The 43,789-nt window shown below is 49.6% G+C and carries 32 protein-coding genes, 1 tRNA gene and 4 pseudogenes; 16 read left to right on the forward strand and 21 right to left on the reverse strand.

Annotated features, from left to right (window positions below; genetic code table 11):
* Positions 1 to 15 precede the first annotated feature (15 nt).
* Positions 16 to 402 (forward strand): annotated as a pseudogene (locus BZG77_RS11265) (IS256 family transposase); the annotation flags it as partial.
* A gap of 38 nt (positions 403 to 440) precedes the next feature.
* A pseudogene (locus BZG77_RS11275) lies at positions 441 to 1,149 on the forward strand (IS256 family transposase); the annotation flags it as partial.
* A 44-nt stretch (positions 1,150 to 1,193) separates the two neighbouring features.
* Here the strand turns inward: BZG77_RS11275 and BZG77_RS11280 are convergent.
* The 5 genes and pseudogenes from BZG77_RS11280 to BZG77_RS11300 all read right to left on the reverse strand — a co-directional run bounded on the left by BZG77_RS11280 (position 1,194) and on the right by BZG77_RS11300 (position 4,695).
* Positions 1,194 to 1,607: a DUF1090 domain-containing protein gene (locus BZG77_RS11280; protein ID WP_077647300.1), complete on the reverse strand. Its 414-nt coding sequence runs from the start codon at positions 1,605 to 1,607 to the stop codon at positions 1,194 to 1,196.
* A gap of 98 nt (positions 1,608 to 1,705) precedes the next feature.
* Positions 1,706 to 1,861 carry an integrase core domain-containing protein gene (locus BZG77_RS15250; protein ID WP_077647301.1) on the reverse strand — a complete coding sequence of 52 codons (156 nt, stop codon included), beginning with the start codon at positions 1,859 to 1,861 and terminating at the stop codon, positions 1,706 to 1,708.
* A gap of 104 nt (positions 1,862 to 1,965) precedes the next feature.
* Positions 1,966 to 2,973, reverse strand: a pseudogene (locus BZG77_RS11290) (ISAs1 family transposase); the annotation flags it as partial.
* 242 nt (positions 2,974 to 3,215) lie between these two features.
* A tRNA-Ser gene (locus BZG77_RS11295) sits at positions 3,216 to 3,306 on the reverse strand.
* Positions 3,307 to 3,486: 180 nt separating this feature from the next.
* A complete protein-coding gene (locus BZG77_RS11300; RefSeq protein ID WP_077461092.1) occupies positions 3,487 to 4,695 on the reverse strand; it encodes a NupC/NupG family nucleoside CNT transporter in 1,209 nt (402 codons plus the stop codon).
* A gap of 581 nt (positions 4,696 to 5,276) precedes the next feature.
* Here BZG77_RS11300 and BZG77_RS11305 point away from each other — a divergent pair.
* From BZG77_RS11305 to BZG77_RS11315, 3 genes are all read left to right on the forward strand, one after another.
* A complete protein-coding gene (locus tag BZG77_RS11305) occupies positions 5,277 to 6,554 on the forward strand; it encodes an NRAMP family divalent metal transporter (RefSeq protein ID WP_077647302.1) in 1,278 nt (425 codons plus the stop codon).
* A 207-nt stretch (positions 6,555 to 6,761) separates the two neighbouring features.
* Positions 6,762 to 7,430 (forward strand): Bax inhibitor-1/YccA family protein, encoded by a 669-nt coding sequence (locus BZG77_RS11310; protein WP_046073363.1) that lies wholly within the window; start codon positions 6,762 to 6,764, stop codon positions 7,428 to 7,430.
* Positions 7,431 to 7,630: 200 nt separating this feature from the next.
* Positions 7,631 to 7,960 carry a TusE/DsrC/DsvC family sulfur relay protein gene (locus tag BZG77_RS11315; RefSeq protein WP_025744655.1) on the forward strand — a complete coding sequence of 110 codons (330 nt, stop codon included), beginning with the start codon at positions 7,631 to 7,633 and terminating at the stop codon, positions 7,958 to 7,960.
* 114 nt (positions 7,961 to 8,074) lie between these two features.
* Here BZG77_RS11315 and yccX read toward each other — a convergent pair whose 3' ends face one another.
* A complete protein-coding gene (gene yccX, locus BZG77_RS11320) occupies positions 8,075 to 8,347 on the reverse strand; it encodes an acylphosphatase (RefSeq protein ID WP_077461090.1) in 273 nt (90 codons plus the stop codon).
* 81 nt (positions 8,348 to 8,428) lie between these two features.
* Here yccX and BZG77_RS11325 point away from each other — a divergent pair, with 81 nt between their 5' ends.
* Complete coding sequence (locus BZG77_RS11325; protein WP_077647303.1) at positions 8,429 to 9,802, forward strand: methyl-accepting chemotaxis protein; 1,374 nt, start codon at positions 8,429 to 8,431, stop codon at positions 9,800 to 9,802.
* Positions 9,803 to 9,988: 186 nt separating this feature from the next.
* Complete coding sequence (locus tag BZG77_RS11330; protein ID WP_077647304.1) at positions 9,989 to 11,176, forward strand: class I SAM-dependent methyltransferase; 1,188 nt, start codon at positions 9,989 to 9,991, stop codon at positions 11,174 to 11,176.
* Between the two features lie 185 nt (positions 11,177 to 11,361).
* Here BZG77_RS11330 and BZG77_RS11335 read toward each other — a convergent pair whose 3' ends face one another.
* The 5 genes from BZG77_RS11335 to BZG77_RS11355 form a co-directional block, all read right to left on the reverse strand.
* Entirely contained in the window at positions 11,362 to 13,245 is a 1,884-nt protein-coding gene (locus tag BZG77_RS11335; protein WP_077647305.1) for a propionyl-CoA synthetase, read from the reverse strand.
* Between the two features lie 65 nt (positions 13,246 to 13,310).
* On the reverse strand, positions 13,311 to 14,762 hold the full coding sequence (locus BZG77_RS11340) for a bifunctional 2-methylcitrate dehydratase/aconitate hydratase (RefSeq protein ID WP_077647306.1): 1,452 nt from the start codon (positions 14,760 to 14,762) through the stop codon (positions 13,311 to 13,313).
* A gap of 43 nt (positions 14,763 to 14,805) precedes the next feature.
* The gene (gene prpC, locus BZG77_RS11345; RefSeq protein WP_077647307.1) at positions 14,806 to 15,957 is read right to left on the reverse strand and encodes a bifunctional 2-methylcitrate synthase/citrate synthase; all 1,152 of its coding nucleotides are present in this window, start codon (positions 15,955 to 15,957) and stop codon (positions 14,806 to 14,808) included.
* Between the two features lie 114 nt (positions 15,958 to 16,071).
* Positions 16,072 to 16,941: a methylisocitrate lyase gene (prpB, locus tag BZG77_RS11350; protein ID WP_077647308.1), complete on the reverse strand. Its 870-nt coding sequence runs from the start codon at positions 16,939 to 16,941 to the stop codon at positions 16,072 to 16,074.
* Positions 16,942 to 17,031: 90 nt separating this feature from the next.
* The gene (locus BZG77_RS11355; protein ID WP_077647309.1) at positions 17,032 to 17,745 is read right to left on the reverse strand and encodes a GntR family transcriptional regulator; all 714 of its coding nucleotides are present in this window, start codon (positions 17,743 to 17,745) and stop codon (positions 17,032 to 17,034) included.
* 229 nt (positions 17,746 to 17,974) lie between these two features.
* Between BZG77_RS11355 and BZG77_RS11360 the strand changes: the two genes are divergently transcribed.
* Positions 17,975 to 18,577: a YitT family protein gene (locus BZG77_RS11360; RefSeq protein WP_077461083.1), complete on the forward strand. Its 603-nt coding sequence runs from the start codon at positions 17,975 to 17,977 to the stop codon at positions 18,575 to 18,577.
* A 169-nt stretch (positions 18,578 to 18,746) separates the two neighbouring features.
* Here the strand turns inward: BZG77_RS11360 and BZG77_RS11365 are convergent, their stop codons facing one another.
* Positions 18,747 to 19,862, reverse strand: coding sequence for an endonuclease/exonuclease/phosphatase family protein (locus tag BZG77_RS11365; protein ID WP_108743984.1), 1,116 nt, complete (start codon positions 19,860 to 19,862; stop codon positions 18,747 to 18,749).
* A 29-nt stretch (positions 19,863 to 19,891) separates the two neighbouring features.
* Positions 19,892 to 20,377, reverse strand: a complete 486-nt coding sequence (locus tag BZG77_RS11370) for a hypothetical protein (protein ID WP_077647310.1) — start codon at positions 20,375 to 20,377, stop codon at positions 19,892 to 19,894.
* Between the two features lie 314 nt (positions 20,378 to 20,691).
* On the opposite strand from BZG77_RS11370, the gene BZG77_RS11375 reads away from it, so the two are divergent.
* Complete coding sequence (locus BZG77_RS11375) at positions 20,692 to 21,147, forward strand: methylglyoxal synthase (RefSeq protein ID WP_077647311.1); 456 nt, start codon at positions 20,692 to 20,694, stop codon at positions 21,145 to 21,147.
* Positions 21,148 to 21,156: 9 nt separating this feature from the next.
* Here the strand turns inward: BZG77_RS11375 and BZG77_RS11380 are convergent, their stop codons facing one another.
* Both BZG77_RS11380 and helD read right to left on the reverse strand, forming a co-directional pair.
* Positions 21,157 to 21,663: a cupredoxin domain-containing protein gene (locus BZG77_RS11380; RefSeq protein WP_077647312.1), complete on the reverse strand. Its 507-nt coding sequence runs from the start codon at positions 21,661 to 21,663 to the stop codon at positions 21,157 to 21,159.
* 123 nt (positions 21,664 to 21,786) lie between these two features.
* Complete coding sequence (gene helD, locus BZG77_RS11385; protein ID WP_077647313.1) at positions 21,787 to 23,865, reverse strand: DNA helicase IV; 2,079 nt, start codon at positions 23,863 to 23,865, stop codon at positions 21,787 to 21,789.
* A gap of 242 nt (positions 23,866 to 24,107) precedes the next feature.
* Between helD and yccS the strand changes: the two genes are divergently transcribed.
* Positions 24,108 to 26,369 (forward strand): YccS family putative transporter, encoded by a 2,262-nt coding sequence (gene yccS / locus BZG77_RS11390; protein ID WP_077647314.1) that lies wholly within the window; start codon positions 24,108 to 24,110, stop codon positions 26,367 to 26,369.
* A 236-nt stretch (positions 26,370 to 26,605) separates the two neighbouring features.
* Entirely contained in the window at positions 26,606 to 27,775 is a 1,170-nt protein-coding gene (locus BZG77_RS11395) for a Card1-like endonuclease domain-containing protein (RefSeq protein ID WP_077647315.1), read from the forward strand.
* Between the two features lie 112 nt (positions 27,776 to 27,887).
* Here BZG77_RS11395 and udp read toward each other — a convergent pair whose 3' ends face one another.
* The 5 genes from udp to BZG77_RS11420 all read right to left on the reverse strand — a co-directional run bounded on the left by udp (position 27,888) and on the right by BZG77_RS11420 (position 34,229).
* Complete coding sequence (gene udp, locus BZG77_RS11400; RefSeq protein WP_077461078.1) at positions 27,888 to 28,649, reverse strand: uridine phosphorylase; 762 nt, start codon at positions 28,647 to 28,649, stop codon at positions 27,888 to 27,890.
* 228 nt (positions 28,650 to 28,877) lie between these two features.
* Positions 28,878 to 31,136: a zinc/cadmium/mercury/lead-transporting ATPase gene (locus BZG77_RS11405; protein WP_077647316.1), complete on the reverse strand. Its 2,259-nt coding sequence runs from the start codon at positions 31,134 to 31,136 to the stop codon at positions 28,878 to 28,880.
* 156 nt (positions 31,137 to 31,292) lie between these two features.
* A complete protein-coding gene (gene gltS / locus BZG77_RS11410; protein WP_077647317.1) occupies positions 31,293 to 32,519 on the reverse strand; it encodes a sodium/glutamate symporter in 1,227 nt (408 codons plus the stop codon).
* Positions 32,520 to 32,919: 400 nt separating this feature from the next.
* Positions 32,920 to 33,336: a CBS domain-containing protein gene (locus BZG77_RS11415; RefSeq protein WP_077647318.1), complete on the reverse strand. Its 417-nt coding sequence runs from the start codon at positions 33,334 to 33,336 to the stop codon at positions 32,920 to 32,922.
* Between the two features lie 137 nt (positions 33,337 to 33,473).
* Positions 33,474 to 34,229 carry a DUF2927 domain-containing protein gene (locus tag BZG77_RS11420; RefSeq protein ID WP_077647319.1) on the reverse strand — a complete coding sequence of 252 codons (756 nt, stop codon included), beginning with the start codon at positions 34,227 to 34,229 and terminating at the stop codon, positions 33,474 to 33,476.
* A gap of 211 nt (positions 34,230 to 34,440) precedes the next feature.
* Here BZG77_RS11420 and BZG77_RS11425 point away from each other — a divergent pair, with 211 nt between their 5' ends.
* From BZG77_RS11425 to BZG77_RS15045, 5 genes and pseudogenes are all read left to right on the forward strand, one after another.
* Positions 34,441 to 36,330: a M4 family metallopeptidase gene (locus tag BZG77_RS11425; RefSeq protein ID WP_077647320.1), complete on the forward strand. Its 1,890-nt coding sequence runs from the start codon at positions 34,441 to 34,443 to the stop codon at positions 36,328 to 36,330.
* A gap of 257 nt (positions 36,331 to 36,587) precedes the next feature.
* Positions 36,588 to 38,387 carry a Na/Pi cotransporter family protein gene (locus BZG77_RS11430; RefSeq protein WP_241844147.1) on the forward strand — a complete coding sequence of 600 codons (1,800 nt, stop codon included), beginning with the start codon at positions 36,588 to 36,590 and terminating at the stop codon, positions 38,385 to 38,387.
* 124 nt (positions 38,388 to 38,511) lie between these two features.
* On the forward strand, positions 38,512 to 40,959 hold the full coding sequence (locus BZG77_RS11435; RefSeq protein WP_077647321.1) for a M9 family metallopeptidase: 2,448 nt from the start codon (positions 38,512 to 38,514) through the stop codon (positions 40,957 to 40,959).
* A 113-nt stretch (positions 40,960 to 41,072) separates the two neighbouring features.
* The gene (locus tag BZG77_RS11440) at positions 41,073 to 41,630 is read left to right on the forward strand and encodes a sugar O-acetyltransferase (RefSeq protein ID WP_077647322.1); all 558 of its coding nucleotides are present in this window, start codon (positions 41,073 to 41,075) and stop codon (positions 41,628 to 41,630) included.
* A 20-nt stretch (positions 41,631 to 41,650) separates the two neighbouring features.
* Positions 41,651 to 41,779 (forward strand): annotated as a pseudogene (locus BZG77_RS15045) (IS5/IS1182 family transposase); the annotation flags it as partial.
* Positions 41,780 to 41,966: 187 nt separating this feature from the next.
* Here BZG77_RS15045 and BZG77_RS11445 read toward each other — a convergent pair.
* Positions 41,967 to 43,760, reverse strand: coding sequence for an RICIN domain-containing protein (locus tag BZG77_RS11445; RefSeq protein ID WP_077647323.1), 1,794 nt, complete (start codon positions 43,758 to 43,760; stop codon positions 41,967 to 41,969).
* Positions 43,761 to 43,789: the final 29 nt, after the last annotated feature.

A 43,789-nucleotide genomic window follows, 5' to 3' on the forward strand; every position in this document is an offset into this window, starting at 1 on the left:
GAAGCGGTCTATCCGATTGTCTGGCTCGATGCCATTCACTATAAAATCAAAGAGAACGGGCGCTTTATCACTAAAGCGGTGTACACCATTCTCGGCCTCAACGTTGAAGGGAAAAAAGAGCTGCTGGGCCTTTACCTGTCAGAGTCTGAAGGTGCCCATCACTGGCTCAGCGTGCTGACCGACCTGCACAACCGTGGTGTACAAGATATCCTTATTGCGTGCGTTGATGGCCTTAAGGGCTTCCCTGAAGCGATTGAAAGTATCTATCCCAAGACAGAGATACAGCACTGCATTATTCATCAAATTCGCCACTCAATGAAATACGTGGCCAGTAAGCACCAAAAAGCCTTCATGGCCGATTTGAAGTGCGTGTACAAGGCAGTCACATTATCCGCCGCAGAGAGCGTGCTGGATGACTTAGAAGCTAAATGGGGTGACANGATGCCATTCACTATAAAATCAAAGAGAACGGGCGCTTTATCACTAAAGCGGTGTACACCATTCTCGGCCTCAACGTTGAAGGGAAAAAAGAGCTGCTGGGCCTTTACCTGTCAGAGTCTGAAGGTGCCCATCACTGGCTCAGCGTGCTGACCGACCTGCACAACCGTGGTCCTTATTGCGTGCGTTGATGGCCTTAAGGGCCTCCCTGAAGCGATTGAAAGTATCTATCCCAAGACAGAGATACAGCACTGCATTATTCATCAAATTCGCCACTCAATGAAATACGTGGCCAGTAAGCACCAAAAAGCCTTCATGGCCGATTTGAAGTGCGTGTACAAGGCAGTCACATTATCCGCCGCAGAGAGCGTGCTGGATGACTTAGAAGCTAAATGGGGTGACAAATACCCCATCGTTATTAAGTCCTGGCGCAATAAATGGTTCACACTCTCCACTTACTTCAAATATCCGGAATACGTGCGTACCGCCATTTATACGACGAACGCCGTTGAGGCCGTGCACCGCCAGTTCCGCAAACTGACTAAAACCAAAGGCGGTTTTGCCAATGAGAACAGCTTGCTCAAACTACTCTACGCAGGTATGTTAAAGGCGTCTGAGCGTTGGTCGCACCCAGTGCAGAACTGGAGCCTGACGCTATCGCAGCTGACCATTCTCTTCGAAGGCCGACTGGATGATCACATAGACCTATGAAAATTGGCTGACACAGAATATTGAACACCCTCTATTTGTTAGCTTTATTTTAACGTGCTCAACTCTTCTGTAAGCTGACTAAGCTTTTGCTTTTCTTCTGCAATCTTATCTACATACTTCTTAACTTTGTCTGACTTATTGTCGTTTTGAGCCTCAAGTAAATCAGATTCGTATTCTCTTATTTCCTCTTTAACTTCGGATATTTCAGAAGTTAGGTCTTCAAAAAGTGATTCATTCGTACATGTTGACTTTGACTCATTCAAAGCGATTTTGAGCCCTTCCACTTTAGCTTGGTTGTCTTTACTGCTGGCTATTACAATTTGCTGTTCTATTTCGCAAAACTTCCGTTCACAACCGACATATTTCCCGCATTCAAGTGTAGATGCAGAAGCTAGTTGTAAGCTTCCAGCAAGAAAGCCTGACAAAACCAAAGATAATCTAGTAAATCCATTTTTCATGTTGTATCTCCTATTATTTGATGCATGAAGTGAGGTGGACCCAATCAGTTGGACAACCTGATGGTGCTCCTAAGCTATGATCCAGGTTTTTCCATGGCTCAGGCTGCCAATGTTACGGGTTGCTTATAGTAAACCTCATCGGGCGTTTGGTAATCAAGGCTTTGGTGGTACCGAGTCTGATTGTAATGCCGGAAGTACCGGTGGAGCGCCTGTTTCAAGTGCTGCCCATTTCGAAGGCTGTGAGGTAGACGCACTCGTGTTTGACGCTAAGCCAAAGCCGTTTCACGAATATATTATCATGGTAGCAGCCTTTACCGTCCATGCTAATCTGGATGCCATGCTCTTTGAGAACGTCTTGCCTTATTCGTGCAAAAACTTCCGCTCGATCATCCACCCTAATTCGGCAGGCATCTTCTTTTAACCCAACATCGAGTTGCCAATGCATTGATTCAATTAACCAGTGCGAGCGAGTGGCATCATGAAGCTCTTTCGCTGTTAGTGATTTTGAGCTTATATAATAGCGAGCTGAAATATCTGACTCTTCAGCGTGTTTTCCTTCTTGTCTAACACTCACCATGATACCCATCGTTTTTAACTCAGGCCAATCATAAGCCAAATCACCTAATACACTTAAATCAGTATTGATGAGTGCACATCGTGTTTCTAAACGTCCATGCGATTTCTCTTGTGATGAGTAGCTATCACCATCAAAGTGTTGAAGCATTGACGGCCGATAGTAATTATCAAACGCTTCATCTAACTTACCTTGATTCGCTTTAACGGCAAGCAAATAATCGGCATTTTTATCAATGATTTTCTGTGCGATTTTGCGCTGACAACCCATAGCATCTATGGCAATCAAACACCCAGAAACATCTAGCAATTCCAGTAGCTTAGGTATTTCAATTATCTCATTAGTTTTACTATTTACTTTTGACTGTCCGAGGCATACACCATTTGCGGTTGCGAACGCATTAACCATATAAATCGCAGCTTGGTCTGCTGCTCGGTTATATGACCCCCTCAGTGTTTTTCCATCAATGGCAACTACTTCACCATCCGTTAATTCATGACACGATTTCATCCATTCTATAAAGGCTTTTTGTAATGATTTTGTACTGATGGTTCCCATCACTCTTGCAATCGTATCTTCCGAGGGTGATGTTTTACCTGAGAAGTCAAAACGTAATAAAAAATCACGCTGCTTACGTCCATAACCACTAATACCTTTCCAGGTATCATGACCAGACAACACCGCACAAATCGTTATCAAAATAATATCTGATAACGTATATTCAACTTTATCTTCTTGGCGAATGTCTCTAATGGAAACGAAATGCATAAATGGACTTTTATCTTCTGTCATTTTTAATCTCCTAAACGTTAGGAGACCATTAAATCGCTAGCCCAAGCATGGTGCGGATCTTCATGCGTTTTCCCTGGCGGCGTCCAAAAGGCCTTACAGAGCGATTTTTGCGGGCTAGGTTATCAGATGCTGGGCAGTGTGTTTAGGCAAAGGCGTCTAAAATGTTGGCGCAGTCAGGGTTTGGGAGTTTGTGGGGGATAAACGCAAAAAAGCCGCTGACTAAGCAGCGGCTTTTCTATATGTGGCGGAGAGATAGGGATTTGAACCCTAGAAGGGCTATTAACCCTTGCCGGTTTTCAAGACCGGTGCTTTCAACCACTCAGCCATCTCTCCGGAACGCGGCGTATAATATTGGGTTCGCTTTGGCTTGTAAACCCTTTATTTGCCGCTTTTTGTCTGCTCGCTCAATCAATGATCAGCTTGGCGAACATGTTAGCAAAAGGCGATTAGCTTGCCGCCAATCGCCCTGCTTTTACTGAGACACTTTAACTAAGTCTCTTTACTGCGCAATGTTTATAGCGCGATAAAAATACCCGCCAATGCCGCACTCATTAGGTTGGCAAAGGTGGCAGCAATCACCGCGCGCACGCCTAAGCTTGCCACATCTTTGCGGCGCTCCGGCACCATGGCACCAATCGAGCCAAGTTGAATGGCAATCGAGCCGATATTGGCAAAGCCACACAGCGCAAAGGTCACAATCACCTGGCTTTGCACCGACAGGTTGGCTTTAATATCGGCAAAGGATAAGAAGGCGACAAACTCATTAAGCGCAATCTTCTGTCCCAAGAGGTTGCCGACATCAAACACTTCATGCACGGGTACACCGGTAAGCAACGCCAGGGGTGAGAACAGGTAACCAAACAACATTTCTAGGCTTAAGCCGTCAATGTCGACCAGCTCCCCTAAACTACTCAGCCCGGCGTTTAGCATCGCAATCACACTGATAAAGGCCACCAGCATGGTGCCGACCGCAACCGCGACTTTCATGCCGTTCATCGCCCCGCTAGCCAATGCATCAATCGCGTTTGCTTGGTCGCTATCGCTGATCTCAACCTGGCTTTGCTCGGCCGGTGTTTCGGTCTCTGGGACGATGATTTTGGCCATCAATAGCCCACCCGGTGCCGCCATAAAGCTCGCGGCAATCAGGTATTTTAAATCTACACCCATCGCGGCATAACCACCAAGCACACTACCGGCCACCGAGGCCATACCGCCGACCATCACCGCAAATAGCTCTGAGCGAGTCATTTTGCTAAGAAAAGGGCGAACCACCAAAGGAGATTCGCCCTGAGAAAGAAAGATGTTACTGGTGGCTACCAGCGATTCAGCTCGACTGGTGCCGAGTAATCGCTGTATGCCCCCGCCGAGCAATTTAATAACCCACTGCATAATGCCGAGATGATAAAGGAGAGAAATCAGCGCACTGATAAAAATGATTAACGGCAGAACTTTAACAGCGAAGATAAATCCATCATTGGCCAGCGGACCAAATACAAATTCGATACCTTCGTTGGCGAACGATAACAACTTAGCCGCGCCATTGCTCATTGAGCCCAGCATGGCTTGCCCAAAGGGGATATAGAGCACTAACGCCGCGAAACCGGCTTGTAAACCAAACGCGCCGAGCACGGTACGCCAATTGATGGCTTTACGGTTAGTGGAAAATGCGCACGCGCACAGAACCAGAGCGACCAGACCTGCCGCACTATAGAGGAGTTGCATAAATAGATTACCTTGCCGTGTTGTATTGCACTTACGGTACGGATGAATACGACACGCTGCCGGGGAGGCAAGAGGTTCCATCATGCGTTACATCGTACCGCGGGTTCGGTGAAGGTGGGCCCTACCTTGGACGCTTTTTCTTCAGCCGCGAATCGCGACACAGCCACTCTTTGCCTATCACTGAGCAAAGAGCGCATGTTGGGCGAGCATTATATTGTGATTGGAGTCTCATTTCCAGCAGAATTTGATCTTAGATCACACTTATTCAGCCCTGATTGCACCCTGCTAAGATCTTTTCCGGCGCTGCCTGCTCTCTCAGACAATGGTCGGATGTTTATCGCTTTATATTTATGTCAGGTTAGTGGTGTTGGACATTCGCACCCAGCGTGACGCCTATTATGAATAAACATGGCAAGATTAGTTGACACGTTTAACTCATATGCTATTCATGGGTAGCTATTGACAAAAAAACTAAAGGCAAAACGATAAAGATTGGCCTTACGCGTAAAATATAAAAGCAATAGCGTTGAATCATAAAATTAAGCAAACACAACAACGCAATTATTATAAAGGAAACAACCATGCAAACCGCCTCTTCGCACCAGACAGCGCCCAGCTTGTCGGTGATGCAACGCCTACGCGCTTTAGGGCCAGGGATAATGATGGCCGCGGCGGCAGTAGGCGGATCTCACCTTGTTGCATCTACAAAAGCCGGTGCTATTTATGGCTGGCAGCTCGCAGCATTGATCCTGCTCGTTAACTTATTTAAATACCCCTTTTTTCGAGCAGGCGTACAATATACCGCAGGCACTGGCGAAACGCTGGTAGAAGGCTATGCGCGCTTAGGCCGCCCTTACTTGTGGCTGTTTGTCACACTGAGTGCCGTGTCTGGTGTCATTAACACCGCTGCCTTGACCTTATTTAGCGCCAGCTTATTAAGCTATTTTGTGCCGTTTGATCTGTCACTAACGGTGTTGTCGACCATTATTGTGATCACTTGCCTGGTGATATTAATTGCTGGCCACTACAAGGCATTGGATCTGCTTGCTAAAGTAATCATGGCAACGCTAACTTGCGCCACTTTGGTCGCGGTTACAGTTGCGGTCGGTAACCCAGTCGCGGTCGAGCCTAGTTTTAATGCGCCGTCGATTTGGTCGGTAGCAGCGATTGGCTTTATCGTGGTCACCATGGGTTGGATGCCCGCCCCGATTGAAATTTCTAGTATTACGTCGGTGTGGCTCAAGCGCAAAGCGCAATCTGAGCCAATCAATGCCCAAGCGGCGCTGTTTGATTTTAACGTCGGCTACATTGGCACCGCGCTATTGGCGATTGTGTTCTTATCACTGGGTGCCCTGCTTCTGCACGGCAGCGGGGTGGAACTGAAACAATCCGGTATTGGCTTTTCTCATCAATTGGTGAGTTTGTATGCCGCCACCATTGGCGAGTGGTCACGTTATTTGATTGCGGTGGTCGCCTTTTTCTGTATCTTCGGCAGCACCATCACGGTAATCGATGGCTATGCGCGGGTGGTGTCCGAATCGCAACGGTTATTACGCGAGCAAACAGAAGCAGAAGCAAAACCCGCAGTTACACAAGGCTGGATGGTACTGATCGCTGTGTTGGCACTGGCTATCGTAGCATTTTGGACTGGGGCGCTGCTGACCATGCTTGATTTTGCCATGGTCGCGGCATTTGTCACCACGCCCTTTTTCGCGCTATTGAACTATATTTTGGTGACCAAGCACCGTTTACCACCCGAAGTGACCATGAGCAAGGCGATGCGCGCATTGGCAATCACCGGGCTGGTCTATTTATTTGGTTTCTTGGCCGTGTTCGTCTGGTGGAAGTGGTTGATGTAACAAACTTTACCTTGTTCGCGCTTCAAGGGCTGGGTTAACATCCCTTTACAACTTCACCATCGGTGTTAGGCGCGGATAAGGTATTATTAACCCTATAAAAGCCAGTCGTGGTTTAGATTAAGGACGTGGGCAGCTTGAAAAAGTGAACGACTGCCCGCATAACTGTCGTATATAAAAATGGATTGTTAACCCAACCGGGAGAACGTTATGAACGATCGTATCGTTTCGCACAGCCAGTCACAGCAGAGTGCGTTATCTACAAACAAGGTGCTACGTAACACGTATGCATTGCTATCGATGACACTGATCACCAGTGCTATCGCGGCCTTTATCGCTATCGCTGTCGGCATCGGCCCAATGATGTCGCTAGGTATGACCCTAGGTGCGTTGGCGATCGTGTTCTTTGTGCTACCACGCACCATGAACTCTTCTGCCGGTATTGTGTGGACATTCGTCTTCACCGGCTTGCTAGGTGCCTCACTCGGCCCAACCCTGACCTATTACCTGAGCCTGTCGAGCGGCCCAGGCATTGTGATGCAGGCGCTTGCCACCACAGGGATGGTGTTCCTAGGCCTATCGGCGTATGCCATTACCTCTAAGAAAGACTTCTCTTTCATGGGTGGTTTCTTGGTTGCCGGTGTGATTGCCCTATTAGTGGCAATGGTCGCGAATATTTTCTTGCAGATCCCAGCGTTGAGCCTGGCAATTAGCACCATCGCGGTACTGATTTTCTCAGCCTTTATTCTGTATGACACCAGCAACATCATTAATGGCGGCGAGACCAACTACATCCGCGCCACAGTGTCGCTGTACTTGAACATCTTCAACATCTTCGTTCATATGCTGAGCATTCTTGGCTTTATGAACGACGACTAACCCCAGGGTTTAGTCAGTAACAAACACAAAGAGCCGGCACGCGCCGGCTTTTTTGTCGTTAAATGGCGCACCCACTCAGTGCGGCGCGCAGCACGGAGTCGCTGTTGAACGCCAGTTGCACTCGCCCTCCCTGCTCGCTATGCTTTGCAGCTTTAATAACAGCGATAACGTCCGATCAGATGACGAACAAAGGTAAGACTATGCTGGTGTATGAAGGTGAAACCATTGCGACGGATGCGCAGGGGTATTTAAAAAATGTGGACGACTGGCACGAAGCATTAGTTCCCATGCTTGCAGAGCAAGAAGGCATTGCCCTTACCGAGGCCCATTGGGAAGTGATTCACTTTGTCCGCCACTTTTACCAAGAATACAACACCTCACCGGCGGTGCGTTTGTTGGTTAAATCGATGGAAAAAGAATACGGCCCAGAAAAAGGCAACAGCAAGTATTTGTTCAAGCTGTTCCCGAAAGGCCCCGCTAAACAGGCAACAAAACTGGCAGGTTTACCTAAGCCGGCTAAATGTCTTTAGTACCGATGGCCAGCCTATAAGCGCCGCACTACCCACCGCGGCGCTTACATGTTTTAGCTAATTGCTATTTGTTACCTAGGCTTGTTACCTAGGCGACATGGTCCTATCGAGTCGCTATAGTATTGCGAAGCCATCTACGGCGCGCCACTCCACGTCTTCTTTATCGACCTGATCAACACCCGCGGTAGGCGGCCCTTTATCTAACCACGCCATGAGGGCATCCACCGATTCATTGCGGCCACATGCCAGTACCTCAACACGCCCATCCGGTAAGTTCTTCGCATACCCGGTCAATGAGAGCTTTATCGCTTCATGGGCGGTCTGATAACGAAAGCCAACTCCCTGAACGTGACCTGTGACGTAGGCCCTAATACATTTTTGAGACATCGGTCACCTCTACTGTATTCCCATTGCAAAACGACACCTGTATAACGCTACATGAGACAAGTCGTTTGACAGGATTACGTCATGAAAGAAGTTGCGTTTCGATGGATTGATAAATATCTCATCCACCTTCGGCTCCAAGAGAAATTTTACCTTATCTTTTTCCTCCCCTTACTCGCAATGGTTGTGATTGCGCTTACCTTAGATGCAGCCTCGGATACCCGTGTGGCACACAAAATGGAGGCGGAAGGTCAAGCCATTCAAGCCATGGTTGAAAAATACGACCTCCCGAAAGGCGAGGTGCAAACCCTGCTCAATAGCCAGCAAACCGGTTTTACGTTCAATGGCAATGAGCTTATCTATCAGCTCGACGGCACGCTATTTAGCCATATGAGCGCCACCGATTGGAGCCTGCTGCTTGGCATGGTGTTAGTCATTGCGGTGCTGATTTACTACATCATGACCTTTATCGGCGGCGCCATGTACACCATGAACCAAGCTTTATTAAAGCTAGCAGATGGTGAGCTAAGTTACCGGATGAACTTTATTCCGGTCCGTGATGAGTTTAGCCAGATCGCAGTCACCATCGATCAAGTGCTCGAGCGTGAACAGAATTTGGTAAAAGCGATCCAGGAAAGCGCAGAGATGATGGACGGCCTGTCCGCAAGTTTGCAGCAGCGCAGCAATGAAAGCGAAGCTGTGGGCGAGAGCCAGCGTCAGTACCTTGATTCGCTGGCCAGCGCGACCGAAGAAATGGCGAGCTCAATTCGCGAGGTCGCAACGCATGCCACCGAGACATCAACCCAAACACAAGAAGCCACAGAAGCTGCAAATCTGGGGCGTCAGCAAGTTCAGCAAACCATGACCGCGATTAATAGTCTTGCCAGCGAGATAGCTCAAGCGGCAGATAAAGTCAGCGAGCTGAGCAAAAACGCCGAGCAAATCGGTACCGTGGTAACCACCATTAACGGTATTAGTGAACAAACTAACCTACTGGCGCTCAACGCCGCGATTGAAGCCGCGCGTGCCGGCGAACAAGGTCGTGGCTTTGCCGTGGTCGCAGACGAAGTGCGCACACTGGCTAGCCGCACCCAGGAATCGACGGTTGATATTCAATCTATGATTGAGTCACTGCAAACGCACACCGCCGAGCTACGCCGGGTGATGGAAGGCACGGTTGAAAATGCGTCAGCCAGTGAGGCGGCGGTGCAAGAGATTGATACGGAGATCAGCCAAATCGCTGAGCGCAGTGGCACCATTGCCGATCGCAGCACCGAAATTGCCGCCGCTGCTGAGCAGCAAGGTAATGTTGCGGGTACGATTTCGCAAGATGTGGAGCAAGTACGCAGCCAGTCTACCCAGGTTGCCCAAATGCTGCGTGATTCCGCTACCGAAGTGAGCGAACTTGGCGCACAAGCCCACCAGCTTAAAACCTTAGTGGCAGGGCTTCGTACCTAAACGCCATGGTTTGATTCCATCATTCCCCTTATCGCGCGCCCTACTCTGGGCGCGTTTTTATTGCAATGCCGTCAGCCTTGCTCGACAATACCCGCCCTTTTTGCTTTATCCGCAAGTCACGTCATGATGCAGGTGCTTCACTCAGCATTTTGACGTGTTTTGCACCACCCATTGTTAGGAACCATCATGACTGCCACTGTGTATCTCGCCAAAGGCCGCGATAAATCAATCAAACGCCGCCATCCTTGGATTTTCTCGCGAGGAATCACCCGCGTTGAAGGCAAGCCCGGATTAGGTGACACTGTCACTGTTTGTGATCATCAAGGCGAATTTTTAGGCCTAGGGGCATTCTCGCCGCAATCACAAATTCGGGTACGCATGTGGTGCTTTGAGAAAACCGTCATCGACAGTGACTTTTTCCTCGCCCGTATTCGTGCGGCTAAGCCACTGCGTACCATGCTCGCCGAGCGTGATGGCTTAACCGGTTACCGTCTATTGGCCGCCGAGTCAGACGGTGTGCCCGGCATTACCGTGGATAAATACGATAACTACCTAGTGTGCCAATTGCTGAGCGCCGGCGCGGATGCCCAACGCGATAACCTGGTCACCGCGCTGCGTAGCGAATTTCCTGACTGCCATATTTACGAGCGCTCGGATGTTGCGATTCGCAAAAAGGAGGGGTTGAAACCACGTATCGGCGTATTACACGGTGACGAGCCACCGGCCACTGTCATCATCGAAGAAAATGGGGTGGCGATTGAGGTCGACATTACCAAGGGCCATAAAACCGGTTTTTATCTCGACCAGCGTGATAGCCGCGAGCAAGCGGTTAAGTATATGGATGGCAAACGCGTCTTAAACTGCTTTTGTTACACTGGTGGCTTTGGCTTGTATGCGCAAAAAGGCAATGCCAAACAGGTCATCAATGTGGATGTGTCACAGCCGGCGCTCGATAGAGCCAAGGCCAATGCCGAACGTAACGACTTTGATCTCACCCGTGCTGAGTTTGTGAATGCCGATGTGTTCAAGCTGCTGCGCACTTATCGCGAACAAGGCGAACGGTTTGACGTCATTGTGATGGACCCGCCCAAGTTTGCCGAATCGAAATCACAACTGAACGGCGCATGCCGCGGTTATAAAGATATCAATATGCTCGCCATGCAGCTGCTAAACCCAGGCGGTGTGCTGCTCAGTTATTCATGTTCAGGGCTAATGGACTCAGGGTTATTCCAAAAGATCTTGGCGGACGCGGCATTAGATGCGGGTAAAAACGTGCAGTTTATCGAACGCTTTGCACAAGCCGCGGATCACCCCACTCACAGTGCTTATCCAGAAGGTTTCTACCTCAAAGGGTTTGCGTGTTTGATTCAATAAGCCCGCGCATCACTCAATAAGCGCGCTCTTATCTTAACGCGTGGTATTGCTGTGATACCACGCGTTGTCGCACCTATTGTCACGCTCAGAATGACAAGCTCCAAAATGACAAGCTCTAAATAGCAAACCCTGAATAACAAGGCCTAAATAATAAAGCTTGAATAACAAAGCTTGAATAGCAAAGCTTACGATGACAACGCCGAGGCAATCGCCTCCAAACTGCTAGGGTCATCAATGGTCGAGGGGACTTGATACGACTCGCCATCCGCCATTTGGCGAATAATACGGCGCAAGATTTTACCTGAGCGTGTTTTGGGTAATTTATCGACGATAACTGCTTGTTTAAAGCAAGCAATTGCGCCAATTCTGTCACGCACACGCTGCACCAATTCCCGTTCTATCTCGCCACTCACTGAGACAAAGCCGTCTTTCAGCACCACTAAGCCGAGCGGCAATTGGCCTTTAAGCTCATCGTGCATGCCCACCACCGCACATTCGGCGACCGCTTCATGGCTGCCTAACACCTCTTCCATTTCGCCGGTCGATAAACGGTGACCTGCGACGTTAATCACATCATCAATCCGTCCCATCACAAACACGTAGCCATCTTCATCCATGTAACCCCCATCACCAGACACATAATAGCCGGGGAACTGGCTGAGATAGCCGGCTTCAAAGCGATCGTGGTTACGCCACACCGTGGGCAGGCAGCTAGGCGGCAGGGGCCGTTTTATCGCAATATATCCTTGTTGGTTTGGCGCCGCCAGTTCGCCCATTTCATCAAGGATCTGCACTTGATAGCTAGGACTTGGCATGGTTGCCGAACCGGGCTTGGTCGCAAAGCAGGTTAACCCTAATGGATTGCCTGCAATCGCCCAGCCAGTTTCGGTTTGCCACCAGTGATCAACCACGGGTCGCTGGGTCTTTTCTTCCACCCATTCCAATGTCGGTGGATCAAGCCGTTCGCCCGCCATAAACACGGTGCGTAAGGATGTCATTGGATAGCGCGCAAGGTGATCACCGTTTGGATCTTGTTTTTTAATCGCCCGAAAGGCGGTAGGCGCCGAGAACAAGATGCTGACGTTATATGTATCAACCACGCGCCAAAACGCACCCGCATCCGGTGTACCGACTGGCTTGCCTTCAAACATCACCGTGGTGCAGCCGTGTAGCAAAGGGGCATACACAATATACGAGTGCCCCACCACCCAACCGACATCCGACGCGGCCCAAAACACCTCGCCGGGTTTGACGTTGTAAATCGCGCTCATGCTGTACTTCATCGCCACGGCATGACCGCCATTGTCACGCACTACGCCTTTGGGTTTGCCGGTGGTGCCAGAGGTGTAGAGGATATACAAAGGATCGGTGGCTTTGACTGGCACCGGTGCTGCAGGCTTTGCTTCAGCCAATAATGCTGCCCAGTCGGCATCACGCGGATTGTCTAAATTGGCACGACACATCGCACGTTGATAGACCACCACATGGTCGGGTTTGTAGCGGCTGTCCATGATGGCTTGATCAACCATCGGCTTATACGCCAAGGTTTTCTCGCCTTCAATCCCGCATGAGGCGGTGAGCACCGCTTTGGGCTCCGCATCTTCAATCCGTACCGCCAGCTCGTTCGGGGCAAAGCCACCAAACACCACCGAATGAATAGCACCAAGCCGTGCGCAAGCGAGCATCGCTACGGTTGCTTCTGGGATCATGGGCATATAAATCACCACGCGATCCCCTTTTTCAACCCCTAGCCCTGCCAGCATGCCCGCCACTTTCGCCACATAGTCACGCAGCGCCGCATAAGTGTAGGTGGTTTTTTTATCGGTAACCGGTGAGTCGTAAATCAGCGCGGTTTGCTCGCCCCGGCCTTGTTCGACATGGGCATCGAGTGCCATATATGCCGTGTTCATGGTGCCATCGGCAAACCAGCGCTCAATGCCATTGTCGTCTTTGCTAAGCATGGTTTGAGGAAAGGTAAACCAATCGAGCTGTTTGGCCTGTGCCTGCCAAAATCCCTCGGGATCACGGCTAGCCCAATCCGCGTGGTGTTGATAACTGGCTTCTTGCATAAGCGGCTCCTTATCGCCCGCGATCAGCGAGCGATGAGTTAGCAAGCAACGTGTTGAGAACGTGCTTAGTTAATCACAAACAGCGACATAAATTCGTGCACCGGGGTTTTCTCCAGCGCGGCCTGGTCGTTACATAAGGCGGCAATTTTATCGCTCTGTGCTTGCGGGAACCGAGTTACCAAGTTGGAGCGGAATTTTTGCTCCAGCACAGGGATCCCTTCCTCACGGCGACGGCGATGACCAATCGGGTATTCCACCGCGACTTGTTCAGTGTGGCTGCCATCGGTAAAGAAGATTTGGATCGCATTGGCAATCGAGCGCTTGTCGGCTTCTAGATATTCCGCGCTATAGCGTGGGTCTTCTTTGATCACCATTTTTTGCCGTAGCGCGTCAATACGCGGGTCGGCGTGATGGAAGGCATCTTCATAGTGCTCGGCCACCAGATTGCCGTATAACAGCGGCACCGCCACCATATATTGCAGGCAGTGGTCACGGTCGGCCGGGTTGGCCAACTCCCCTTCTTTAGAAATGATGCGAATGGCCGATTCATGGGTGGTGATTTCGATACGTTCAATCTCGTCAGCCCGGTCTTTAACCTGTGCATGCAAGGTAACGGCCGCTTCCACCGCGGTTTGAGCATGAAACTCAGCAGGGAAGGCAATCTTAAACAGCACGTTTTCCATCACGTAGCTGGCAAAGTCTTGTTTGATACTAAAGGGATTGCCGTTAAACAGCACATCGTAATAGCCCCATTTGGGCGCGCTGAGTACCGACGGCATTCCCATTTCGCCTTTCATGGTGATCATCGCCAGACGCACCGCGCGAGAAGTGGCATCGCCCGCCGCCCACGATTTGCGTGAACCGGCGTTCGGCGCATGGCGGTAGGTGCGCAGCGCGCAGCCATCGACCCACGCTTGTGAAACGGCATCAATGATCTGATCACGATTACCGCCCAGCATTTTGGTGACCACCGCCGTCGACGCCACACGTACCAATAAAACGTGATCGAGCCCGACGCGGTTAAAGCTATTCTCGAGTGCAAGCACGCCTTGGATCTCATGCGCTTTGATCATCGCAGTCAATACATCGCGCATGGTAAGCGGCGGTTTGCCTTCGGACACGGCCACACGGCTTAAATAATCGGCAGTGGCCAAAATTCCACCTAGGTTATCGGACGGATGGCCCCACTCGGCGGCGAGCCAAGTATCGTTAAAATCGAGCCAGCGAATAATACAACCGATGTTAAACGCGGCAGTGACCGGRTCAAGCTCATGAGAGGTGCCCGGCACACGCGCACCATGTTGCACTGTAGTACCCGGCACCAGTGGACCCAGGTGTTTGGTGCATTCAGGGAAACGTAACGCCAGCAAGCCACAGCCAAGGGTATCCATCAAACAGTTGCGTGCGGTGTTGTAGGCTTCTGCTGAGGCAATCGGCGTGCTATCGACATAGTCAGCAATTTGCACCAATAAGGCATCGGGGTCGGGGCGCTGGTTCAGTTCTACGTTGTTACTCATGGTCAATTCCTTCTGTAATTTCAATCGGGTGAATGCGCGCCGATTAGGGGCGCTGATCGATAGGTAGCCAATCTTGGTGTTCAGGGCCGTCGTAATCGGCACTTGGGCGAATAATGCGGTTATTGGCGCGCTGCTCAAACACATGCGCCGCCCAGCCCGTTACTCGGCTCATCACAAAAATCGGGGTAAACAATTTGGTTGGGATCCCCATAAAGTGATAGGCCGATGCGTGATAAAAATCGGCATTGGGGAACAAGCCTTTTTCGCGCTTCATCACTTGCTCAACCCGCTCAGACACGTCATAAAGCCAAGCGTCTGGTGCGTTTTCGGCAAGCTGTTTCGACCAATGTTTGATAAGGGCATTGCGGGGATCTGACTCACGGTAAATTGCATGGCCAAAGCCCATCACCTTGTCTTTATTGGCGAGCATTTGCATTAACCCTGCTTCGGCTTCGTCAGGTGTGCGCCACTGTTCCAGCATCGCCATTGCCGCTTCGTTGGCACCGCCATGTAATGGGCCGCGCAAACTGCCGATGGCCGCAGTAATGCAAGAGTGCAAATCGGACAAGGTGGACGCGCACACTCGGGCGGTAAAGGTCGAAGCATTAAACTCATGCTCGGCATACAGCACCAGCGAGCAATGCATCACAGATTCATGCAGTGGCGACGGCGTTTCATCAGTCAGCATTTTCAGGAAGTAACCACCAATGCTTTTCACCTCTGGCTGATAGGTATCGACTCGCACGCCATCATGCGAATAGCGATACCAATAGCAGATAATGGCCGGTAACATCGCCAACAGCGTATCGGTTTTATCCGCTTGCTCACTAAAGTCGGTTTCTTGATCCAAATTACCCAGCATCGAGCAGCCAGTACGCATCACATCCATGGGGTGCGCATTGGCAGGAATGCGCTCCAGCACGGCTTTTAAGGCGTCAGGTAATCCCCGCTTGCCAACCAAGGTTTCTGTGTAGTCAGCCAGTGCTTGGCGATTGGGAAGTTGGCCTTTGAGTAGCAGGTACGCCACTTCCTCAAATTGGGCGTGATTGGCTAAATCGGTAATGTCATAACCCCGGTAGGTTAATCCAGTGCCGGTTTGCCCGACCGTACACAAGGCGGTGGTGCCGGCACTTTGGCCACGCAGGCCTGCGCCAGAGGTTGGTTTCTCGTTAGGTGCGACGGCGACATTTGTCATGATTGGCTCCTTTCCTTTGATGCCATCAGATTCAACCGCTGCATGAATCCGTGAACGTGGCGATAATTCCAGTGGTGTAACCGACGTTTTCACACCGTTGGTGTGCGTCTGTGATCACTCTTTGCCAAATAGGCGATCCAATTGCTGTTCGTAGGCGTGATACCCCAAGAAGTCATAGAGCGCATCACGGGTTTGCATGGCGTCGACCACGTTTTTCTGGTGGCCATCCTCCAGCAGGTGTTGATACACATTGAGGGCGGCTTGGTTCATAGCACGAAACGCAGAGAGCGGATACAACACCATGCTGACCCCCACGCTCGCTAGTTCTTGACTGGTAAACAGTGGGGTTTGACCAAACTCGGTGATATTCGCCAGCACCGGCACCTTTACTTGCTCGACAAAGGCTTGGTACTGCTCGAGCGTTTGCATGGCTTCGGGGAAAATCATGTCCGCGCCCGCTTCTACGTACGCTCTGGCGCGGGTGACGGCACTGTCCATGCCTTCCACCGCCAACGCATCGGTGCGCGCCATGATCACAAACTCAGGATCGGTGCGCGCATCCACCGCCGCTTTAATGCGATCGACCATTTCAGCTTGGCTGACAATTTCTTTGTTGGGACGATGACCGCAGCGCTTTTGCGCCACTTGATCTTCCATATGCACCGCGCCCGCGCCGGCACGTTCCATTTCACGAATAGTGCGAGCAATATTGAGCGCGCCGCCAAAACCGGTATCAATATCCACCAGCAAGGGCACGTCGGTCGCTGCGGTGATCCGGCGGACATCTTCCAACACATCGTTGAGAGTCGTGATCCCCAAATCCGGTAAGCCGTAAGAGGCGTTAGCAATCCCGCCTCCGGATAGATAAATGGCTTGATGCCCCACCCGCTCTGCCATCATGGCGCAATAGGGGTTAATTGTGCCGACGACTTGCAGCGGAATATTGTTGCGTACCGCTTGGCGAAAACGTGCACCTGCACTCATAGTATTCTCCTTGTAAATTCGTGGCTTAGCGGGGCTCACCACCGCACTATTTTTAATTCGTCAGTGACTATTCAATCTGCTATTTGCTATTCAATCTGCTATTCGCTGTTCAATCAGTTGGCGGCTGCGCTGAATGTGACGACGCATCAGCATTTCCGCCAGCTCGGCATCGCGCTCGCGAATTGCCGCCAAAATTTGCATGTGCTCTTGCAGCGCTTGCTGGGGGCGAGAATGCGCCCGGGGCGATTGAAAGCGGTACATACGCAGCAAGTGGTATAACTCACCACATAACAGATTGATCAGTTTCTGGTTATGGCTGGCTTTGATGATGCAATAATGAAAATCAAAATCGCCTTGTTGATGAAAGTAGGCCGCCCCCTCCACCCGCTCGATATAGGCATGGTGGGTGGCGAGCACCTCACTTAACTGATCGATCTCGGCATCGGTGATGTGCGCGCACGCCAGTCTTGCCGCCATGCCCTCCAAGGCTTCTCGCACTGCGTAGATCTCGGCTAATTGGCGATGTGTCAGCGTCACCACTCTCGCGCCCACATGAGGCACCCGCTCTACCAGTCCTAAGGCTTCGACCCGCATCATCGCCTCGCGCAGTGGACCTCGGCTGACCCCAAACGCGGCGGCTAATCCCGCTTCCGATACCTTGGTGCCTGCTGGATAGGTGCCGGTGACAATCGCCTCGATAAGCTGCTCGGTCAGGCTGGCTGACTTGGTGGGCTCACGTGACTCAGCCGGAGTCGATTGCGTGTGTTGATCGAGAGTCTGGTCATTTGTCGACAATAAAGACATAAATACCGCCTAAAAACTTTAATACAGCCAGAATAGAATAAGATTGTAGACAATGTAGATTAGACTTTGGTCTGTAGCGACGTATTTTTGTCGTGATCTCGCCCACAACGTAAATGATAATGTACGCATTGATTTGTTATTCACTTGTTATCAAACGGATGTTTGACTCGACCTCATTGAAAAGCAGCGTATTGTGTAGCGGTCGTTTTTATAGGGATAGAACGCAAGTATGGATAGAAATCATTCCAAGCGTGAAAACGCATTGGCGCTACTCATTGGTAGTAGTCTGGTGTCACTTGGCATCTTCTTTTTCAACCAAGTAGGCCTACTCACCGGCGGTACCGCTGGGCTGGCACTCTTTTTACAACGTGTCACCGACTTTAGTTTTGGTGAGCTTTTCTTCGTGATCAACCTACCTTTCTATTGGCTCGCTTACACCCAAATGGGTAAACGCTTCACCTTAAGTACCTTGGTCGCCGTCAGCATTGTGTCTTTCTGTGCTGATCACTTACATCACGTGCTCACCATTCAAAGTATTCATCCCGTCTATGCCGCTTTGATTGGCGGTGGCCTCATTGGTATGGGCATGCTGGTGATGTTTCGGCATCAATGCAGTTTGGGCGGGTTTAACACCTTAGCGCTGTTCTTACAGCAACGATTCGGCATCCGCGCCGGGAAAGTGCAAATGGCGCTGGATTGCTCGATTGTGGTGTTGTCACTGATGGTCGTTGAACCATGGCTGATTGCCTTATCTGTCGCCGCGGCGATTACCACTAACCTCGTGCTGGCGATGAATCACAAGCCTGGACGCTATCAGGTCCAGCCGGGATAGGCGCATACCCCTTATATCGGTGCAGTCGGATCCGCTGCACCGATCATCTTTTCTCGCCAAGCTACACTCTTAAACCAAATACGAATCACTCTTACAATTGATTATATCACGTGGCAAATTCTTCTTTTGCGTGTCAACGTGAAGGCGTAGCGCTAGACTCGCAGCCTCGCTAATTGAGCGCCACATCGACCCAAACAAGGCGGTGATCCGAGTGGGCACGCGCGTGTTCTTGGCCGTTTTTATCACAAATCAGTGGGTAGTCGGCATCATTAGGCGCAGGCCAAAATACGCCGGAGGCTAACACCGTAAGCTCACGCGAAGGCAAGACATAATCGAGGCGCAACCCACCGTTATGGGTAGCAATTGCCCGCCCTTTACTATTGATAAAGCGAAACGCATGAAACTGTGCCGCGTCACTTTTTGGCACCAGCGTGCCGACAGCAACCTCGGGATGCACACGCGGATGGTTAAGCAAGGCACCAATAGCTTGTTTATCCCCATCGCCGTAGCTCGGGTCCGCATTTAAATCGCCGATCACCACAAACGGTGTCTCAGGAGAAAGCCCGCCGTGAGCGCCCTTGTCGTCCTCCAGCCAGTCGGCATTATCCAATAGCCCGACGAGCTGGTGGAGCTCATCACTGTTGCGTCGCCAATTACGCTTTTCAGGCCCATCAAACACCGGCGGTGTGGGGTGACACACTACCAAGCGTATCTGCTGCTCTCCGATACTGATCGGCACAGAGACCAGGTTTTTCGAAGCTAAACGTAGCTTTTTTTTCGCCGCTTCGGTGTAGTAGTCAGACGGAATTTGATGGTGAGGCAGCTGATGCCACGCAAAGTGTTGCCAAGTGCAAATCGCGGTGTCTTCAATGGGGTAACGCGATATGATCACAAAGCCAAACTGACCATGATAGTCGCCAAAGCCATGACACTGCTGAGCATCCGTTAAACGTGGATGCGCGCTGACCGGCACCGTGAGTTTTAAACCCGTGTTGGTGGCAGGCAAATAGCGATACGGATAATCAATCGGGGGGTCGCCGTCTTGCGATTTAGCTAAGTGGCGCTCACAAAATGCGGCCAGTGCACCATCATCGCCACCATCGCCTGGGTGATCAAATTCACACAGCACCACCACATCAGGTCGCACGCGCTGTAAGGTGGCCGCGAGGTTTTTAATTTGCCGACTCGGCGTTGGTGCCTGCATCTGCGATTTAATGTCGCCAGCCTTGCGCCCTGCCAAAGACAGGTTAAATTGCGCAAACCTCAGGGTTGATAGTGCTGTCATGATAGCCTACTCGTGCGCTGAAAAGCCGACTATATTAACAGGCTCTCAAGGGCACGACGAATTTGTAATGCATCTTCGACGGCACGATGGGGGGCGGGTCCCAATGCTTTCATTTCGCGACTAAAATCACGTCGGTCGAGATCACTGTGCTTTTTTAGCCACTGGTTTACCTCCATTAACGTAAATGAAGGACGCATATAGCAGGCTTTATAGAGCCGCCCCATCCAAAATAGGTCCCACTGGCTGTCGCACAATACATGCTCAAACGGTGCGAGCGTTTGGTTAAGGTGCTGACATACTGCCAATACACTGGTGCCTTCTGTGGCTAATGTCTTTTGCGAAATACCATGAATACGGGATTCAGCTTCGTGGTCCCAGTGGTGCCAATGGCCACTGGCGGTGGAGGGATCAATTAAAAAACTTTGACTATCGCCATTTGGCAATACGTATCCTACCTCAATCGGGTAAGACATTAACGACAAACCGGATGCTTCAAAATCCAGTGTCACCCACATACGCGTACTCCTTGCTCATAAACTCTCCTGTATAACGAGGCGCTTCCCTTGCCTGGTTAGTTAACTGTAGCCTTTTTGTTGTCACTTCGATGGACTGTCGCGCCACTTTTGCGTGCTTGATTAACAACTGGCTGTAAAAACAGACTTCATTTCATGTGCTTGGAGAGTTTTTATTGATAATGTGATAACTCTAACAGCCTATGTTCGGCGTTTGTCAGGTGTACGCTATAATTCGATGCAAGATTGGCGTAGGCTTTAATACACTGTTCATTCGTAGTTTGACGTTAATCGCCTTGTTTTAGATGGAATCGATTATGAAACAAACGTCTCGCACCATGCTTGCACGCAAACACGTCGCGTTAGTGGCACATGATCACTATAAAGATGCCCTGAGCGACTGGGTAAAAGAAAATAAAGAAATACTGAGCCAGCACGCGCTTTATGCCACCGGCACCACGGGCCACATCCTTGCAAGAGAAACGGGGCTAAAAATAACACCTTTGATGAGCGGCCCGATGGGCGGGGATCAGCAACTCGGGGCGATGATTTCTGAACAAAAAATCGATGTGATGATTTTCTTCTGGGATCCCCTCAATGCGGTCCCACACGATCCAGATGTTAAAGCGCTGCTGCGCGTCGGTTCCGTATGGAATATTCCGATTGCCACCAACCGCTCAACCGCCCGCTTTATGATCACGTCGCCGCTATTCGGGCAAGATGTCGATATCCAAATTCCTGATTACCAAGCTTATTTGGATGGGCGATTATAAAGTGATGTGTTATTTAAAGCTGACGTCTCCATGCATTCCGGCCTGGTAGTGCCCCGGGACATTGCAAGCAAATTCAATATTTCTATTGTTGTTAAACGTCCAAATGATAGTTTTGCTTTGTCCCGGCTCTAACAGGACGCTGTTAGGGTCTTCATGGGTCATACCACTCATTTTCATTTTGTGGTGGTTGATTTGACTTCCCTCCAGCACGCCTTGGCTCATCATCGTCATCATTTCTTTTTGATGGGCTTGATGCATCGCAGGCGTACCAATGTTGAATTCATGGACAAGCTGGCCTTTGTTTTCTACAACAAACTTTACAGTCTCTCCGGGCTCCACTGCCAACTTCTCCGGATCATAATAGTTATCGTACATATCGACAGTAATAGTTCGACTCACCTGTGCTGGCTCTCCAGGCTGACCGCTGCCCATCTCATGTTTATTGCCATGAGCACTTGCTGGCGACGCCATAATAACCATCACCATTCCAATCAGCGCTGCACTTTTTGCCATCATATGCTTTAACTCCTCTTGATCACCAAAACCGTTAAACGGCGTATAGTAAGGGTAGACCGTTATCTTTTGGGCTGACAGCCTCTGTGCATGCCTAATAGCGTATGATCAATAACGCGACCACATTTAATTAAGAGACGCCTTAACTTCCAATAAAAAGGGCGATGCATGGCCTTTTTGATGTACTAGCCACACTTGTTTTTGTGCGCGCGTCAGGGCGACATAAAATAATCGCCGTTCTTCCGCGTGTTCAATTGGCTCTTCATTTTTCCCTAATAAGGCCTCATCGAGTGACAGCGAGCGTTGCTTGGCCGGAAACACTCCCTCATCCATGCCGAGAATAAACACATAGTGGGCTTCTTGCCCCTTGCTGGCGTGTGCGGTGGTATAGCGAAGGACCAGTGAGGGATACGTTTTCTGCCAAGTTTCTAGATCGTTAGGGCATCGAGAGTGGGTGCGACCAATCAGCATCACAGTCGCGGGTTGCGTCGTTTTGGTATGCTTTTTGGCAAGGCTTGCCAGTGTCTTTTCTAACTTATCGTCAGTGATCACTTTAATCGCTTTGGGCATTTTCGCCGATGCTTTGTCGCGCGCGTAATCCAATTGCTTAGTGAGCTGTTTGGGGTTTTGGCAAATAAACTGCTGCGCAATATCCCCCAACGCTGCTGGATAGCGATAACAGGTGGTCAGCCAGCAAATTTCACTGTCTCCAAAGCGCTGAGCAAAATCCGTGGTTAAACTGACATCGGCACCGGCAAAACGATAAATGGCTTGCCAATCATCGCCGACGGCATATAACGAGGCGCGTGGCGTTAAGATTTCACTGTCCGTTTTGCCGTGACACAAGGCCTCGAGCATCGCCAATCGTGCCGGCGAAATGTCTTGGTATTCATCGACCATCACAAACTGGATGGGCGTGGCGAATTTTCGCTGTTGGAACAATTTGGTCGCTTTTGCGATCAGTCCTTCAAAATCAACAGCGTTATCCGCTTTTAGTGCTTGTTTATAGGCTTGATACAACGGCCAAATCACCGCCAGTTCGTTTTTTAACCCGATCTGCTCCTCAAAGCTTGCCAGTTTATCGGTCAGCGCACGCTTGGTGGTATTGGCTTGGATCACCCGAGAGAGACGCGACCAAACCCAGCTGTGCAACCGACGTTCATGGGCACACGCGGTGAGCTCGGCCTGATCATCAATCGGCAGTGCGTGCTGGTGATGCAGTTTTTCCCATACTTTATGTGTGTTGGGCTGCTGCCACTGCTCGGCGAGTGCTTGAGTCAGCCAGGCGGCTTTGGCGGTCTCATCACTGGCCAGCGAGGAAATGATAGGCGCCTGCCCTTGGTGCTCAGCAAGTTGCTGGCGGGCAAAGCCATGAAAAGTGGTGACATTCACCTCATGGCCGGTTTTGCTCTTGATCCGAGTTTTAAGCTCTGTCGCAGCATCACGGCCAAAGGCAAGCAATAAAAGCTGCTCAGGCTTGGCTTGCCCACTTTCAATTAAGTAGGCAGCCCGTGCCACCAGTACGCTGGTTTTGCCGCTACCGGGCCCCGCCACCACCAAGGTATGAGATTCATCGGTAAGCACAGCCTCACGCTGCGCCGGATTCAGTGGTGACGATTCAATCTGATCAAACCAGGTTTGCCACTGGTTGAGCATCGCCGCTTGCCATTGCTGGTTACGGGTTTTCAGCCAATGGGCATCACCTTGCAACACCGGCGTCAACGTGGTGGCGACGCCTTCATCTAACTGGGAAAGGAAAGCAGCTGGGATCTCCTCGCTTTCTAGCGTATCCAATAACGTTTGCTGGACAGTGCGTAATTGCGCCATGCGCACGTATCCTGGCGCGTTCACCAGCGCCTCATAGTCAGCCAGCAAGCTCGGTCGAATGAGCGCTAACTGTTTTTGATAGCGTGCGATATAAGCTTGATAACGCGCGTGAATGGCTTTACTGGCCTGTTTAGCACGTCGCCAAGGCAGGCCAAACACATCAAATGGATAAGCATCTCCTTGCTCTGTGAAGCCAGTCAACGAGATGGTTCCCCAGAGTAGCCCACGCGAAATGGTGAGCTGTCCATCCCAGGCAGAAAAGGGAATATATTGACGATGGTGGCGAGATTCGAGCAGTAAGCCATCATTTTCTAGCTGTAAACTATAATGATCGCCGTAAACAAGCCATTGTGCCCAGCGATTTGCAGAGAGTTTCATATCAATACGTTAGTCAGCCAATGAGGGATAGGCGCGCCTTTAAAAGATGCTTGGCATGCTACTGCTCACCACCCTATAAATCAATTCACTCGCCCACAAAGCCTGTTCTCAGCGTCGATTCTCTTAAGGAATTGACCTACCGCAACCAAACGATAAAAGCGGTGCTTAAAGACGCATTCAGGGTTAGTTTCTCGGGCCGTTTCTGGTATCTTGCCAGCATTGTTGGCCGATAACGTTTATTTATGTCTTTTTCTCTGCCACGTTTTCCCACCGTGCCACTCACATTGCGTGAGTATTGGGCCAATCACCGGATTAATGACAGCCTTCGTGTGCTGATTGCGCTGATGGGCGTTGCCTTGTATGCCAGTTATGCTGGACGTACCGATATTGTCACCCCGCTCGTCCTTGGCGTCATCGCCTCGGCACTGGCAGAAGTGGACGATCATTTTTGGGGCCGAGTACGCGCACTTGGTGTCACCTTGGTCTGTTTTGCTGTGGCGGCGTTTTCCGTCGAGCTCTTATATGACACGCCATGGTTATTTGCTTTCGGCCTCACTGTGTCGAGTTTTGGTTTTATCATGTTAGGGGCCATTGGTGAACGCTATGGCACCATTGCGTTTGCGTCGTTACTGTTGGCGGTCTATACCATGCTGGGCATGGAGCAAGGCAGTGACATGTGGTTACAGCCGATGATGTTGCTATCAGGGGCAGTCTGGTATGGCCTTTTGTCGTTGATATGGATTGTCATCTGGCCTCATCGTCCGGTACAGCATCGGCTCGCGGCGGTATTTCGCCAAACCGCGACCTATATGGAAACCAAATCGAACCTATTTCACCCTGTGACAGAATTGGTCCCCCAGCCGACCCGCATCGCCGCGGCTAACCAAAATGCCCAAGTCGTCGCCGCACTCAACCAAGCCAAAGCATCTTTGCTGGCCCGTGCACGACGGGGGCGATTGACTAAACGGCATCAAGCGTTGCTGCAAACCTATTTTATTGCCCAAGATATCCATGAACGTGTCAGCTCTTCGCACTATCGTTATCAAGATCTTGCCGCGCAGTTTTTCCATTCTGATATCTTGTTTCGCTTTGAGGCCTTGCTCAATGCCCAGGCCAGCGCCTGTCGCGATGTTGCACAAGCGTTATCGATCGGGGCGCGCTACCAGCACCCAAAAGCGGGTCAGCAAGCGTTACTAGCCATCCAGCAATCGATGCAATATTTATTGGCTGAACAAAACCAAGATGCCTCGCGCATGGCCTTACTTCATCAGCTCGATTTTCTCTATAAAAACCTAGAGACCGTTGAGGAGCAGTTGGCGAGCCTTAGTAATTTAGCTGCCAATGATGGCACACAAGAAAGTGAACTGGCCGATCCCGATGCGCGCTCTCTGGGCGAAATGGTGTATCGGATCCGTCGTCAGATGACACTCAAATCGCTACGTTTTCGCCATGCGGTGCGCCTATCTTTGTCACTACTCGCCGGCTACGGGGTGATTCAAGGGCTATCGCTTGAACATGGGTTTTGGATCTTAATGACGATTCAATTCGTTTGTCAGACGAACTACTCGGCGACGCGAAACAAACTCAAAGAACGGATCCTAGGGACCGTAGGTGGTTTGCTGTTGGGTGTACCCGTTTTGTATTTATTCCCCGATCCGAGCAGCCAATTATCGTTAATGGTGATTACGGGAGTACTCTTTTTCGCTTTCCGTACCGTGCAGTATACGCTCGCAACTCTGTTTATCACCCTGCTGGTACTCATGTGCTTTAGCCAATTTGGTCAGGGCTTTGCGGTTATCTTGCCACGGCTGGGAGATACCGTGATCGGCTGCCTGATTGCTGTCGCCGCCGTTCGTTACGTGCTTCCCGATTGGCAAGCGCACCGGTTGCGTGGGATCATGACCGAGGCGTTACAAGCCAATCGTGATTACCTTGCCCATGTGATCGCACAATATCGTGTCGGTAAACGCGATAATCTCGCCTACCGAATCGCACGTCGCCATGCACACAATGCCGATGCCGAGCTCACCACCGCCATCAGTAACATGTTGGTCGAGCCCGGACGCTATCGCACCAACATTGAAGAGACGTTCCGGTTTTTGTGTTTGAACAATGCGATGTTGAGCTATATTTCTGCGCTTGGGGCTCACCGCCGTCGCATGGACGATGAGGTTAATCATCAGAAAGTGGCGCAACTGCATCGTGACATTCACCAATCACTCAATGCGTTAACCGAACGACTCCGGCGCGAGCTGCCGACCGAGCAACCCACTCAAGTGGCATCAACCGGTGATAAAACCCTCTCCGGCGACCTGGCAGACACTCACCCAGACGTTGTGTATCACGACACCCCAGAGCCTAACGTCGCCGCTCATGATAGGATCGATAACACACCGTTAAGCATGGTGCTGCAACAGTTAACATTAATTCAGCGTATGATCCCTGAGTTAAATATGCTCACTACGACATTGCGTCAGCAAGCACTCAAACAAAGCCGGACTTAGCGCCTCCTCACACGCACGTGCCCAGCTATCGAGCCGTCGTTGGCTGGGCTTGCGGTTAAAWCACTGACACTGACGCCTCAAGGTCAGCACTCTGTCAAATTACACTTATTTACGCGATCTACGGTTGAAAGCCTGACGTTGAAGACGGATATTAGATCCATGTCATCTGTTGAGTCTGGCAACTATACTTATCATTTAGCGGCTTGTTGTCGCCGCATAGCCCGCCTGGAGCATTTATGGCTATTCATGTAGGAATCATTGATTCGGATCCAGTCCGACTCGTTACCCCGGTTTTACATCAACAATTGCCTGTCAGTAAGTTGGTATTGATTGGTACGCTTGAACAAGATCTCGAGTTTGAGCGACTCACTCGTGTGTTAGCCCCGAAAGGCATTGAAACGGAGTTTTTTGAAATCTCGGATGATATCAATATCCGAGAAGTCAAAAGCCAAGTAAAGCGTCTTGCCGAACAGCTCACCCAATCTTCTGAAGACATTCTTTTTAATGCGAGCTGTGGCCTACGCCACCAATTATTGTCTGCTTACGAAGTGTTTAGAACTTACCACTGGCCCTGTTATGTGATAGAGCCCTACAGCGACGAATTATGCTGGCTCTACCCCGACGGTCTTCCACAGCAACAGGTCGAAGATCATATTAGTTTGACCGAGTACATGACGATTTTTGGTGCCCGTTGCGCAGATCACGATGAAGAGGAAACCGGCTGTCTTACCAATGATATTTATCGGCTAGGAGAAAAATGGGCGAGCAATGCGTATGAATTAGGCCCAGGTTTAGCCACCTTAAATTACTTAGCGACCACTTGCCGAAAAGAACAGTGCCTGGATGTTGCATTGAGCGAAAAACAGCAAGGCTATCGCGAACTTGGGATGCTGCTCGACGATTTATCGGATGCCGGATTAGCGCGCTACGAAAATGGTGTGCTCACTTTTAGCTGTGAGGAAGCCCGACGTTTTGCCAACGGAGAATGGCTGGAAAGCTACGTGCACCACACGGTCACTTCTATCCAAAAAGAATTACCGACCATCCAAGACAGTGCGCTTTCTATGCAGGTTTATCGCCAAATTGGCGAGCGAGAAGTCCGCAATGAATTGGATGTCGCCATGGTGGTTAACAATAAGCTTCATATCATTGAGTGCAAGACAAAAGGCATGTCTAGCGACGGTGATGACACCCTGTATAAATTAGAGTCTTTGCGCGATTTACTGGGTGGCTTGCAAGCACGTGCGATGCTGGTCAGCTTTAGACCATTACGTCATCACGATATTACACGGGGTACGGATCTAGGTTTAGCGTTGATCGGCCCTGACCAGCTGGCCAACTTACGCACCCATCTTTACGATTGGTTTATTGCGGCTGGCGGTACTATCGAAGTAAGAACAAGTTAATCGCTTACGCAAGGCGATACGACACGTTCGACAACCTTGTCGGCAATAAACAACAATAAAAACGCGGTGCTCATCAGGGCACCGCGTTCAAGGATAACGATACTGCGCTAGCTTATAGTAGCTTACGGGCCGCTTCCACCACCACTTTGATCGAACGTGCTTCCGTTTCTTTTAAGGTCGCGTGATCTGGGATTTCTTTTTGCGTACGGTTGATAATCACACCCGCGACACAACCAGCACGTAAGCCTGAGCTGGCACACATGGTCAGCAAAGTGGCCGATTCCATCTCAAAGTTCAACACACCCATCTCTTGCCATTCTTGCATTGAGCCTTGGAAACGACGCACAACGCGACCGCTAAAGGTGTCATAACGCTCTTGGCCTGGGTAGAAGGTATCACTTGATGCGGTCACCCCTGTATGTACGGTAGCACCATCTTCATCAACGGCGGCTTTCATCGCGGTCGCAACATCAAAATCAGGCACCGCTGGGAATTCCATCGGTGCAAAGTGAGTACTGGCACCGTCAAGACGTACAGAGCCGGTGGTCACGATCATATCACCGACGTTAATGTCAGGCTGGATAGCGCCTGTAGTACCAACACGCAAGAAGGTATTTACGCCTAATTGCGCCAATTCTTCTACCGCAATAGACGTTGACGGTCCACCAATGCCGGTTGAGCAAACCACCACGGATTTGCCATCTAGCCAACCGAGGTACAAGGTATATTCACGCTGTGAGGCGAGAAACGTTGGGTTTTCCATCAAGTTCGCGATTTTTTCAACGCGAGCAGGATCACCAGGAATGATGGCAGTGGTTGCGCCTTGTAAATCGGCTTTTGTGACGCCAAGGTGGAATACAGGGGTATCAGACATAATCAGTCTCCTCGCTGGATGCTATCATCAGCATTTAAAATAATGTAAGGCCTACCGAGGTAGGCCTGAACTCGTTATTGATTATGTGTTTAGGATACTCAAATCTGCTCCTTTTTATGTGACCATAATCGACATATTGCACGATCACCTCTTACAGATTTCAGGATTTAGAGATCAAAATCACTTTATAAAGGCAAAAGCAGACAGAGGGTGTCCTCATTTTTGGCCCTAATCACGCAACAGGCGTAACGCATTCATTGTCACCAACGCTGTCGCCCCACTGTCTGCCAGGACAGCCACCCATAAACCGGTGATCCCTAACACACTGGTGACCAAAAACACCCCTTTTAGTCCTAGCGCAATCGTGATGTTTTGCCGCACATTGGCTTGCGTCGCGCGCGCAAGCTGAAGAACGCGAGGCAGCTCAATTAAACGATTATGGCTCAATGCTGCCTCGGCGGTTTCAAGCGCAACATCCGTCCCACTGCCCATCGCGACCCCCAACTGAGCGGCTTTCATTGCAGGGGCGTCATTAATGCCATCGCCAATCATGGCGATCCGATACTGACTCGCGAACGCTTCAACCGCCGCAACCTTGTCTTCAGGTAATAGTCCAGCACGATAATCAATCCCTAACTCGTCGGCAATTTCAGCAGCGGCTGTCGGGTTATCCCCTGTCAGCATCACAGGATGAATCCCCATCGCGCGGATCTGCTCAATCGCCTCACGTGCATCCTCGCGCAATTTATCACGCCAGCCAATCATGCCATAAGGGCGCTCATCGACCATCACTACTGCAACGGTGACTCCGCGTGCCGCGATCTGACTGGCCTGTTGATACTGCGCACGCTCGAGCGTGGCGTCCGAAAGTTTGTCGAGCGCAACCATCCGAACAAGCTGGCCGTCGACTGTCCCCTCTACGCCTCGGCCTGCATTGGCTTGAAGCCCTGTCGCATCGGGGATAGAAAGACCGCGTTCCGTGCTGTAGAGCACGAGTGATTTAGCCAATGGATGATGACTACCGCGTTCGATCGCTGTCGCCAGTTGCAACAGCGTGCTTTCTTCACCTTGCCACACACAAACATCCGTGACCATGGGCTTACCTTCTGTCAGTGTGCCCGTCTTATCAAAGGATACCGCGTTGATACTTGCCAAGCTTTCTAGCGCCGCTCCCCCTTTAATTAACGCGCCTCGACGTGCTGCCGTGGCCAAGCCCGAGGTGATAGCCGCTGGTGTGGAAATCACCAGCGCACAGGGGCATGCAATCAATAATAGTGCTAGGCCACGGTATAACCACTCTTGCCAACTGGCAGCAAAAAAGAGGGGGGGAACGACAACCACTAACACGGCTACGCCAATCATCGTCGGGGTATACCAACGACTGAATCTATCGATAAAGCGTTCAATCGGTGCTTTTTTTGACTCGGCTTGCTCAATCAAATGCAGGATTCGGTCAATGGCGTTTTCACCTTGGGCAGAGGTCACCGTCAGTGTCACCGTTTTATCGGTGGCTAAACTGCCTGCCATCACGGTGTCGCCCGCTTCAATATCGACCGGAATCGACTCTCCCGTCAGGGCACTTTGATCAAAACTCGCCGCCATTCCCATCAACTTGCCATCCGCCGGCAAACGCTCACCAGCGCTAATCTCAATCACATCACCGGGCGTTAATGTGCTTGCCGCAACGGCTTCACGTTCACCGTTTTTGCCCACTCGCGTCACGGTTTCTGGCACTAACGCCATTAATGATTGAATACCGTCACGGGCACGCGTCGAGGCATAGCCTTCCAGCCGCTCGCCAATGAGAAACAGTACCAACACCATGGCCGCTTCCGTCGTTTCTCCTAGGTAGAGGGCACCGAGTGCGGCAATACTCATCAGTGTTTCAATGGAAAACGGGGATCCCTGACGTGCCAGCCTGCCCGCTTTGAGTAAGATGGGCGTTAATCCGACCACGGTGGCGCCGGTAAATAACCAGTCTGACAGTGAGGGAGACCAATAATGCAGGCCCCAGGCGATGAGCATGCTGCCAATCAATCCAAACAGTAGTGCATCATCGCACCACTTCTGCCAGCCAGAAGGCTCTATAGCGGGTTGATTTAATGCCAGCAGTGGAAAGCCCACTTTTTTGGCCGCGTACTGAATCGCCGCAAGCGTATCAGCGGGTGCATTGTGGGAGAGAGACACCCGTAACTTTTCAGTCGCAAACAGTACTGTCGCACTTTCAACACCCGGTGTGGCGTGAATCGCCTTCTCTAGTTTGGCGGCACAGCTTGGACAGTCCATTCCCGTCACCGCCCATTCATGGGTCACAGAAGAGGAAAAGCGATGCCTGTCAGGATCGTCGTCATCTGCATTGCCCTCGCCATCTTGATGACTCGAACAGCAACTTGTTTCTTGACATGTGTTTGTCACCGCCTCTGTGGACTGAGAAACGGTTTGGTGATGGGGTTGGTGACAATGGTGGTGTCCGCAGTGTTTACACATAATCGACTCCTTTGTTAGTCGTTGTGTTTATCATTTACGGACAGTATAAGGGTTGGAGCCCACTCCAGAGTCAAGGACGGATGTATCACTATAAAAACGCCCAGCCTTTAAATGGCTGGGCGTTAATTCTAATTACCGCGACATATCCGCAATGAGTTACTGAATCACAAAAATATATCCTTGCAGAATAATGAGATTCACGATGTCAATAAAGAACGCACCGACAATAGGAACGACCATAAAGGCTTGAGGCGCTGGCCCAAAGCGGTTAACGATCGAGCCCATGTTCATGACTGCCGTCGGTGTCGCCCCCAAGCCAAAACCACAGTGCCCACCAGCAATGACCGCACTGGTATAATCGCTTCCCATTAGCTTAAAGGTGACATAGTAGCTAAATAATCCCATCAATACTGATTGAATTGTAAGAATAATCAGAAATGGCACAGCTAAGTCGAGAATGTTCCATAACTCCAGCGTCATTAAAGCCATCGCGAGGAATAAAGACAAAGAGACCGTCCCCACCATATCAACCGTTTCTGATTCAAGCTTACGTACATTAAAAAGCTCTAACGTATTGGTGATGGCCACTCCCAAGAATAACGCATAAACAAAATCAGGAATCATGAGCCACTGAATGTTAAACTGATTAACCCATTCAGATAAATAACTTGCGCCTGTAATGCACAATAACAAGGTAAAAAGGACTTCAATCACTTTTTTAGCAGTGACTTTATCTTCTTCGTTTTCATTATATGTGACTACTTCGGGATATTTATCATGCGTGGTTGTCCCGCGTCCATACTCAGATTCGAGTCGGTGTTTATCAATCAAACGCTGCGCAACAGGGCTACCAATGATCCCGCCGATAACGAGGCCGACTGTGGCTGAAGCCATTGCGATCTCAAGCGTGCTTTGAATCCCATATTCATCTGTTAATATTTGTGCCCAGGCTGCGCCAGTACCATGACCACCTGATAGCGTAATTGAACCGGCGACTAAGCCCATTAACGGTTCAAGGCCTAGGAGCGAGGCAAAACTGACGCCAATCGCATTTTGAATGATAATATAGACAGACGCGATCGCTAAAAACCAGAAAACTTTTAAGCCTCCTGCTACTAACTGTTTATAATTAGCGGCCAAGCCAACGGTGGCAAAAAACATCAGCATAAAKGTGTTTTTCAACGGTAGATCAAATTCAAAGTTGATACCTTTATAATGTAAAACTGATATCAAAGAAGCAATGATTAACCCCCCGACAATAGGTTCGGGAATGTTAAACTTGCGTAATATAGGAATTTTTGAATTAACAAAATGGCCTAAAAAAAGTACAGCAATAGCAATCAAGAATGATTCTAGTGCACCAATTGAATTGAGTTGATACATATAACCTCTTTGTTTCTCTCACCTCGTCCTCCCTGATCGTCCAATTTAACTTTTGTTTCTACCTCATTTGATATTGTCGTAAAGTCAATGCTGGCCTCCACAACCACGATATTCCCGCATCCTGCTTATCGTATTCACTGCATGACAGGGGCTAACCTCTGTATCCGCACGGCAGGCCACCAGCTTGCCAATAGGCAGCACAATAGCAGAAAACCTTAAATCTGGCACCAAAAATCGCACGATCTATCATGAGCATCGTCTTAGTTACTGAAATATCAATATTAAAAAGCAGAATAACAGCAGAGTGCGCCAATAAAAAAACAGACGAAAAACGAGAGGGGATGCTCAATCCAACCACCCTACTGACGGCTCAGTAGGGTGCGTGCGTATCGTACTGTGGTCACACAGGATGGGTTAAACATTCGCCCATCTGCATCCCAATGGCGCGCAGTATGTCACGGCGCGTGATGATCCCAACTAATCTACCTTCATCGACGACCGGATACAGTTTAGGTTTGGTCGGTGTCATCATTTCGGCCAGTTTAATGATACTGTCTTCTGATTCCACCGCTAACGCGTTGGGCGTCATGCAATCTGAGACGGTGTGTGAGTCTTGACAGTGGTAGCTGTCTCGTAACAACTGCTGCAACATATCTTGCTCGGATATAAAGCCCACCAAACGTTTATTTGCATCAATGACTGGGCCTCCCGTTTGCTGGCTACGAAGTAACTTTTCGAGCGCTCTAGACAACGGCATGTCCTGCGAGAATGTAACCGGTCGTTTGTTCATATAATCTTTGACTGTGATCGACTCCATGTCGCCTCCCCAAATCGTTATGACAGTATCAATCCACCCTTTAAGTGTCGTCTAAGTTGGCGAAATGTCTAAATCACTCTCAACAATTTTTGTTATTGGGCAGACCAATCATCAACACGTTGGCATCTTCAGCCAGGCTACCACCCGAGTAGCGGATAGAGTTTTCCGGTTTTTACTGCTCGATGGGCGTTATTAATGGTGCCATCTTGCGCCCACTTCATGATCACGGGCCGAATAATTGCCTGGGTGGTTTCCCAGTTTTGCCCTGGTTTTACGACATTGAGATATAACAGCTGCAGCAGTAGGCTATCGAGTCCAGTCAGCAACTGCAGCGAGCTCTGATCGTTAAAAATAGACGGGTAAACTCGGTTATCGTCATTGGGTAACCCCATGACTTGCGTCAACTCTTCCACCACGCACGCCACCAGCTTACCTTTTGATCGGGCGAGATCGACGGGGATCACTACCGCCGCATACTGAATTACCCCGTGTCTATCCACTTTAATGTTAGCAGCACATGTCGCGTTCTCTAATGGCGAGACATCGTCCGTCGCAAACTGTTTGCGTGCATCGTCTAAAAAACGGGCATGATTAGTAAATACGATCGATAGATTGGCGCGTTCAGGCCTATCGGTTGGGGTAAAGGCTACACCAGTAATAGATTGCAAATGACTAAGATGGTACGCCACTAAATTATCATGTAGCTCACTGCTACTGATTGGATGGGTAATATGATACCGAATCGGCGCTTGCCACTTTCGGATGCCCCGCTCCCCTTCAATATATTCGCTTTTCATTGCTATTCGGTAAAAAGCGTCAAGGATATAAGCAGGCGATTGCCACGACTTATCGCTCGCCTCGGCCGGAAAGGTCCATAAACATCCTATCAACATCAAAGTCAGCCATCCTCGGCGATACACAGCATCACTCCTTTGTTTTTATTACGTTATCCAGCGCCGCCGAAAAACCAACAGAAAAATGGAAGCGGAGTACCATTTTTCTAGACAGTTTTTGAACCGGATCGACACTATGACCCCAATCACATTTTACTCTAGCAGTGGCTGTGGATAGTAACCAAGATCTTTTCTATCTAACGAGGATATTATGCGTATAACGTTACTTGCCTTACTTATTCCACTTGCGTTGCCCTCTTATGCCGCCAATATTGTCGATGCGACCAGCATTGATTTGCGCAAGGCGCTCGCTCCTGAGCAATCTCGCAGTACCATGGTGAATAGCTCTCCATTAAGTTACCAAGAGCAATCTCGCCTTAACATTGGTGACAAATCTCTGGTTCGCAAACAACAACTTCATTACGGTATTCCTGTTTATGGTTACTCGGTGGTTGAGAACACATCGGCACGCAATTTTGCGCCGGATGTAAAAGGCGAGGTCGTCACCGATATTGAGTCTGATATTGGCAGCACGCTGCCGATGTTGAATCAGCAACAGGCCATTGCCATTGCACAGGGCGAATCTAACCCAAATGCGCCGCAATTTAAGCAACCAGATGCGAACACACAGTTGTTGATTTGGCTTGATGAGCAGCAAACTGCGCGCCTAGTGTATAAAGTTGACTACTTAACCAACGATAACGGCCACCCCTCACGCCCGATCAAAATTATCGATGCGAAATCCGGCACTGTTTTAGATAGCTGGGAAGGCATTACTCACCTAGAAGCGGGTGGCCCAGGAGGGAACCAAAAAAGTGGTCAATTTAACTTTGGCCCGAACACGCAGCTCGGTGGCTTTCAGGTAAATAGTCGCTGCCAAATGGACAGCCCCGAGGTGAAAACCATTAATATGAACAACCGTGAATGGGGCGGACAAGTTCATCAATTTAATTGCCCTCAAAATACCTATCGCCAAGTCAACGGCGCCTATGCCCCGATGAATGATGCGCAGTACTTTGGCCAGCAAGTTTTCAATATGTATCAAGATTGGTTAGATGTTCGTCCTATTCGCCAAAAGCTCACTATGCGTGTTCACTATGGTAAAGACTACGGCAATGCGTTTTGGGATGGTCGCCAGATGACATTTGGTGATGGAAATAGCGGATTGTACCCACTTACTACCTGGGACGTGATCGCGCATGAAGTCAGTCATGGTTTTACTGAGCAAAATTCTGGCTTAGAGTATCGCGGAATGTCGGGTGGCATGAATGAAGCCTTTTCAGATATCGCTGCCGCGGCGCTAGGCCAGTATGTATTCGGCGAGTTTAACTGGAAAATGGGTGAAGATGTGATGAAGCATGGCGACGCTATGCGTTATTTCATTACCCCCAATAAAGATGGTCACTCCATTGGCCACGTTGGTCTTTACTATCACGGCATTGATGTTCACTTAAGCTCAGGTATTTACAACAAAGCTTTTTATCATTTAGCCACCAGCGATCAGTGGAATATCGAAAAAGCCTTCCGCGCATTTGCAACCGCTAATCAACTGTACTGGCGCCCCTACTCGAACTTCAAACAAGGCGCTGAGGGTGTTTGCGAAGCAGCAAAAGATCATAATTATGCAGCGGGTGCAGTAAGTCAGGCCTTTTTAGCAGTCGGTATCCAGATACAAACCTGCCAAGGTGACGACACACCGACACCAGAGCCCGAACCACAACCAGAGCCCGAACCACAACCAGAGCCGCAGCTTAGACAACTCACTTTAGAGCAGCCCGTACAAATTCAAGGCACAACGGGAAGCGCACAGCAGTTTGTGGTTCGATCCGCACCACGCGGTACGGTTTGGCTACAAACCTATCGGGGAGAAGGCGATGTCGATTTATATACCGCTATCGGTCGCCCGGCAAGCGTGAATGATCATGACTGTCGTTCAACCAATTCAGGCAACGCTGAGTACTGTGCCTTTGGTCAAGTTCAAGGAAAAGATATTTATGTCACGGTTACCAGTAAAGGTAACTACACCACGAATATCTTAGCCCGAGCTGATCAGCGCGGCATATCAGCATCAGAGACTCTTCGAGTATCACAAAATAATTAGACATTGATTCTATGTCCAAATAATAGTTTTAGCGCGACTAAGGTCGTTGCCAAGGCTAGTTTCCATGGCGGCTGGCATCATGCCGGCCGCTTCATTTATGAGTGACTAATCATGCGCCCCATCCCTTGCCAGTGAAGCGATGGCATATTGTGATCCCCGCGCGATTCTCGCCGATAATGGTACCTATCTCTCGCGTTACTGATTTATTACACCTATGTTAATAATTATTGATAACAATTAAGTTATGGATAGACTGGATGCAAAAAAAGGTATTTCTCACAATCGGACGCTGGCAYCACCTCGCGCTGATCCTTCTCCTCATCCCTACCGCTGTCTGGGCCGCTAAGGTCAACACATCGTCGATTCATTACCCGACCATGGTCATGGGGCTGCTCGGAGGTCTTGCTCTGTTTTTATACGGCATGGATAAGATGTCCAATGCACTTAAAAATGCCGCAGGGAGTCGACTCAAATCTTTGTTAGCGCGACTAACGACTAACCGGGTGGCTGGTGTATTCACTGGGGCCGGTATGACCGCAACCATTCAGTCTTCTTCTGTCACCACAGTGCTATTAATCGGCTTTATTTCTGCAGGTTTGATGTCGCTGACACAAGCAACAGGCGTGATCATGGGGGCCAATATTGGCACCACGGTAACGGCCCAAATTGTGGCCTTTAAAATCACCCAAGCCGCGTATCTGATGGTCGCTATTGGCTTTTTTATTCAATTTACCGCCAAGGCCGATAAAACCAAGCAATACGGCAAGATGCTGTTTGGCTTGGGTCTTATCTTTACGGGGATGAATATAATGAGTGAGGCGATGTCCCCCCTGCGCGGCTATCAGCCATTTATTGATGCCATGGCCCAAATGCGAAACCCCTTCCTCGCTATCTTGCTTGCAGCCTTGTTTACTGCATTAGTACAGTCCTCTTCGGCCACCACCGGGATTGTGATCGTATTAGCGGGACAAGGCTTTATTTCGTTGGAAAGTGGGATCGCACTTGCCATGGGGGCTAACGTCGGGACGTGCGTCACCGCATTATTGGCCGCCATCGGTAAATCTCGCGAAGCCAAGCAAACCGCCAGTGTTCATATTCTCTTTAACATTATTGGCGTATTCATTTGGTTGCCAATGATCAGCACGCTCAGTGATTGGAGTGTCGCGCTTTCGCCGATTCACCCTGATTTAACCGGCGTTGAACGATTAGGAGCTGAGCTCCCGCGTCAAATAGCGAATGCGAATACGTTATTTAACGTCGTGAATACGCTTATTATGCTGCCATTCGTGGGAGGATTTGTTTGGCTGGCAAAAAAAATCATACCAAAAACGCCTAAACCAACGATCAGCAAACGGCCGATTGTCGCACCAAAATACTTGTCGAAAGAACTATTGATGACGCCAGACATTGCTATGGACCAGGCGCAGCTTGAGATAGGTCGCGTTGGGCGTAGAGTTTGTAACATGATGAATGCCCTACCGCCTCTAACCTCAAAACTGGCCACGCAGCAAGAACAAAGCGCTGCCGTGGAGGCGCTGGGGAAAATAGAGACTCTAGAACAACAAGTAGATATTCTACATGGGCATATTTTGTTTTACTTAGGACGACTGCGTAAAGAGCCCCTGTCACAGGCACAAAGTGATCGTCAAATCATGCTGATCAGTGTGACCGACCAACTCGAAAGCATTGCTGATCTGATTGAAGACACCTTAGTTCCCATCATGGATAAATCACTTCATGCGGAGATTAGCATCAGCCCTGAAATGCAATCAACGCTTGATGAAATCCAAGATAAGGTGGCGCATGCGTTACTTGATAGCGTGAATGCGATTCGACGTGGGGATACGCAACGGGCTAAGCGGGTACTAAACACCAAACGTACCCTTAACGCGCTATTGGATAAAGTACTGGCTCATCAAGCAGAGCGTTTGGTCGAGCATAACCCCAATCGTCTTCAACTGTTTAGTATTGAAATGGAGTGGACCGAATCGCTCAAGCGCGTCTATACCGTGACCAAACGTATTGCCAAGTTACACCTGCGTGAAAAAGAAACGTAATGATGAATAAGTAGCTGATAAGAAAAAGAAAGTGGAACTAATGCCTAATATTTTGGCTTAATTCGCCAAAAATATCGAGAAAATCGTTATAAAAGCTCCGCCCAAATTAAACTAGGAGCTTGAAATGTCTTATAAATTTCCTTCCCGTCCCAAGCCTCTTTCGGCACTTATCGCGCTTGTCGCGCTAAGTAGCACCAGTGCATGGGCTAGCGAGTCATGCGAGGTCGCCGATTTAGCAGCCAGTGCTAGCCCTATCCAAGTGATTGCGAATGCAGATCGCAGCTGCTTTACAAGCTGGTACGATACCCAATCAAGCCGTTATGATTCCGTTTACCAAGAAGTCTTTGTCCGCAAAGTCGCTCAGCGACTAGAGCAAACCGTCTCGCAATATCAAGGCCAAGCAACGCAAGCACGCCAAATCACCAACCTCAGTGAATATATTCGCGCAGCTTATTACGTCCGCTTTTATGGTGACACAGACCAAGCGGATTATTCTGATAAGCTCGATAAAGCATTGGCGGATACCATCGTCCAGTTTCTACAATCCCCTTTTGCAACTGAAGATGGCCGTGCGCAAACCGATGCATTACATGGCCTGACGTTGATGGCCGATAGCATTAAGCAATTACCACAAACCTTTAACCTACAACTACAACTGCTGGAAAGCCTGAATCAATCGCGCTTACAAGAGCGCGGCTATGTTAACGCGTTGAATAATCTATTTGTCGCTATGGCAGGCCATCAATCCAATCAAGCCTTCTACGATATGCTTGCAGCTGACTTGTCTTTGGTCGATCGTCTCTACCAGTTTGTCATTGATAACCCTGAGTTATCACAAAGTGAATACGGTGCTTTATTGGTGTCGAATACGGTTCGTGAGATGGGCCGGTTACTCATGGCACCTCAGCCAAGTATCCGTGAGAGAGTTCTGACTCACTACCGTGATCTTCTGCCTCGTTTTCCTCTGGGTGGCACCAATGATGCCGTTTGGGTCGGACTGGTTGAAATGGTCGACGCGTTTGCTCCTGATAAAATCCAAGAATTAGGCCTCACCAATGCCAAATCGACGTTAGCCACCAAAATCGTTCCCTATCGTTATCAATGTGATGGTCCTGCCGTGATCCGCTCACAAAGCATGACACAAGCGCAGTCTCAACAAGCCTGTGAAAGCTTGCATCAAAAAGAAAACGCGTTTCATCAAACCGTTCGCTCCGGTTATCAAGCGGTGGCTGATGATCTAAACGACAGTGTTGAAGTGGTGGTATTTGATAACCCGTCGGACTATAGAACCTATTCATCGTTCTTGTTTGGAAATTCGACCAATAACGGCGGCCAGTACTTAGAGGGCGACCCCGCAAGCCCTGACAACCAAGCTCGCTTTATTGCCTACCGCAATGACGATGGTAAATCGCTCTCCATTTGGAACCTCGAACACGAGTATGTTCATTATCTTGATGGCCGCTTTAACCTGTACGGCGACTTCAACGACGTGCTGCGTCATGGTCATACCGTGTGGTGGCTGGAAGGCTTTGCTGAATACATGGCTCATGGCGATGACTATTCTGCGGCAATTGACTTAGGCAAAGAAGGCGGTTATTCACTCAGTGACGTATTTGCTACCACCTACCAACATGATGCTAATCGTGTGTATCGGTGGGGATATTTGGCCGTACGCTTCTTGTTTGAAAAGCACCCAGAAGCTGTAGATGCGTTACTCTCAGCCGGACGAACTGGACAATTTGAACAATGGGCAAGCTTAGTCAAAGAGTATGGTGCACAGTATGGCCCCGCATTTTCGCAATGGCTGACGACGCTGGATAGTTCGGATGGCGGTGAACCTCCTCGCCCAGATCCAGATCCTGAGCCACAACCTGAACCTGAGCACCCAGACGTTACAACTCTGTCCCTAGGACAAACCGTCACTATTAGCGGACAGGCATACAGTGAACATCTCTATCAGATCGACCTGAAACGTGCCGCCACAGCGCTTACCTTTAGCATCGCGGGCCAAGGCAATGCTGATCTCTACGTCGCCAAAGACCGCCAGGCGCACTATTATGACTTTGACGCCACAGAGTTCAATCAAACCAGTAATGAAACCGTGACTCTAAACGATGTCGAGCCAGGGCGGTATACCTTGAGTATTACAGGGCGCGGGGACTTTAAGGATGTCACCGTCAACGTTACGGCGAGAGGGCAAGGCGAACCAGAGCCAACACCTGATCCCGAGCCTGAAACACCGACTGGCACCGATGATTTACGTCCGACTCTGCTCAACGTCGACAGCCCCAATAGTATTAGCGTTTATCAACGTCGTTATCTGTATGCCAATGTACCTGAAGGCGTGACCAAAGCCCAAGTATGGGTCATGGCAGACGGTGATGCAGGTGATTTGAACGTGTTTGCGGCTGAAGAGTATTGGCCAACGCAAGCGAAAAATCAGGCAGCCTCTGAAAGACCCGGCAGCAATCAATATATTGAGGTTGACTTACGCAACCAGCAACATTTGTACTTGCTACTCGCTGGTGACGGCAGCCGGAGCCAAACCGATGTTCGTGTTTACTTTCAATAGACACTAAGTAACTAAATAACGATAATATTATCAAGCGCTACCCTAGGTGGCGCTTTTTTACATCACCTAGAACTGCAACATCCGTCGTTTTGGGGTTGATAAGGAGATAAATAATGACCGAATGGGAAAAGATGTGCCAAGGACTTGTGTTTGATGACAGCGATGGATCCATTGATATCAGGCGAGACCATGCCACACGAACCTTATTAGCATTCAATCAAAGCCTAGATACGACGACAAGAAAGCAACTGCTTACCACGTTATTACGTACCATCGGCGAAGGTTCGGTCATTCAACCTCCGTTCCATTGTGAGTTTGGCGAGACCATTGAGGTTGGCAGCAACACCTTAATCAACATGAATGTCACTATGCTGGATGGTGCACCGATTAAGATTGGCAACCATGTGCTGATTGGCCCCAATACGCAGTTCTACACTCCGACCCACTCCCTCGACTATCAAAGCCGCCGCGCATGGGAGACATGGTGCCAACCCATTGTGGTAGAAGACGATGTGTGGATTGGCGGTAATGTGGTGATCYGTCAAGGAGTCACTATCGGGGCACGCAGCGTCATCGCCGCCAATACGGTAGTTAAGCACGACGTGCCGCCTGACAATCTTTACGGCGGCACCCCTGCACGTTTCCTAAAGGCACTTAATGGCAATGGATAGAAAAATTAATCTGGCTAATCAAAAAATTACTCAGTCCACAACTGACACTGCCTGATTATCGTGCACTAGTTGACGAAGCATTGGCCAACGTGAAAGTGATGAACAAAGTCATAAGACTCGGTATGCCTGTTAGTTACCGAGTTGATTGATGGGAGTAATCCCATTGGGATTAGTGCGTTAGGTGACTGATTTGATCAACAACGCCATACAAGCGACATGATGCAYATGGGCATGAACTTCATTATAAAGTGATGTTTTTTTAAAATGATAAGAATTGTCTTAATGATAGACAAAATTATGCAGCCGCTTACCAGTCGATAAGCGGCTATTAAGGCTTTAAGGTTTAACCGTGCCGAAGTCCGTAAATCGGCTGGTATATAGAACGCTAGCAGGTTTTTCCTCTGAACTATCGAGAACAAACACCCTAGGCACTGAGGTTGAGGCGTCTATCGCATTGATTGTCCCATTATAGTTTCTGGTATAGAGAACATCATTGGCAAAGTCATTTGGCGCCTGCCAGTTCCAGGTCTGGGTGTTTGGCGCAAAGTCATGTCTGCAATCTGAGCTTAGTGTCAATTGGCCATTTGCGGAGTCCAGACACTGGTTGATATTGGCAACGCTGCGGTATCTCTTCTCCTCGTCGTAGATAAACGACTGAGATGCAGAGCCATCGACACAGTCTTTAAACTGCAGGCTGCTGTGGCCGACAACAGTTAGACACTGCGCATTTTGCTGACTTAGGTAATTAGATTTAATTGTAACTGCGTTAGCCCCCAGGAACCAGGGGCTGTTCCAGTCGACGGTTATGGTAAACTGATCAATGTATGTCAGTTTTTCATAGTTAGTTTCGGTGTGCCAGTTAGGGTTGAGGGGGGAGTTCTCCCTCAGTTGGGGGCCGGATACGTAGCGATTGCCAATTAAGAAGCGATTGTGACCAAACAGCGCCAGAGTGTCTACTGTGGTGCTGACCACGAAGTCAGATGTGCCGTCTGTGTCTTCTTTTGCTGCAATTTTGGCGACAAAATCGGGCCGCATGCCACTGATTGCCAGCGAGTTGTTTTGCCTCAGCTTATCAAAGTCCCACGGCTGACCTCCTGCGACATCATAGTCCCAACACCAGCCATCAGCGGTACCCAATTGACAGAAGCCGTTTTCAGCAGGGGTGATAGCTGACCCATATTTGGCGTTCACATATTGGATGTTGTAGCCATCTTGATTAGTTTGTGTGAACAACTCAAACTGCTTCTTATTGGAGATGCTGTATTTATCGGTAAAAGAATACGAAACTTCTTTGATTGGGAGCTTGGGAATATCGCTCAGGCCGACACTAATACTGGTCGTGGTTTCTTTTTCGATGTTGGATTCGACCTGGTCCTGCATTCTCGGGAAGAGATCAACTAGGTAAACCTGCCCGGAAGAGAGGTTCTCGCTGTCGTTAATCTTGATGCCGACATCGATAGCGTCCAAGTATTCACTATAGATATAGTTGGTGGTGCGACCGTTTTTCCAGGAATAGCGGTGATCCTTCCAACCCAATCCCGTATCGACACCGGCCCCCTCCGCCAGGATGATCTCCACATGCTTATCTTTATCGCCAGAGGATGCGTAGAAAGGGGATTTGCTGTAAAAGCGAATTTTGTATTTCAGCGTGACATTTCCTTTACCCTCTCTTTCAACATTGAAGCGTCTGTGGACAATTTGCTCCATTACATTGCTGCTGTTCCGAGAGGCAGAACGTTTACTCCGACTTGACTTACTGAGCTCTTTTTCCAGGCTGGATGCGATATATTCAGGGTCAAGAACATCAAGAAGATAGATACCCCGGTTGTCAATATCGTTAGGCTTTGTAACCAGCACATATTTACTGTCTACACCAAACCCTAAAAGCTCGGAAGTCAACGCACTTCTTTCATCTATGCTTACTTTCGCAAGATTTAAGACGTAGTAATTACAGTTTGACGAAACATCTTTTTCTGGGCCATACAGGTGGCATTCTTGTTGGAAATAGGCGGTAGATGACTGAATTAGATCCGCCACAGGATCGGTTTGATTAAGGTTAGATGCATGACTAGCGGAACCGAATGCCATCAGCAAACTTAAGGTTAAGAAAGAGCTAGATATTTTTTTCATAAAAAACCTTTATGTTGATTATTATATCT

Source organism: Salinivibrio sp. IB643 (genome assembly GCF_001996105.1).
In the GTDB taxonomy this organism is placed as follows: domain Bacteria; phylum Pseudomonadota; class Gammaproteobacteria; order Enterobacterales; family Vibrionaceae; genus Salinivibrio; species Salinivibrio costicola.

Bases quoted from the DNA above. Each gene is read 5' to 3' on its own strand.
- yccX (WP_077461090.1), bottom strand. From the start codon at position 8,347: ATGTCTCAAAAATGTATTAGGGCCTACGTCACAGGTCACGTTCAGGGA.
- BZG77_RS11325 (WP_077647303.1), top strand. From the start codon at position 8,429: ATGAAAGAAGTTGCGTTTCGATGGATTGATAAATATCTCATCCACCTT.
- prpC (WP_077647307.1), bottom strand. From the start codon at position 15,957: ATGACAAATGTCGCCGTCGCACCTAACGAGAAACCAACCTCTGGCGCA.
- BZG77_RS11360 (WP_077461083.1), top strand. From the start codon at position 17,975: ATGGATAGAAATCATTCCAAGCGTGAAAACGCATTGGCGCTACTCATT.
- BZG77_RS11380 (WP_077647312.1), bottom strand. From the start codon at position 21,663: ATGATGGCAAAAAGTGCAGCGCTGATTGGAATGGTGATGGTTATTATG.
- prpB (WP_077647308.1), bottom strand. From the start codon at position 16,941: ATGAGTGCAGGTGCACGTTTTCGCCAAGCGGTACGCAACAATATTCCG.
- BZG77_RS11305 (WP_077647302.1), top strand. From the start codon at position 5,277: ATGCAAACCGCCTCTTCGCACCAGACAGCGCCCAGCTTGTCGGTGATG.
- BZG77_RS11395 (WP_077647315.1), top strand. From the start codon at position 26,606: ATGGCTATTCATGTAGGAATCATTGATTCGGATCCAGTCCGACTCGTT.
- BZG77_RS11445 (WP_077647323.1), bottom strand. From the start codon at position 43,760: ATGAAAAAAATATCTAGCTCTTTCTTAACCTTAAGTTTGCTGATGGCA.
- BZG77_RS11405 (WP_077647316.1), bottom strand. From the start codon at position 31,136: ATGTGTAAACACTGCGGACACCACCATTGTCACCAACCCCATCACCAA.
- BZG77_RS11310 (WP_046073363.1), top strand. From the start codon at position 6,762: ATGAACGATCGTATCGTTTCGCACAGCCAGTCACAGCAGAGTGCGTTA.
- BZG77_RS11335 (WP_077647305.1), bottom strand. From the start codon at position 13,245: ATGCAAGAAGCCAGTTATCAACACCACGCGGATTGGGCTAGCCGTGAT.
- BZG77_RS11315 (WP_025744655.1), top strand. From the start codon at position 7,631: ATGCTGGTGTATGAAGGTGAAACCATTGCGACGGATGCGCAGGGGTAT.
- BZG77_RS11415 (WP_077647318.1), bottom strand. From the start codon at position 33,336: ATGGAGTCGATCACAGTCAAAGATTATATGAACAAACGACCGGTTACA.
- BZG77_RS11425 (WP_077647320.1), top strand. From the start codon at position 34,441: ATGCGTATAACGTTACTTGCCTTACTTATTCCACTTGCGTTGCCCTCT.
- yccS (WP_077647314.1), top strand. From the start codon at position 24,108: ATGTCTTTTTCTCTGCCACGTTTTCCCACCGTGCCACTCACATTGCGT.
- BZG77_RS11280 (WP_077647300.1), bottom strand. From the start codon at position 1,607: ATGAAAAATGGATTTACTAGATTATCTTTGGTTTTGTCAGGCTTTCTT.
- BZG77_RS11300 (WP_077461092.1), bottom strand. From the start codon at position 4,695: ATGCAACTCCTCTATAGTGCGGCAGGTCTGGTCGCTCTGGTTCTGTGC.
- BZG77_RS11330 (WP_077647304.1), top strand. From the start codon at position 9,989: ATGACTGCCACTGTGTATCTCGCCAAAGGCCGCGATAAATCAATCAAA.
- BZG77_RS11365 (WP_108743984.1), bottom strand. From the start codon at position 19,862: ATGACAGCACTATCAACCCTGAGGTTTGCGCAATTTAACCTGTCTTTG.
- BZG77_RS11370 (WP_077647310.1), bottom strand. From the start codon at position 20,377: ATGTGGGTGACACTGGATTTTGAAGCATCCGGTTTGTCGTTAATGTCT.
- BZG77_RS11435 (WP_077647321.1), top strand. From the start codon at position 38,512: ATGTCTTATAAATTTCCTTCCCGTCCCAAGCCTCTTTCGGCACTTATC.
- BZG77_RS11355 (WP_077647309.1), bottom strand. From the start codon at position 17,745: ATGTCTTTATTGTCGACAAATGACCAGACTCTCGATCAACACACGCAA.
- helD (WP_077647313.1), bottom strand. From the start codon at position 23,865: ATGAAACTCTCTGCAAATCGCTGGGCACAATGGCTTGTTTACGGCGAT.
- udp (WP_077461078.1), bottom strand. From the start codon at position 28,649: ATGTCTGATACCCCTGTATTCCACCTTGGCGTCACAAAAGCCGATTTA.
- BZG77_RS11420 (WP_077647319.1), bottom strand. From the start codon at position 34,229: ATGTTGATAGGATGTTTATGGACCTTTCCGGCCGAGGCGAGCGATAAG.
- BZG77_RS11375 (WP_077647311.1), top strand. From the start codon at position 20,692: ATGAAACAAACGTCTCGCACCATGCTTGCACGCAAACACGTCGCGTTA.